The following is a 55,753-nucleotide window of genomic DNA, read 5'->3' as shown; positions in this document are numbered from 1 at the left end:
ACTCCGGGGCTTCCTCCCGGACCTCCCGGATCCCCTCCACCGACTCCACCAGCGCCACCGCCGGCCGGCCCATCGGTGAGGCCACCACCTCGATGTCCCGCTCCAGGCCCAGTCGGACCGCCAGCGCCGGGTTCGCGGGCCACAGCAGCACCCGCAGGGGCCGACCGGTTTCGTCCATCCCGCCAGCGTAGGGTTCCGGCCCCCGCGCGCCGGGAAACCATGCCGCGCACAGCTCATCTGACGTTGGGTCAGCAGTCTTCACAACTGCTGGGGGGTGCGTTATACATGGCCTCACCGGCCGCCTAGAACGCGTTCTACCCGTGGCGGCCCGCAGACGACCTCGGTGCGGCCGACGGTGCGGACGACCGCGCCGAGGTCTTCCACTCACGGAGCACTCACGCAGCAAGGAGCAGCATCCGAATGCCGATCGATGCCGCCAAGGCCCTCGCCGCCGAACCCCGCCGCGGGGACATCGCCTGGGACCACAAGGACATCCAGCTCTACCACCTCGGCGTCGGCGCCGGCCGGCCCGCCACCGACCCCGACGAGCTGCGCTACACCCTGGAGTCCAAGCTCCACGTACTGCCCAGCTTCGCGACCGTCGCCGGCGCCGGCATGGCCATGATGGGCGGCCTGGCCGCTCCCGGGATCGACGTCAACCTCGCCAACGTCCTGCACGGCGGCCAGTCCATCGAGCTGCACCGGCCGATCCCCGTCAAGGGCAGCGCCACCTCCTCCGCCAAGGTCGCCGCGCTCTACGACAAGGGCAAGGCCGCCGTGATCGTGCTGCGCACCGAGGTCGAGGACGCCGACGGGCCGCTGTGGACCTCCGACGCGCAGATCTTCGTACGCGGCGAAGGCGGGTTCGGCGGGGACCGCGGGCCCTCCGTCAAGGCCGAGCTGCCCGAGCGGGCGCCCCACCGCACCGTGGAACGGCACATCCGCGAGGACCAGGCGCTGCTCTACCGGCTCTCCGGCGACTGGAACCCGCTGCACGCCGACCCGGAGTTCGCCAAGCTCGCCGGCTTCGACCGGCCGATCCTGCACGGCCTGTGCTCGTACGGGATGACCCTCAAGGCCGTCGTCGACACCGCCCTGGCGGGGGACGTGTCCCGGGTCCGCGCCTACCGCACGCGCTTCGCCGGGATCGTCTTCCCGGGCGAGACGCTGCGCATCCGGATGTGGGAGGAGCCCGGCCTGGTGCGGGTGGCGGTCAGCGCCGCAGAACGGGACGACGCGCCGGTCCTCGCCGACACCGTCGTGGAACACGCGTAAGCCCTCTGACGAACGAACCGAAGGAGCCGCACCGTGCGCGCAGCGCTACAGAGCGAGATCGGCCAGGACAAGCTGGAGGTCGTCGAGGACATGGAGGCCGTGGGCTTCGGCCCCGGCAAGGTCAAGATCCGCATCAAGGCGACCGGCCTGTGCCACTCCGACCTGTCCGCGATGAGCGGCGTACTGCCGCAGCCCGCCCCCTTCATCCCCGGCCACGAGGGCTCGGGCGACGTCGTCGACGTCGGCGACGGGGTGACCACCCACAAGACCGGCGACCGGGTCCTCGTCTGCTGGCTGCCGCCGTGCGGACACTGCCCCGCCTGCAAGCGCGGTCAGGGCCACCTGTGCCTGGAGTCCTTCTCGAACGTGGCCACCCCCAACTTCCGCCGGGCGGGCAGCGACATCTTCGGCTTCGCCGGCACCGGCACCTTCGCCGAGGAGATGGTGGTCCCCGCCGCGTGCGCCGTGCCGATACCCGACGACCTGCCCTACGACATCGCCGCCCTGATCGGCTGCGGCGTGACCACCGGGCTCGGCGCGGCCATCAACACGGCGAAGGTGCAGGCCGGTTCCTCGGTCGCGGTCATCGGCTGCGGCGGCGTCGGCATCTCCGTCATCCAGGGCGCCAAGGTGCAGGGCGCGGCGCAGGTCGTGGCCGTCGACCCGGTCGCCTCGCGCCGGGAGGCGGCGCTGCGCTTCGGGGCCACGGAGGCGGTCGCGCCCGACGCCTTCGGCGACGCGAAGAACCGGATCACGGCCGGGGAGGGCTTCGACTACGTCTTCGAGGTGGTCGGCAAGTCCGCGACGACGCAGACCGCGTACGAGATGACCCGGCGCGGCGGTTCCGTCGTGGTGGTCGGCGCGGGAGCGCTGGACGACAACTACTCGATCAACATGTTCTCGCTGTTCTTCGACGAGAAGAAGATCCTGCCCTCGATGTACGGGGGCGGTGACGTGCTCCGCTCCTACGAGCGCACCATCGCGCTGTGGCGGGCCGGCCGGGTGGACCTGGCGAGCCTGATCACGCACCGGGTGCGGCTCGGGGAGATCAACGACGCCCTCGACCAGATGCGTACGGGCGTGGCCCTGCGCACCTGCATCGAACTCTGAACCCGTGAACCCGTGAACCCGACGAGAGGAACCCGGTAGATGTCACTGCCACATGAGCGGCCGCTCGAGGGGCTCAGCGCCATCGTCACCGGCGCGGGCCGCGGACTCGGCCGGGCCGAGGCGATCGAGCTGGCGCGGCTCGGGGCGAGCGTGGTCGTCAACGACTTCGGGCAGCCCGGCCGCGACGGTTCCGGGCAGGCGTCGGCGGCCCCGGCGCAGGAGGTGGCCGACGAGATCCGGGCCGCGGGCGGCCGGGCGGTGGCGCACCTGGGTGACGTGGCCGACTTCGCCCAGGCGCGCGAGCTGGTGGAACTGGCCGTCACCGGCTTCGGTAAGCTCGACATCCTGGTCAACAACGCGGGCATCCTGCGCGACCGGATGGTCTTCTCCATGTCGGAGGACGAGTGGGACTCGGTGATACGGGTCCACCTCAAGGGCCACTTCAACACCACCCACTTCGCCTCAGCGCACTGGCGGGAGCGGTCGAAGGCCGCGGGCGGCCCGGTCTACGGCCGGATCGTCAACACCTCCTCCGAGGCGTTCCTCGGCGGCAGCGCCGGCCAGCCCAACTACGCGGCGGCCAAGGGCGGCATCGTGGGCCTGACCACTTCGACCGCCCTGGCCCTGGCCAAGTACGGGGTCACCGCCAACGCGATCTGCCCGCGCGCCCGCACCCGGATGACCGAGGACGTGTTCGCGGGCTTCCAGGAACCGGAGGAGGGCAAGCTGGACGCCCTCGCCCCCGAGCACGTCTCCCCGCTGGTCGGCTACCTGGCCTCACCGGCCGCCGCGAAGGCCAACGGGCAGCTGTTCGTGGTCCACGGCGGGATCGTGGCGGTGATGGAACGCCCCAAGGTCGCCGCGAAGTTCGACACCTCCAAGGAGGTGTTCACCTTCGAGGAACTCGACGGGCTCCTCACCCCCCACTACGACTCCCGTCCGCCGAACGAGACCTTCGCCGCGGCGGAGGTCCTGGGCCTCAAGCACGGCTAGCGCCCGCGGGGGCCGGTGTCATCGCGGAGCGGCAGGGCCTGACCGGGTGCCCGGCCGAGGCCGCTCATACGGAGCCGGGTCCCGGACCGGAGTCGGAGCCGGGGCAGGGCCGGGCAGAGCCGGGGCAGGGGAACGGGGCCGCCCCCGGGGCCGGGGGTGTGGCCCGCTGCGCCGGTTGTGGCGGCCCGCTGCCCGTACCCGGGCGCCGGGGGAGCGGGCGGGGGACCGGGTGGCCGGTCGGCCCGCCCGGTATTGCTCGCCCCCTTGCCGTTCCCGCGCCTACCGGGCCCGGGTGAAGCACCGGTCCGCGCGCCCCGAAGACGCGCCGCCCCGGCCTGAGCGCCGTCACGAAAAGCGCGGGCGCGTCACGAAACGCTCCGCCTCAGTTCAGCGGGGCCTGCTGGAGCGGGACCGGGCGCGGGGCCACGGGCGCAGCGAGCCGGACCGGGGGCGGCGGCGGGACCGGCTGAGCCAGGGTGACGACCCCGCACGGCACCTCCGGCGTGGCGTACGGCAGGCGCAGCACCCCCTGCGGCGTCCACAGCCCGGCACCCAGCCAGCCCGCCGGGGCGGAGATCCGGAAGACGTGCCGGTCGGCCGGGCGCCACAGCGCGATGCCCTCGGGCACCCGCAGCGCGACCCCGCAGCTCTCCGGCATCAGCGCCTGCCCCGGCTGCACCGCGAACGGCACCGCGTCCGCCGCCCGCAGGCACTCCGGGAAGCGGACCGGGCGCTCACTGCCCAGCACCCCCCAGCCCAGGCGCGGCTCGCCCGGCGCGTCGGAGCGGATCAGCAGCAGCCCGCTGTCCGGCTCGGCCAGCAGGAGCCGGTCGTCGCTGTGGTCCGCGATCTGCAACAGCGGGGTCACCTCGCCGCCACGGGCCAGGTCCACGACCACCGCCTTGGTGCGGCCCTCCAGCTCCCGGTCCAGCGCCAGCAGCCGGCCCGTCCGGTCCAGCCAGACGCCGCCCGAGCAGCGGCCCGGGACGACGGCGGCCGGCCGGGGCCCGCCGGGGACCCCGGCCACCTGCCACAGCACCGTCTCCTCGGCCCCGACCGCCAGGGCGAAGGCGCCGTGCCCGTCCGGGGACGGCGGCAGCAGGAAGACCCGTACGTCCTGCGAACCCGGCCCGATCGCACCCAGCGGCAGCTCCCCGGTGCGCGGCCCCGCCCCCGCGCCGCCCGTCGGGTACAGCAGCGCGAAGGCGTGCCGGTCCGCGACCCGGCGGTGGATCAGGACCCGCCCGTCGGCCAGCGGCAGCACCTCGCTGTCCGCCTCCTCCGGTTGCGCGAGCGGCAGCGGCACCGCGTACGGCTCGGGGCCGGCCAGCGTCCAGCGCTCCGGGTACCGCGCCTGGCCCTCTCCGGCCAGCCGCGCGGCGTACGCCCCGTCCGCCGCGATCGTGAACGCGGCGGCCGTCGTCATCTCGATGGCACAGACAGTCATCCGTGCGTCACCTCCGGTGAGGAAGCTAGTTTTCGCACTTCCCGCCGGACAACACCACCTCACCCGCTTCACACATACGGGTGGCCGCCCGGCGGTTCGGATATGACGCGGGGGGTGGTTGTGCTGTGCGGTGCCGAGGTCCCCCGGCACCGCCACCGAGGGCCGCCACGGACGGTAGCCTTGGCCCGTGCCCCGTCTCAGCGAAGTCATCGCCGCCCTCGACGCTCTCTGGCCCCCCGCGCGGGCCGAGCAGTGGGATGCCGTCGGCACCGTCTGCGGTGAGCCCGACGCCGAAGTCACCCGGGTCCTGTTCGCGGTCGACCCCGTACTGGAGATCGTCGACGAAGCCGTGCGGCTCGGCGCCGACCTCGTCGTCACCCACCACCCCCTCTACCTGCGCGGCACCACCACCGTCGAGGCGGGCACCTTCAAGGGCCGCGTCGTGCACACGCTGATCAAGAACGACATCGCGCTGCACGTCGCCCACACCAACGCAGACACCGCCAACCCCGGCGTCTCCGACGCCCTCGCCGGCGCCCTGGACCTGCGGGTCACCGGCCCCCTCGTGCCCGACCCGACCGACCCCGCGGGCCGCCGCGGCCTCGGCCGGATCTGCGAACTCGACCACCCCGAAACCCTGAGCGCCTTCGCCGCCCGCGCCGCCGCCCGCCTGCCGCACACCGCGCAGGGCATCCGCGCCGCCGGCGACCCGGACGCGCTGATCCGCACCGTCGCCGTCAGCGGCGGCTCCGGCGACAGCCTGTTCGCGCAGGTCCGCGCCGCCGGCGTGGACGCCTTCCTCACCGCCGACCTGCGCCACCACCCCGCGTCCGAGGCCCGCGAGCAGAGCCCGCTCGCGCTCATCGACGCCGCGCACTGGGCCACCGAGTGGCCCTGGTGCGAGCAGGCCGCCGCGCAGCTCGACGCGATCTCCGAGCGCCACGGCTGGGGTCTGCGTACCCACGTCTCGCGCACGGTCACCGACCCGTGGACGGCGCACGCGCCGTCCGTCACCTCCCCCAACAACCCTGGAGCCCCCAACTGAACGCCGAGCCCGCCGACCAGATCCGACTTCTCGACGTCCAGGCCCTGGACGTGCGGCTGTCTCAGCTCGCCCACAAGCGCAAGTCGCTGCCCGAGCACGCCGAGGTCGACTCCCTGACCAAGGACCTCACCCAGCAGCGGGACCTGCTCGTCGCCGCCCAGACCCAGGCCAGCGACGCCGCCCGGGAGCAGACCAAGGCCGAGCAGGACGTCGACCAGGTCCGCCAGCGCGCGGCCCGCGACCAGGCGCGACTGGACTCCGGCGCGGGCATCTCGGCCCGGGACCTGGCGAACCTGCAGAGCGAGGTCGTCTCCCTCGCCAAGCGGCAGGGTGACCTGGAGGACGTGGTCCTGGAGGTCATGGAACGCCTGGAGGCCGCGCAGCAGCGCGTCACCGAGCTGACCGGGCGGGTCGCCGGCCTGGAGGCCGAGCTCGCCGACGCCACCGCGCGCCGCGACGCCGCCACCGCCGAAATCGACGCCGAGGCCGCGGGCATCGCCAAGGACCGCGAGGTCATCGTCGCTTCGATGCCGCAGGCGCTGATGGCCCTGTACGAGAAGATCCGCGTCAAGCAGGGCGGCGTCGGCGCCGCGCGCCTGTACCAGCGCCGCTGCGAGGGCTGCCGTCTGGAACTCGACATGGCCGAGGTCAACGAGATCAAGGCCGCCGCCCGTGACCAGGTCGTGCGTCACGACAACTGCGGCCGCATCCTGGTCCGTACGGCGGACTCGGGCATCTGATGCCGCGGTTCGTGGTGGAGGCGGACGGCGGGTCCCGGGGCAACCCGGGGCCCGCGGGCTACGGCGCGGTGGTCCTCGACCCGGCCACGGGCGAGACGCTGGCCGAGCGCGCCGAGTACATCGGCGTCGCCACGAACAACGTGGCCGAGTACAAGGGGCTCATCGCCGGGCTGAAAGCCGCCCGCGAACTGGCCCCCGACGCGGTGGTCCTCGTACGCATGGACTCCAAGCTCGTCGTCGAGCAGATGTCGGGCCGCTGGAAGATCAAGCACCCCGACATGAAGCCGCTGGCCACCGAGGCGGCGACGATCCTGCCGCGCGCGCAGGTGACGTACGAGTGGATCCCGCGCGAGCGCAACAAGCACGCGGACCGGCTCGCCAACGAGGCCATGGACGCGGGCAAGCGCGGCCGGCAGTGGGAGCCGTCGGCCTCCTCCGCGGACCTGGACACCTCGGCGGCGCGGGCCCTCGCGACCCCGCCGCCCGCGGGCCCTCCCGGCGACGCCACGGCCGGGGCGGCCGCGGTCCGCGCGGCCCTCGCCGCCTCTTCCGGTACGTCGGCACCCGCCGCGGGGGCCGAGCAGGCGGCGGACACCCTGTTCGCGGAGCCCGGCCCGGCCACGGCGGCGCCGAAGTCCGGATGGGGTCCCGACCTGGGTACCCCGGCCACCTTCGTGCTGCTGCGCCACGGCGAGACGGCGCTGACGCCGCAGAAGCGCTTCTCCGGCAGCGGCGGCACCGACCCGGAGCTGTCCGAGGCCGGCCGCCGCCAGGCCGCCGCGGTGGCCGGGGCGCTGGCCGCACGGGGCACCGTGGAGGCCGTCGTCAGCTCCCCGCTGCGGCGCTGCCGGGAGACCGCGCAGACCGTCGCGGACCGGCTCGGACTGCCGGTCGTCGTCGAAGAGGGCCTGCGCGAAACGGACTTCGGCGCGTGGGAGGGCCTGACCTTCGCCGAGGTCGGGGAGCGCTTCCCGGACGACCTCAAGGCGTGGCTGGACTCCCCGAGGGCGGCCCCCTCGGGCGGCGGCGAGAGCTTCACCGCCGTCACCCGCCGGGTCTCCGCCGCCCGCGACCGCCTGCTGAACGCGTACGCGGGCCGCACGGTGCTGCTGGTCACGCACGTGACCCCGGTCAAGACGCTGGTCCGCCTCGCACTCGGCGCGCCCCCGGAGTCCCTGTTCAAGATGGAACTGTCGGCCGCCTCCCTGTCGGCGGTGGCCTACTACGCCGACGGCAACGCCTCGGTCCGCCTCCTGAACGACACCTCGCACCTGCGCTAGCGCCCACGCACCAGAGCCCCCGCCACATCGTGGCGGGGGCTCCGGGCTGCGTACGGAGTGACAGACGAGCCGGCCTGTACGCCGGGTTCTGTCGCCCGGAGACCTCGCGGTCGCCGGGGAGACGGCCATCCATCTAGGACCGGCGTTGCCGCCGGCCTCGTGCGGTCTACCCGCGGACTCGGGCGGGCAGCCCTCGATCGTCCGCGCAGGGCCGTCCGAGAACGACCCCTCTTGACCTTGCTCCGGGTGGGGTTTACCTAGCCGCCTGAGTCACCTCAGGCGCTGGTGGTCTCTTACACCACCGTTTCACCCTTACCGGGGGCCAAGGCCCCCGGCGGTCTGTTTTCTGTGGCACTGTCCCGCGGGTCACCCCGGGTGGGCGTTACCCACCACCCTGCCCTGTGGAGCCCGGACGTTCCTCGGCGGGATCCAAGGACCCCGACGCGGCCGCCCGGCCGACTCGTCTGTCGTGCCGACCATGCTACCGGCTGCACCGTCACGGCTTGACCTTGCCGCAGCGGCAGGGTTTCTACTGGGCGCCATGCGGATCGGAGAAATCGCCGCCTTGGCGGGAGTCACGACCAGGGCCGTACGCCACTACCACCACATCGGCCTGCTCCCCGAGCCGGCGAGGCTGGCCAACCACTACCGGGCGTACACCGTGCGGGACGCCGTCCTGCTGGCCCGCGTACGACGGCTGACCGAGCTCGGGCTGAGCCTGGACGAGGTGCGGGACGTCCTCGCCGACGACGCGGGGCGCGAGCTCGCCGAGATCCTCGCGGAGCTCGACGCCGACCTGGCCGGGCAACAGGCCGAACTGGCCGAACGCAGGCGGCGGCTCGCGGAGCTGTCCGACGGGGACCTCCCGCCCGCGCTCGCCGGGCTGTTCGCCGAGGCACCGCCGACGGCCTCGCCCAGCGCCGCGCTCGACCGGGAGCACCTGACGCTGCTCGACGCGACCGGCGCCGGGAGCCAGGAGCTGTACGCCGCGCTGGCCCCCCTGGCCGCCGACCCGGCCGTTCTCGCCCTGTACGAGCGGCTGGACGCGCTGGCCGACGCCCCGGCCGATGACCCCCGCATCCCGGCGCTCGCCGCCGACATGGTGGCGGCCGTCCCCGACGAGGCGTTCGCGGCCATCCCGCCCGGCACGGGCCCGGACCTGCCCGGGTTCAAGGAGGCCCTGCTCGCCGAGTACGCCCCCGCACAGGCGGAGGTCGTACGCCGGGTCATGGCCGCCTTCGTGGAACGGGGCCCGGTATGAAGGGCGCACGGGTCGCGCGGCGGCTGGTGGGCAACGAACTGCGGGCGGCCGCCTCGCTCGGGCGGTGGGCGCTGCGCAGACCGCCGCAGGGGGTCGGCGGGGGCGACGTCGCCGCCGGGTACACCGGACCCCAGACGGCCATGCTGTACGGGCTGCTGTTCGTGGCCCTGGTCGAGACGGTCGCGCTGGAACTCCTCATCCCCTGGACCGTCGTGGACGCGGTGATGCTGGTCCTCGACGTGTACGGGGTCCTGGCGGTGCTCGCCCTGCACGCCGCCTGCGTGCAGCGGCCGCACGTCGTCCGCGCCGACGGGTCGCTGCGGATCCGCTACGGGGTCCTGTTCGGCCTGACCGTCCCGCCGGACGCGGTGGCCTCCGCCCGGGTGGAGCGCCGCCATCCGCAGGGGCGGCTCGTCACGGTGTCCGAGGACGGGGTGCTCGACCTGGTCGTCGGCGGTCAGACCACGGTGACCCTGGAGCTGGCCCGGCCGCTGGACTTCGTCCGGCCGCTCGGCGCCCCCGCGCGGGCCCGTACGGTCCGCTTCCACCCGACGACCCCCGCGCGGTGGTCGCGGCCCTGCGGCGCGCACCCGGCGCCGCCTAGGCCGGGGCGAAGAGGATCTTGGACGTGCCCGGGTCGGCCCGGGTGAGGCGGACACGGATGCGTTCGCCGAGGGGGAGGGCGGCCGCGGGGGACTCGATGCGGCCGACCACCGCCGGGTCCTCCAGGTGGACCGTGCCGACCTGCGGTTCGTGTTCCTTGACGTCGATCACCGTCGCCTCGAAGGTGTCGCCGACCCGGTCCTTGAGCAGGGCGGCCTCGACCAGGTCCACGCACTCCCGCTCCGCCGTGTTCGCCAGCCGGGTGCCCTCTGCCATCTCGTGCGGCAGTGCCGGGAGGGCGGAGACGGCCCACTCCGGTGGTTCGGTCCCGGCGGACGCCGCAACGCACAGCTCGCCGGCGTACCGGTCGACCAGCCGGCGCAGCGGCGCGGTGCAGTGCGCGTAGGGGGCGGCCACCGCGGCGTGCAGCAGTGGATCGGGGGTCTCGCCGGGGGTGAAGGCCGTGTACCCGGCGCCGCGCAGCAACGTCGTGCACTCCTGGAGGAAGGCGGCGTGCGCGGGCAGGCGCGGGTCGAGGGAGCGGACGAGTTCCGCGTACGGGACGTGGTGGGGCCAGTCGATCCGCAGGGCCTTCGCCGCGCGCCGCAGCCGGCCGACCGCGCCGTCCGGGGCGCTGGGGAGGGTGCGCAGGACCCCGGTCCCGGCGGCGAGCATCAGGTCCGCGGCGGCCATCCCCGTCATCAGCGACATCTGGGCGTTCCAGGCGTCCGCCGGGAGCGGTGCCCGGTAGGCGAGGGAGTACGAGCCGTCCTGCTCCACGATCTCCTGCTCGGGCACGTTCAGGGAGATGCCGCCGCGCTCCACCTCCAGGGACTCGCGGAGCGTCCCGATGACCTTGAGCAGCGCGAGCGCCTCGTCCGCCGTGCCGGAGTCGATGGCCTTCTGGACGGTGGCGTAGTCGAGTTTCGCCCGGCTGCGCACCAGGGCCCGGCGCACCTCGGCGTGCTCCACCCGGCCGTCGGCATCCAGGTCGAACCGCCACACGAGCGCGGGGCAGGTCCGGTCGGGCAGCAGGCTGGCCACGCCTTCCGAGAGCACCGGCGGGTGCAGCGGGACCTTCCCGTCGGGGAAGTAGAGGGTGGTGACCCGGCGGTGGGCTTCGGTGTCGAGGGCGCCGCCGGGGGTGACGAAGGCGGCGACGTCGGCGATCGCGTAGTGCACCCGGTAGCCGCCGGAGGGACGCTTCGCCAGGTGCATGGCCTGGTCGAGGTCGACGGAGCCGGGCGGGTCGATGGTGAAGAAGGGGATGCCGGTCTCGTCGGCCGAGGGGAGACGGGGGTGCGCGGCGGCCCGTTCGGCCTCGGCGAGCACGGCGGCGGGGAACTGCGCCGGCACGGCCAGCCTCGTCCGCAGTTCGCGTAGCGCGGCCCGCAGAGCAGCCCCGTCCGCGCCGGTCATGTGCAGGTGACGGCGTGGCATGGACCGAGCCTATGGGGGGCGGGCCCGGAATGCCCGTCGAGTCCCGGCGGGTGGACGCGTCGGGCAGGCTGCGCCGCGCCGTCTACGCTGGGCGCCGGGGGCCGCACCCCCTGCGCCGTGCCGTACCGAAGGAGAACCACCGTGCTCGTGCTGCTGCCGCCCTCCGAGGGAAAGGCCGCCGGGGGCTCCGGCGCACCGCTGGACCCCGGTTCGCTGTCCTTGCCCGGGCTGGCCGGGGCGCGGGCGGCCGTCCTCGACGAGCTGGTCGAACTGTGCGCGGCCGACGAGACGAAGGCGCGCGAGGTGCTGGGCCTGAGCGAGGGCCTGCGGGGCGAGGTCGCCAAGAACGCGGAGCTGCGGTCGGCGCCCGCGCGGCCCGCCGGGGAGCTCTACACGGGGGTGCTGTACGACGCCCTCGGCCTGGCCGGCCTTCCGGAGGCGGCGCGGGCGCTGGCCGAGCGGTCGCTGCTGGTGTTCTCCGGGCTGTGGGGCGCGGTGCGGACGACGGACCGGATCCCCTCCTACCGGTGCTCGATGGGCGTCAGGCTGCCGGGGCTCGGGGCGCTGGGGGCGTACTGGCGGGGGCCGATGGCGGAGGTCATGCCGGAGGCGGCGGGGGAGGGCCTCGTGCTGGACCTGCGCTCTTCCGCGTACGCGTCGGCCTGGAAGCCGAAGGGGGAGGTCGTGGGGCGGACGGCGACCGTGCGGGTGCTGCACTCCCAGCTGGTCGACGGGGTGGAGAAGCGGTCGGTGGTCAGCCACTTCAACAAGGCGACGAAGGGCCGGCTGGTACGGGACCTGCTGCTGGCGGGCGGTGTTCCGGACAGCCCTGCGGAGCTGGTGGAGGCGTTGCGGGAGCTGGGCTACGTGGTGGAGCCACAGCAGCCGGCCAAGCCGGCGAAGCCCTGGTCGCTGGACGTCGTGGTCACCCGGATCCACTGACTCACCGTCACCGACGTAGCCCCCCGGCGGGTCCTGGGAGCCCCGACGCGGGCCTCCGTCCCGGCCCCGGCGGGTCCTGGGAGCCCGACGCGGGCCTCCGTCCCGGCCCCGGCGCGGGACCCGAGCGCGCCCCGGCGGGGGTTTCGGCCCGGGCGGCCGCCGGGCGCGGCGCAGGCACTGAGCCCCATCCGGCGTGGGCTCCGGTCCGTCCCGGCCCTGGCGCGGGCCTCTCGGTGGGGGTTCCGCGCCCGACCCCGACGGCGCTCCGAGCGGCCCGGCCCGGCCCCGGGTGCGGTGCGGGCTCCGCGCCCGGCCCGCAGAGGCTGGGGCCAGCCCATCGCGGCCACCGGGCCGGGAGGCGCGTTACCAGAGGCGGTCGGTCAGGCCCGGGTACAGCGGGATGCGGGTGGAGGTGAATACCGCGCGGGTGGACGCGGGGTCCGGGGTGAAGAAGGCTGCCAGGACGGCCTTGTCGAAGCCGGGCCGGTCGCTCGGCAGCGGATCGGCCGGGGTGCCGCCGAGCAGGACCGTACCGGGAAGGCGTTCGAAGCCGGCCGCCTCGTAGAACGGCGTCAGCTCCCGGTCGCAGCTGAACAGCGCCACGTCCACCTCCGGGTCGGCGGCCAGCACCTCACGGGCCGCCGTCACCAGGCGGCCGCCGAGGCCCCGCCCGCGCAGCTCCGGCCGGGTCACCACCGCGCTCAGCCCGGCCGCGCGGTACGTGCCGCCCCCGAGCCGGATCTCCTTGCGCAGCAGCGTCAGGCAGGCGGCCACCGCCCCCTGCCCGGCCCCGTCCCACAGCACCACGGTGCGCGGGGACAGCGCCGGGTCGTGGCCCGCCCCGGCGCCGGGCCACGCCGCCGCCTCCAACGCCTCGACCTGCGCGGCGAGCCCGGCCGGGAGCACCTCGTACACGCCGATCACGCGGCCGCGCCCGTCACGCGATGGCCACCGCGGCGCCGCCCACCCGCACCCGGGCGTCCCCCGGCCGCAGTTCCACCGTCAGGACCCCGGGCCGGCCCATGTCCTCGCCCTGGAGCAGCGTCAGCGTCGCACCGTCCGGGACCAGCCCTAGTTCGCGCGCGTACGCCCCGAACGCGGCGGCCGCCGCCCCCGTGGCGGCGTCCTCGACGACGCCGCCGACCGGGAACGGGTCCCGTACGTGGAACAGCTCCGGGCCCTCGCGGTACACCAACTGGACCGTGGTGAGGTCCAGGCGGCGCATCAGCGCCTCCAGCCGGGCGAAGTCGTAGTCCAGCCCCGCCAGGCGGGCGCGGGTCGCGGCGCCGAGCACGAGGTGGCGGGCCCCGGCGTAGGCGATGCGCGGCGGGAAGGCCGGGTCGAGGTCGCCGGCCGGCCAGTCCAGCGCGGCCAGCGCCTCCGCGAGGTCCTCGGGGGACACGGCCTCGGTGTGCGGCTCGACGCTGGTCAGGACGGCCCGCAGGCTCCCGTCGGCCTGCGTCACCGAGACCGGCACGGTGCCCGCCGGGGTCGCGAAGACGAGTTCGCCCGGACCGATCCGCTCGCCCAGCGCCACGGCGGTGGCCACGGTGGCGTGCCCACAGAAGGAGACCTCCGCCTTCGGGCTGAAGAACCGCAGCGTGAAGCCCCGCCCCGGCTCGGCGCCCAGGTCCCGCGGCGGGGCCGTCAGGAACGCGGTCTCGCTGTAGCCCAGCTCCGCCGCGATCGCGAGCATCCGCCCGTCGTCCATCCCGCTCGCGTCGAGCACGACCCCTGCGGGGTTGCCGCCCTCGGGGTCGGTGGAGAAGGCGGTGTAGCGCAGTACCGGTGCAGGTCCCGTCGTATCAGCAGTCATGATCGGCCCAACTCCCGGGAAGGCGCGCGGCATTCCCGTCCGCTCAGCCCCGCCCGATGTACGGCATGGCCGTCGCCATCACCGTCGCGAACTGCACGTTGGCCTCCAGCGGCAGCTCGGCCATGTGCACCACCGTGCGCGCCACGTCGGCCGCGTCCATCACCGGCTCCGCGGCCAGCTGCCCGTTGGCCTGGAGGATGCCGCTCTGCATCCGCTCCGTCATCTCGGTCGCCGCGTTGCCGATGTCGATCTGCCCGCACGCGATCCGGTACGGCCGCCCGTCCAGCGACAGCGACTTCGTCAGCCCGGTCATGGCGTGTTTGGTCGCGGTGTAGGCGATGGAGTTCGGGCGTGGCACGTGTGCCGAGATGGAGCCGTTGTTGATGATCCGGCCGCCCTGCGGGTCCTGGGCCTTCATCAGGCGGAACGCGGCCTGCGCGCACAGGAAGGAACCGGTCAGGTTGACGTCCACGACCGAGCGCCAGGCCTCGTACGTGATGTCCTCCAGCGGGACCCCGCCGGGGCCGAAGGTGCCGGCGTTGTTGAAGAGCAGGTCGAGCCGCCCGTACCGCTCGCGTACGGCCCCGAAGAGGGCGTCCACCTCGTGCGGATCGCTCACGTCCGCCCGTACGCACAGCATGTCGGCGCCGGCCCCGGCCGCCTCCGCGGTGTCCTCCAGCGGCTGCGGACGGCGTCCGGCCACCGCCACCGACCAGCCCGCGGCCGCCAGGGCGAGGGCGACGGAGCGGCCGATGCCGGAGCCGGCCCCGGTCACCACAGCGATCTTCTTCCCAGGTGCGTTCATGGGGCCGCAGAGTACGTCACGGCGGACGTTCGCCCACGGGCGTTCCGACAGCTGAGAGCATGGGTCGGTCAAGGGTGCGAAAACACACGAAGAGAGTGGAGTCCCGCATGTCGGAGAGAGCCCCCGGGACGGCCCGCGAGCGGAAGCCGTCGTCCGCCGTCCAGAGCTCTCCTCACGCGGCCCGCCGGACCGGTCTGCTCGTCACCTTCATACTCGGCGGGCTGACCGCACTGCCGCCGCTGTCCATGGACATGTACCTGCCGGCGCTGCCGCAGGTCACCTCCGCCCTGCACAGCCCGGCTGCCACGGTTCAGCTGACCCTGACCTCCTGCCTCGCGGGCATGGCACTGGGTCAGCTCGTCATCGGCCCGATGAGTGACAAATGGGGACGCCGCAGGCCCCTGCTGACCGGCATGATCGTCTACGTGCTGGCCACCGCCGTCTGCGCGCTCGCCCCCACCACCGAACTGCTGGTCGGCTTCCGGCTGGTCCAGGGCCTGGCCGGCTCGGCGGCGATCGTCATCGCCCGCGCCGTCGTGCGAGACCTGTACGACGGGGTCGAGATGGCCCGGTTCTTCTCCACTCTGATGCTGATCTCCGGCGCCGCCCCGATCGTCGCCCCGCTCATCGGCGGCCAGGTGCTGCGCTACGCCGACTGGCGCGGGGTCTTCGTCATCCTCACCGCCATCGGCACGGCGCTGACCCTGGTGGTGTGGCGGAGGCTCGACGAGACGCTGCCGCCCGAGCGGCGTCACACCGGGGGCGTGGGCGCCGCCCTGCGCACGATGCGCGGGCTGCTCGGTGACCGGGTCTTCGCCGGGTACACCCTGGCCGGCGGCTTCGCGTTCGCGGTGCTGTTCTCGTACATCTCCGCCTCGCCGTTCGTGGTCCAGGAGATCTACGGGGCTTCGCCGCAGCAGTTCAGCCTGCTGTTCGGCGTGAACTCGGTCGGCCTCATAGCGGTCGGCCAGATCAACGGCAAGCTGCTGGTGGGCCGGGTCAGCCTGGACAAGGTCCTGGCCTGCGGGCTCGCCGTCGTCACCGTGGACTCGGTCGCGCTGCTGCTGATGGCGAGCGGGGCGTTCGGGAAGGTCGGGCTGCTGCCGATGGCGGCCGGGCTGTTCGTGCTGATGTCGGCGATGGGCGTGCTGATGCCGAACACCAACGCGCAGGCGCTGATGCGGACGCCGCACGCCGCGGGGTCGGCGTCGGCGCTGCTCGGCACGTCTTCGTTCCTGGTCGGGGCGGTCGCCTCGCCGCTGGTCGGCATCGCGGGGGAGGACACGGCGGTGCCGATGGCCCTCGTCCAGCTCGTCTGCGCGCTGCTGTCGGCGGCCTGCTTCCTCGGACTGTGCCGCCCGTGGCAGAACCGCGAGCCGATGGCTGCTGCCGGATAGCCGGATAGCCGGATAGCCGGATAGCCGGATAGCCGGATAACCGGTCCGACGGACGCCGGCTCCGCCGGGGCGCCGGCGGCTGGGCGGGCCGGCGCCGGGTGCCCTCCGGGACTCGGGCGGGCCGGCTGCCGGCGCGGACTGTCGTCGGGGGCGTGGCCGGCGCCGGGTGGTGGCGGCTGCCGCCGGGGAAGGGCGTGGGGGCGGGGGGTGCGGGGGGCGCCGTAAACTTCCCAGGTGAACGCCTCCGCCGCCCTTCCCGCTTCCGGTCCCACCACCGCCGAGACCCTGCGCTCCGCGCTCGGCGGGCTGCTCGACGGGCTCCCGCCGAAGCAGGTCTCGGCCGCCGTCGAGCGGCTGATCGCCAACTACCGCGGCACGACCCCCACCGACGTGCCCGTACTGCGCGACCGCTCGGACGTGGCGGCGTACGCGGCCTACCGGATGCCCGCCACCTTCGAGGCCGTACGTTCCGCCCTGGACGCCCTGGCGCAGGCCGTGCCGCAATGGTCGCCGCTCTCGCACGTCGACGTGGGCGGCGGCACCGGCGCCGCGACCTGGGCGGCGGACGCCGTCTGGGACGGCCCGCGCACCACGACGGTGCTCGACTGGGCGGAGCCGGCACTCGCCCTGGGCCGGGAACTGGCGTCCCGCTCCTCCTCGCCCGTGCTCCGCGCGGCCGAGTGGCGCCGGGCCGTCATCGGCTCCGGGACCACGATCCCCGAGGCGGACCTCGTGACCGTGTCCTACGTGCTCGGGGAACTCACCGTGGAGGCCCGCCGGGCGGTCGTCGCCGAGGCGGCGCGCACCGGCCGCGCGGTCGTGCTGATCGAGCCGGGCACCCCCGAGGGCTACCTGCGCATCCGGGAGGCCCGCGAGCAGCTGATCGGGGCCGGGATGACGGTGGCCGCGCCCTGCCCGCACGACGCGGCCTGCCCGATCGAGGTCGGCCAGGACTGGTGCCACTTCTCGGCGCGGGTCAGCCGTTCCTCTCTGCACCGGAAGATCAAGGGCGGCTCCCTCCCGTACGAGGACGAGAAGTTCAGCTACGTCGCCGCGACGCGTTTCCCCGTGGAGCCGGCCGCCTCCCGGATCACGCGCAGGCCGCAGATCCGGAAGGGGCTGGTCCTGCTGGACCTGTGCGGTCCGCCGCAGGACGGCCTGACCCGGGCCACCGTGACCAAGCGCCACGGTGACCTCTACAAGGCGGCGCGGGACGCCGACTGGGGGCAGGAGTGGCCGCCCGCCCCCGAGTCCCGCTGATCCCTTCGGGGGGTCAGGGCGCCGTCAGGGCCGCAGCTCCTGCGTGCAGCACTTGATGCTGCCGCCGCCCTTGAGCAGCTCGCCCAGGTCCATCGGGATCGGCTCGAAGCCCCGGTCGCGCAGGGGTTTGAGCAGGCCCGCAGCCGCCTGGGGGAGCAGCACGTGCAGGCCGTCGGAGACGGAGTTCAGGCCGAAGGCCGCCGCGTCCTCCTCGTTCACGATCAGGGCGTCGGGGAACAGCCGCCGCAGGACGGCCTGGCTGCCGGGCGAGAAGGCCGGCGGGTGGTACATGATCTCGTCGCCGTCCAGGACGCACAGGGCCGTGTCCAGGTGGTAGAAGCGCGGGTCGACGAGGTCGAGGCCGATGACGGGGCGGCCGAAGAACTCCTGCGCCTCGTCGTGCGAGAGCGGGCTGGAACGGTAGCCCCGGCCCGCCAGGATGTACGTGGCGGTGACGGCGAAGTCACCCTCGCCCTCGTTGATGTGGGACGGCTCGTGGATGTCCCGGAAGCCGTGGGTCCGGAACCACTCCAGGTGGATCTCCGCCTCGGCGGAGCGTTCCGCGTAGGCGAACCGGGCCCCGAGTACGCGGCCGTCGACGACCAGGGCGCCGTTGGCCGCGTAGACCATGTCCGGCAGCGCGGGGTCGGGGACGAGGGTCTCGACGGTGTGGCCGAGGGCGCGGTAGCGGTCCCTGAGGTCTTCCCACTGGGCTTGTGCGAGGGGCAGGTCCACCGGTTTCGCGGGGTCCATCCACGGGTTGATGGAGTACGTGACCTTGAAGTGCGCGGGTGGGCACATCAGGTAGCGCCGGGGTGTGGCGTCTCTGCGCAAAGAAGGCTCCTCACGACTGACTCGCGGTGCGTGTGCTGTGCGTGTGCAGAGAATCGTCTCTCCTCAACGTGGACCGCGCAGTGAACTGATTGGGTGGTTTATCGGAATGACCGGAACCAGAGACGGTCCGTCTCGCGTTGATACGTTGAGGGCATGAGCAGGACTCCCCACACGAAGACACCCGAGACCGCGCCGGCCGGCGGCAAGGCCCCCGACCCCGCCCGCCGCAGCGACCGGTCCCGGCGGGCCATCCTGGACGCCGCGCTCGCCCTCGTCGGGGAGGTCGGTTACAACAAGCTGACCATCGAGGCCATCGCCGCCCGCGCGGGGGTCGGCAAGCAGACCATCTACCGCTGGTGGCCCTCGAAGGCCGCCGTGCTGCTCGACGCCTCCCTGGCGCTGGCCGGCGACGCGCCCACGGCGGACGGCAGGACCGGGCTCCCGGACACCGGCGACCTGGCCGCCGACTTGAAGCAGGTGCTGCGGGCCACGGTGGACGAGTTCAACGACCCGGCGTACGACGCACCGCTGCGCGCCCTGACCGCCGCCGGGGCGACCGACCCGGAACTCGCGGCGCGCTTCACCGAGCGGCTGCTGGCCCCCCAGCTCGCCCTCTACGAGGACCGGTTGCGCAGCGCGCGGGCCGTGGGGCAGCTCGCGGAGGGAGCGGATCTGCGACTGATGACGGAGATGCTGCTCGGCCCGCTGACGTACCGCTGGCTGCTGCGGACGGCTCCCCTGAGCCACGCGTTCGCGGACGCGCTGGTGGACGCGGTGGTGGCCACCGCGTAAACACCCGGGACCGGCCACGGGTCCGCGTGACCGAGAACATATGGCCGAATTCTGCTGTTATGGGCGGGCCCGATGCGGGGGTGCGGTCACCCGGCACCCCGGAGGGTGGGACCATGGGAAGGTCCGCCGGGGGCAACGGTGAGGTGAGGGGATAGATGGGGTCCGAGTCCGGCCGCGTCAAACGCGGCGAGCAGAGCAGGATTTCCCAGTGGCTGCGCCGCCGCTCGAAACCGGCTCCCGAAGACCCGGCCGGGGAACGCGAGGCCCTCCTCCTGGCCGTCGCCGCCGCCGGCCTCCCGATCGCCCCCGCCGCCCATCCGGCCGGTTACCGGTGTTCGTGCGACCGCATCGGCTGTCCGACGCCCGCGCGGCACCCGGTCTCCTTCGCCTGGCAGACCCAGGCCACCACCGACCGCGCGCAGATCGAACGATGGGCGCGCAACCACCCCCAGGCCAACTTCATCACCGCGACCGGCATGGTCCACGACGTCCTGGACGTCCCCCTGGAAGCCGGACGCGACGCCCTGACCAGGCTGACGGCGGCCGGCGTGGAGGTCGGACCGGTAGCCGAATCCGGCGGAACGGGCGACCAGGCCCGCATGCTGTTCTTCACGGCGACCCGGGGGACGCCGGAGGACGAGGACGAGTGGTGGCCCTGCGAACTGGACTGCCACCCCGAGACGATGGACGAGCACCCCGGCCTGCGCTGGCACTGCCGGGGCAGCTACGTCCTCGTACCGCCGGCCGCCCTGCCGGGTGAGCAGGGCGTCGCCTGGCTGCGCGGCGTGGAACACCCCCTGCCGGACCCGCTGACGCTGCTCGAAACCCTGACCGACGCCTGCGCCCAGTACGCGGGCACCTCCGATCAGACCCCCGCCGCCGTGGCCTGGCCCCTGGGCCGCTGACCCGGCGAACGGCGACGGGCCGGACGACAGCAGTCGTCCGGCCCGTCGCCGTTCGCGGTCCAGCCCTGTGCCTGCGCCGCCCGTGCGGCCGGGCCTAGCCCTGTGCCTGCGCCGGCTGCCGGCCCGCGGGCTCGGCCTGCCCGCCCCGGCCCTTGACCGCCGACGGCGCCAGGAACAGGCTGAGCACCGCCAGCAGGTACACCGCCCACACCACGAGCTGGACCACGGTCGGGTCCGGCTGGAAGTTGAACGTCCCCTTCAGCAGGGTCCCGTACCAGCTGTCCGGCGGGATCGTGTCGCTGATGTCGAACGCCTTGGTCATGATGCCGGGCAGGAACCGGGCCTCCTGGAGGTCGTGGACCCCGTACGCCAGCACGCCCGCCGCGACCACGACCAGCATGCCGCCGGTCCAGGTGAAGAACTTGGCGAGGTTGATGCGCAGGGCCCCCCGGTAGAACAGCCAGCCCAGCAGCACGGAGCTGCCGATGCCCAGCAGCACACCGGCCAGCGGGCCCGCACCGTCGCCGGCCGCCTTCACCGAGCGCCACACGAACAGGGACGTCTCCAGGCCTTCGCGGCCCACGGCGAGGAACGCCGTCGTCACCAGGGCGCCGGTGCCCATGGCGAGGGCCGCGTCCAGCTTCTCGTGCAGTTCCGTCTTCAAGTGGCGCGCCGTGCGCTTCATCCAGAAGACCATCCAGGTCACCAGGCCCACGGCGACCACCGACAGGGACCCGCCGATCGCCTCCTGCGCCTCGAACGTCAGCTGCTCCGTACCGAATTCCAGCGCCGCACCGAAGCCGAGGCTGAGGGCGGCAGCCAGGCCGACACCCAGCCACAGCGGCCCGAGCCTGTCCTTGTGGCCGGTCTTCACCAGGTAGGCGATGAGGATGCAGACGACGAGGCTGGCTTCCAGCCCCTCGCGCAGACCGATCAGGTAATTGCTGAACACGTGGTTCCTCCTACGCGTCTACAGGTCTACGCGAACAGCGTCCGGCCCCACCAGTCGTCCTTGTCGCGGACGCCCGGCGGGACGGCGAAGACGGCCGAACCCACGTGCTGGATGTATTCGTTGAGCGCGTCGTTCTTCGACAGGTTGCGCTGGACCGGGATGAATCCCTTGCGGACGTCCCGCTGGTAGGCGAGGAAGAACAGGCCCGCATCGAGGCGGCCCAGCCCGTCCGTGCCGTCCGTGAAGGAGTAGCCGCGGCGCAGGATCCTCGCACCGTTGTTGCTGTCCGGGTGGGCGAGGCGGACGTGTGCCTCCGGCTTCATGGCCTTGAGGAAGGGCTCGTCCCGCTCCTTGGACTTGCCGACGGGAGCGCCCTCGCCCTTGTCACGGCCGAAGACGTCCTCCTGCTCCTGGAGGGAGGTGCGGTCCCAGCTCTCGATGTGCATCCGGATGCGGCGGGCGACCAGGTACGAGCCTCCGGCCATCCACGCGCTGCCGTCGGAGGCGGCCGCCCAGACGTGCTCGTCGAGTGCCGCCCGGTCGGTGCCCGCAATGTTCCGGGTGCCGTCCTTGAAGCCCATCATGTTGCGCGGGGTCTGCGCGTCGGGGGTGGTGGACGAGGTCTTGCCGAAGCCGAGCTGCGACCAGCGGACCGCCGTCTTGCCGAAGCCGATGCGGGCCAGCTGGCGGATGGCGTGCACCGCGACCTGCGGGTCGTCCGCGCATGCCTGGACGCAGAGGTCGCCGCCGGAGCGGGCCGGGTCCAGGTTGTCGCCCGGGAACTGCTCCAGGTCCACCAGTGCCTCGGGGCGCTTGTCCTCCAGCCCGAAGCGGTCCTTGGCGAACAGGCCCGGGCCGAAACCGATGGTCAGGGTGAGCCGGGAGGGCTTGAGGCCCAGCGCCTCACCCGTGTCGTCCGGCGGAGCCTCCGGGAGGCCGCCGAAGCCGCCCTCGCCGACCGGGTGCCCGGCCGTCATCAGCCGGGCCGCCTCGGTCCAGTCCTTGAGGAGCTTGATCAGCTCCTCGCGGTCCTTGGTCTTCACGTCGAAGGCCGCGAAGTGCAGGCGGTCCTGGACGGCGCTCGCGATGCCGGCCTGGTGCTCGCCGTGGAACGGCACGGCCGCCCCGGCCGATGCCGCGGGCACCACGTCCGAGCCGCCACCGAACGCCGCGACCGCGCCGCCGGCCGCGGCGGCGCCCAGCGCCAGCCCGGCCCCGCCCCAGCCGAGGACGGCCCGCCGTGAGGGCGCCGTGGCCCCCTCACGGGCGCCGTCGTGCTCTTCCACCGTCACCGATTCCGAGTCAGTCATCCCGGTCCTCCCACCTGCTCCGCTGTTCCCGACCGTTACTTCGCGACCGCTGCGGCCAGCTTGGAGAGCGGCTCGGCCAGCGCGTTCACGGCGTCCGAGAGCTCCTTGCGCTCCGCGTCGCCGACCTTGTCGTAGGAGGTGAAGTCGTAGCCGTTCTTGTCCGCGCGGTGCTTGTCGAGCAGCGTGTCCAGCGCGGCGAACTGGGTGTCGAGCGTCTTGCCGAGCTGCGGGTCGTTCTTCGCGGCGACCGGCTTGAGCAGCTCGTAGACCTTGTCGGCGCCCTCGACGTTGGCCTTGAAGTCGGCCAGGTCGGTGTGGCTGTAGCGGTCTTCCTCGCCGGTGACCTTGTTGCGGGCGACCTCGTCCAGCAGCTCCTTGGCGCCGTTCGCCATGGAGGTGGGCGTGATCTCCGCCGTGCCCACGCGCTTGTGCCACTCGGCGATGTCGGTGTCCAGCTGGGAGGCGAGGGCCTTCTCCTCGTCGCCGATCTTGTTGTCGGCCCACAGCGCCTTCTCCAGGCGGTGCCAGCCGGTCCAGTTCTGACCCGGTTCCAGGCCGTCCTCGCGGACGTCGGTCTTCGGGTCGATGTCGCCGAAGGACTCCGCGACCGGCTCGGTGCGCTCCCAGCCGCGCCGCGACGGGGCGAACGCCTGCTTCGCGGCTTCCACGTCACCGGCACGGACGGCATCGGTGAACGTCTTGACCGCGGGGAGGGACTCGTCGGCCTGCGCCAGCACGTACTTGCGGTACTCGGCGACGGCCGCGTCCAGCTCGGGGCTGCGCTTGGCGGAGGCGCCACCGGTGGCCTTGACCTTCTGGCGGATGCCGTCGCCCTTCATGCCGGGCTTGCAGTTGACCACGTAGTCGCCCGCCTTGATCTCGGCGGTGATGGTGGCCTTGGTGCCGGGGCCGATGTTCTCGCGCTCGGCGACGATGCGGTCGTCCGGGAAGAGGACGTAGACCTCGGTGACCTTGGAGCCCTTGTTGTCCACCTCGATGGTGACCTTGCCCGCGGGGAACTCCGTCTTGGAGACGCCGCAGGCGCTGTCGGAGGCGGCGACCTGGACCGTGCCCTCGGCGCCCCCCGCGCTCTTCTCGGCGCAGCCGGTCACGGCGGTGAGCGCGGCCACTGCGGCAGCCGCGGTGACGACGGTGAAGCGGGCGGGGCGCATGGGGGCTCCTGGCGGGTCTGGCGTTCGGCAGGCGGCCGCCCCGTCGGATGGGGGCGGCCGGTGAGGCGGACCTAACTTAACCGAGGCTTACCTGACCTCGCGCCGCGCGTCCAGTGATTCGGCGCACACCGCTGCCCGCCGGACACGAGGCCGTCACGGCCCCCTCACGGGCGAGCCACGGGGAGGTCAAGCGGAGGTAAAGGAAGGTGCGCGTGCTTGAATGCCGGGGTGAATGATCTCGACGTGCTCTCCGTCTTCTGTGCGGGCGACGGCCGTCACGGCAACCTGCTCGCAGTCGTGCGCGACGGCCGCACCTGCCCCGACGACGCCTCCCGGCAGGCCCTGGCGGCGGAGCTCGGGTACAGCGAAACGGTCTTCGTCGACGACCCCGAACGCGGGATCGTCGACATCCGCACCCCGGGCACCCGGATGGCCTTCGCGGGCCACCCGCTGGTCGGGGTCGCCTGGCTGCTCGACATCGAGGAACTCCAGCCGCCGGCCGGCTCGGTTTGGGCGCGCGACGACGGGGAGTTCACCTGGATCACGGCCCGCCCCGAATGGGTCGAGGGGAAGCGGACCGAGCAGTACGCGAGCGCCGCGGAGGTGGACGCGCTGCCCGCCCCGCCGCCCGGGGAGGGCTGGCTGTACGCGTGGGCCTGGGAGGACGAGGCCGCCGGACGGATCCGGGCCCGGGGCTTCCCGCGCCGCCCGGACGGGGTGATCGCCGAGGACGAGGCCACCGGCTCGGCGGCGATCCTGCTGACGGCCGAGCTGAACCGGGCCCTGAACATCACCCAGGGCGCGGGCTCCCAGATCCTCACCGCCCCGGCCCCGGACGGCACGGTCGAACTCGGCGGCCGCGTCCGCTTCGCCCCCCGGCACCCCTGACCCCCCGGCCCGCACCCCGAGCGCGGGCCTGAGCCCGGGCCTGGACTGCGGACCTGAGCCCGGGCCGGAACCGCGGGCCGGGGCGGCGGGTGAAGTGTCCGGTCAGGGCCTACGCGGTCAAGGGGAACTGTTCCCCCAGCTCGCGGAAGACCGCGCCGTTGAGGTCGAACGCGAGCTTGCACTCGTCGATGATGCGCTGCTTCTCCAGGTCGTCCGCGGCGATCGCGTCGAGCAGCTCCCGGTAACCCCGCTTGAACGCCGCCGGGTTGGCGATGTCCGCGAAGACGTAGAACCGCACGCCGTCGCCCCTGCGCTCGAAGCCCCAGGTCCGCTCCGCCTTGTCCCGGATGATCTGGCCGCCCGACAGGTCGCCCAGGTAGCGGGTGTAGTGGTGGGCGACGTACCCGCCGGGCCAGGTCGCCGCGCACCGCGCGACCCGGTCCGCGTACGCCCGCGTCGCGGGCAGGGCGGCGAGGCTCTCGCGCCACCCCGGGCCGCGCAGGTGCGCCAGGTCCCGCTCGATCTGCGCGACCCGCATCAGTTCGGGCCGGATGAACGGCCCGGCGACCGGGTCGCCCCGGAGCGCCTCGGCGGCGTCCTCCAGCGCCCGGTACACGAACCACAGCTGCTCGGTGTAGCGCGCGTACGCGGCCACGCCGAGCCGGCCGCCCAGCAGGTCGCTCATGAACGTCGAGGTCTCGGCCTCGGTGTGCTGCTCGTGCGAGGCGACACGGATGGCCGTGGAGAAGGCGTCCAAGGCGGACCTCCGGGGGTTCGCGTAGGGGGGGCGAGCGGCAGGAGGCGCGGGCGTGCGCGACGGCACGCCGCCCCACCCGCTTCTCCCCGCCAGTCTTCCCGACGCCGTGTCGGCAAAACCTCCTCCGCCGACGCCGACGCCGGCGCCGGCGCCACCGCTACGGCAGCGTCAGGATCTCCGCCCCGGAGTCGGTCACGACCAGCGTGTGCTCGAACTGCGCGGTGCGCTTGCGGTCCTTGGTGACGACCGTCCAGCCGTCGTCCCACATGTCGTACTCGTGCGTCCCCAGCGTCAGCATCGGCTCGATGGTGAAGGTCATGCCGGGCTCGATGACGGTGGTCGCGTGCGGGCTGTCGTAGTGCGGGATGATCAGACCCGAGTGGAACGCCGTGCTGATGCCGTGTCCCGTGAAGTCCCGGACCACGCCGTAGCCGAAACGCTTCGCGTACGACTCGATGACCCGGCCGATCACATTGATCTGGCGGCCCGGCTTGACCGCCTTGATGGCCCGGTTCAGGGACTCGCGGGTGCGCTCCACCAGCAGCCGCGACTCCTCGTCCACCTCACCGCACAGGTAGGTGGCGTTGTTGTCGCCGTGCACGCCGCCGATGTACGCGGTCACGTCGAGGTTCACGATGTCGCCGTCCTGCAGGACGGTCGAATCCGGGATCCCGTGACAGATGACCTCGTTGACCGAGGCGCACAGGGACTTCGGGAAGCCGCGGTAGCCGAGCGTCGAGGGGTAGGCGCCGTGGTCGCACATGAACTCGTGCGCGACCCGGTCCAGCTCGTCGGTGGTCACACCCGGCGCGATGTGCTTGGCGGCCTCTTCCATCGCCCGGGCGGCGATCCGGCCGGCGATGCGCATCGCCTCGATGGTCTCGGGCGTCTGCACCTCCGGTCCGGTGTAGGGCGTGGGACCGGGCTTGCCCACGTACTCGGGCCGGCGGATGTTGCCGGGAACGGAACGGGCGGGGGAGAGCTCGCCGGGAACGAGCAGCGACTGGCCAGACATGCAAGCGAGTGTATCCAGCGGTGATGGGGCAGCATGGCGGCAGAGAGCGGCGAGAGCCGCAACGAGAGGAGCCGGCGGACGATGGCCCTGTTCAAGAAGCGCCAGACGGGCAAACCGGGCGAGTGGTACTACTGCCTGGTCCACCACAAGGTCGAGGAAGGCCCGGAGTGCCCGGCCAAGGACCGGTTCGGCCCGTACTCCAGCCCCGAGGAGGCGGCCCACGCCATGGAGACCGCCGAGGAGCGGAACCTGGAGTGGCAGAACGACCCCAAGTGGAACGACAAGACCGGCGAGAACGGCGAGGCGGACGGGAGCACGCCCTCTCCCTAGTTCCGATGGTTCCGGTTCCCCCGCCTACCAGCGGCTGGGTGGCGGCGCGGTGAGCTGGTCGGCCAGCCGCGCCAGCCGGTCCCGCAGCCGGCGCGGGCCGCCGCGCGGCCCGGGCAGGCTGTTCTCCCCGGCCGCCGCGCTCACCAGGTGCTGCACGGTGTCCAGGTCCAGCTCGGCGGTGGCGTCCGGGACCGACAGCGCCTCGTGGGCCAGCGTGCCCAGGTCGGGGTCCCCGCCGTCCAGGGACAGTACGGTCGCCCCCGCCCGGCGGGCGTCGTGGACGCGCTCCAGCAGACCCGCGCCCGGCTGTTCCGGGGCCACCACCAGCAGGGTGTGCCCGCGCCGGGCCGCCTCCAGCCGGCTCAGCCCCACCGACAGGTGCGGGGGCTCACCCGGCCGCACCCGGTGGCGCACCAGGGTCGGCGCCAGCTCGGGCAGCCCCGACCAGGCGGCCTCGTCCACCAGATGGGCGGCCAGGTGCCAGGGCTCGTACCGCTCGGTGCCCACTAGCAGCAGGTGCCCGCCGGCGGGCACGACCGAGCGCCGCAGCGAACCGGCGAACCGGCGCGCGGCCCCGGGCCACTGCGTACCGGCGAGCACCTCGCGCAGCAGCGCGACCCTCACGGCGTCCATGGCGGCATCCTGCCGCAGACGGAGCCCGCACGGCGGGCACTTGCCGGGGATGCCTCCCGACGGGTATGGGGGACGACGGTACTCGGCAGTACCTTTGCCCCCATGACTTCCTCAGACAGCACGCAGAAGCCGCCGGCCAAGGACCCCTGGGACCTGCCGGACGTCTCGGGCCTCGTCGTCGGCGTCCTCGGCGGCACCGGCGACCAGGGTCGCGGCCTGGCGTACCGCTTCGCCCGGGCCGGCCAGAAGGTGATCATCGGCTCCCGCGCCGCCGACCGGGCGCGGGCCGCCGCAGCGGAACTGGGCCTGGGCGTGGAGGGCGCGGACAACGCCGAATGCGCGCGGCGCAGTGACATCGTGATCATCGCGGTGCCGTGGGAAGGCCACGCGAAGACCCTCGAAGCGCTGCGCGAGGACCTCGCGGGCAAGCTCGTGGTGGACTGCGTCAACCCGCTCGGCTTCGACAAGCAGGGCGCGTACGCCCTGGAGGTCCCCGAGGGCAGCGCCGCCCAGCAGGCCGCAGCCCTGCTCCCCGACTCCCGGGTCACGGCGGCCTTCCACCACCTCTCGGCGGTGCTGCTCCAGGACGAGTCGGTCGAGGAGATCGACACCGACGTGATGGTCCTCGGCGAGTCCCGCGCCGACACCGACCTGGTCCAGGCCCTCACGGCCCGCGTCCCGGGCATGCGCGGCGTCTTCGCGGGCCGCCTGCGCAACGCCCACCAGGTCGAAGCCCTGGTCGCCAACCTCATCTCCACGAACCGCCGCTACAAGTCCCACGCGGCCCTGCGCATCACGGACGTCTGACCGCCCCGGCCCGGCAGGCCGCCGGGTCCGCCGGGCGGCCGGGGGGTGGGGATGGGGGACACTGGAGGGGCTCGACCCCTTCTGTGCCGCCGAGGAGCTCTGCCGAATGCCCCGCCTTGCCGTGTTCGCCGTTGTCGTCTGCGCCCTGTCCGTGGCCGCGGCCGTGGTCGCCTTCGTGGAGGGCAGCTTCCTCGGGATCGTCTGGGTCCTGCTGGCCGGTCTGACCTCCAACATGGCCTGGTACTACGTCCGCAAGGCCAAGGCGGAGAAGCGGGCCTGACCGGCCCGCCGGACGCCGGCTAGCCCTTGCGGCGGGGCTGCTTGATCTTGATGCGGCCGGTCCGCGGGTGCCCGACGACCGTGAGCACCGGGGCGGCCGGGTCCGCCGGCGCCGAGACCTGGTCGGCGATGTGAGCCGTGTTGGTGCTCGACCCGTCGATCCGCACCGCCCAGCCCTGCGGGACGATCAACTGGATGCTGCCCGATCCGCAACGCGCCTCGACGGTGACGTCACCGTGCACACAGATCGCCTCGGTGAAGTCGATCACGATGCTCAGCATCTTGCACTCGGCGACGATCCTGCGCGGGACCGTCCACCGGCCCTGCTGCTTGATGCTGCTCATGCCGGTCTTGAGGACGAGCGTGTCCGCGCCGGTCCCGGGACGCCCCCCGCCGCCCCGCCCCTGCGGCAAGTCGGCCACCAGCACGTCGAGTTCGCCGTACGTCTTCGCGGCGTAGGCCCGGTCGAGCCGCTCCTCCAGCTCGCCGAGGCCGATCCGGCCCTCACCGGCGGCGACCCGCAGCTGCTCGGCCACCGCCTCCCGGTCCGCGTCCGCGGCCCGAAGCTCCACCGCGTCCCGCGTCGACAGCTCCGACGGCCCCTGCTCCCCATTGATCATGGACAGGACTTTAATCGCACCGGCACGGCACGGCACGGCCCGGCGCTACGGGAGCGTGCAGTAGCCGTCCGTCTCCTGCCAGAAGCGGTAGAGGCTGTGGCCGCAGTACGTCTCCAGGTCGGACACTCCCAGCGCGCCGAGGACGTCGGTGACCCGGTCGAAGAAGAACCCGTTCACCTCGGGGATCCACAGCAGCGCGAACACGCCGATCAGGGCGAAGGGGGCCAGCGGCGCCACCTCGCGGCGCACCCGGTGGGACAGCCAGGGCTCGATGACCCCGTAGCCGTCCAGGCCCGGGACCGGCAGGAAGTTCAAGATCGCCGCCGATACCTGGAGCAGCGCGAGGAAGGCCAGCGCGAAGCGGAAGGCGAGGGGGACGCCGTCCAGGGCGTGCAGCCAGAACGGCGCCGTGCACACGGCCGCGAACAGTACGTTGGTCAGCGGGCCCGCCGCCGAGACGAGGCTGTGCTTCCAGCGGCCGCGGATCCTGTCCCGCTCGATGTACACGGCGCCACCGGGCAGGCCCAGACCGCCCAGGATCACGAACACCACCGGCAGCACGATGCTCAGGAGCGCGTGCGTGTACTTGAGCGGATTCAGCGTCAGGTAGCCCTTGGCCCCCACCGAGATGTCACCGCCGTGCAGCGCGGTGCGGGCGTGCGCGTACTCGTGCAGGCACAGGGAGACCACCCACGCGGACGTCACGAAGAGGAACACGGCGAGCCCGGGGCTCGTCGCGTAGCCGGTCCACACGGCCCAGCCGGTGACCGCCATGACGGCGACGATGCCCAGAAACACGGAACTGACCCGCCGCTCGGAGCGGCTCCCCTGGTGACTCATGCGGCGAAACCTATCCCGGCCCGGAAATCGGTCGGGTCCGGGGGCCCGGGCAGTGACAATGGGCCGGTGCGTTACGCGATTCTCGGCACCACCCAGGCCACCCGCGACGACGGGACCCCCGTCGCCGTCCGCGGAGCCCGCCTGCGGGCCCTCCTGACCGCGCTTGCGCTGCGGCCCGGCCGCACCGTGCCGGCGGACCTGCTCGTCGACCAGGTCTGGGACGGTGACCCGCCGGCCGACGCCGTCGCCGCCCTCCAGGCGCTCGTGGCACGGTTGCGGCGGGCGCTGGGGCACGAGGCCGTGCGGTCCGCCGAGGGCGGTTACCTGCTGGCCGCCGAGCGGGACGACATCGACCTGTACCGCTTCGAGCGGCTGGCCGGCTCCGGCGCCGCCGCGGCGGAGACGGACCCGGCCCGGGCCGCCGCCCTGTACGACGAGGCCCTCGCGCTGTGGCGCGGACCGGCGCTGGCCTGCCTGCCCGATCCCGCGGCGGAGTCCGCCCGCTGGGAGGCGGTACGGACGGACGCCCGCCGGGGCCGGCTGGCCGCGGCCCTCGCGCTGGGGCAGGCGGAGCGGGTCCTGCCGGAGCTGGGCGCACTGTGCGCCGAGCAGCCGCTGGACGAGCCGTCGCAGGCGCTGCGGATCCGCGCCCTGCGCGACGCGGGCCGGCCGGCGGAGGCGCTGGCCGCCTACGAGCAGGTCCGACGGGACCTCGCCGACCGCCTGGGCGCCGACCCGGGCCCCGCCCTGCGGGCCCTGCACGCCGAGCTGCTGACCCCGGTGCCGGCCCCCCTACCGGGGCCGGCTCCCGCGCCGCACGAGCCGTCGTCGGTCCGGGGCAACCTGAGGGCGCGGCTCACGACCTTCGTCGGCCGCGAGGAGGACATCCGGGCCATCGGCGACGACCTGGGCCGCTCCCGCCTCGTCACGCTGCTCGGCCCCGGCGGGGCGGGCAAGACCCGGCTCTCGCAGGAGGCCGCCGAGGCACAGGCCCCCGACGGCCTGCCCGACGGGGTGTGGCTGGTGGAGCTGGCACCCGTGGACGACCCCGAGGACGTGCCCGAGGCGGTCCTCACCGCGCTCGGGGCCCGCGAGACCAAGCTGCGCGGCGCCGCCGCCGAGGAACTGCGGGCGCTGACCGACCGCAACGGCGACGACCCCCTCGAACGGCTCGTCGACCACTGCGCGCGACGGCGGCTCCTGCTGCTCCTGGACAACTGCGAGCACGTCGTCAAGGCCGCCGCCGCCCTCGCCGAGGAACTCCTCGCCCACTGCCCCGGCGTACGCATCCTCGCCACCAGCCGCGAACCCCTCGGGGTACCGGGGGAGACCCTGCGCCCGGTGGAACCGCTGCCCGACCCGGTCGCGCTACGGCTCCTCGGCGACCGGGGGGCCGCCGCCCGCCCCGGGTTCCGCGCCGAGGACGACCCGGAGGCCGCCGCCGAGATCTGCCGTCGCCTCGACGGACTGCCGCTCGCCATCGAACTCGCCGCGGCCCGGCTGCGGTTGCTGACCGCCCGGCAGATCGCCGACCGGCTGGACGACCGGTTCCGCCTGCTCACCAGCGGCTCCCGTACCGTCCTGCCGCGCCAGCAGACGCTGCGCGCCGTCGTGGACTGGTCCTGGGACCTGCTCGACGCACCCGAACGGGCCGTGCTGCGAAGGCTGTCCGTCTTCGCGGGCGGCTGCGACCTGGCCGCCGCCGAGGCCGTCTGCGCCGGAGCCGTCGGCGGCGAGGGTTCCGCCGCGCGGGACGGCACTGTCGCGCGGCACGGCACTGTCGCGCGGGACGGCGCCGATGTGCTCATCCTGCTCGGCTCGCTCGTGGACAAGTCCCTCGTCGTCGCGGCACCGGGCCCCGGCGGCGACATGCGCTACCGGCTGCTGGAAACCGTCGCCGAGTACGCCGCCGAGCGCCTCCACGAAGCGCCCGGCGACCGCGACGCCACCGAGCGCCGCCACCTCACCCACTACCGCGAACTCGCCCGCACCACCGAGCCGCTGCTGCGCGGCCACGGCCAGCGCGAGGCCGGTGAGCGGCTGGCCGTCGAGTACGAGAACATCCGCACCGCCCTGCGCCGCGCCGTCGCCACCAAGGACGTGGCCGAAGTGCTGTGCCTTGTGCACTCCCTCGGCTGGTACTGGCACATGCACGACCTGCGCGCCGAGAGCCGCCACTGGTCCGCTCTCGCCGCCGCCCTCGGCCCCGACCCCTTCGCCCCGCCCCTCGTCCCCGCCGAACCCGTCCTGGAACGGATCGTCGACTCCCCGCCGCCGTACACGGGCGAACTGCTCACCGAGGCCTGGCGCGGCGTGCGGATGATGTGCATGGCCTCCCGCGACCAGACCAGCACCGACTGGAACAGTCCCGAGATACGGGAACAGGTCGAAGCGATCGTGCAGGTCTACCGGCCCGGTCTCCCGCAGACCTGCGAGTTCCCCGGAGTCTTCTGGATCTTCGCCATCATGATCAACGGAGACACCGGCCTGCTCCGGCGCATCCTCGACGCGACCGTCGACGCCTCGCGGGAACTCGGCTACCGCTGGGCCTACGCCAGCGCCCTCCAACTGCGCGCCAACGTCCTCGCCAACCATGCCGGCTGGAGCGGTGACGCCGCCCGCGACGCGGAGGAGAGCCTGGCCGTCTTCCGGGAGCTCGGCGATGCCTGGGGCTGCGCCGAAGCCCTGTCGGCCCGCGCCGAATCCCTGGAGAAGCGCGGTGAATACGCCCTGGCCGCAGAGGACTTCCAGGCCGCCGTCGCCTACGCCGAGCGCCTCGGCGCCCAGGCGCAGGTGACCGTCCTGCGGGTGCGGCGGGCCGGGGCCCTCATCGAGAACGGCCGGGTGGAGGAGGCCGAGGCGATCCTCGACGAGCTCATCGGGCTCGTCCAGCAGTTCAACAACGAGGCCATGCCGGCCGCCCGGATGTTCCTCGCCGGCGTCTACGGCCGCACCGGCCGCATCCCCCAGGCCCGCGCCCAGATCCACTCGCTTCGCGAGGAGTTCGCCACCGGCGCGTACGCGATCTTCGACTGCTTCCTGCTGGCGATGCTGGCCTGGCTCGACAACCAGGAGGGCAACTACCGCGAGGCGCTCGCGTTGAACCGGCAGGCCATGGCGGCTGCCCGGGACCCGCTCGCCACGATGGTCGCGCCCCAGATGCCGGCCGTCTTCATGATCACGGCGGCCGTCTCGCTCGTCGGTCTCGGCGGCCCCGAGCGCTCCTACGACGCGGCCCGGCTGGTCGGGGCGTACCGGGCCCTGCTGCCGCCCGGGCACTTCCCGGTCTCCACCGAACGCGCCGACGCCGCCCGCGCCGAGGAAGGGGCGCGCGCGGCTTTGGGCGACGCCGCTTTCGAGGCGGCTTGCGCCGAAGGCGGCGGCCTCTCCCTGGAGGAGGCCACCGCCCTCTGCTGATCCGGCCCCCGTAGGGGGCAGGTCCGTCCGGGACGCGATCCGGAACGGACCGGCCCCCCGGATCAGGTCTTCTGGCGGAACTTGCGCACCGCGAGCGGCATGGTGACGAGCGTGATGGCCACGGACCAGGCCAGGGTCACCCAGACCGGGTGGGCGACCGCCCCGCCGTTGATCAGGCCGCGCGCTGCGTCGGCCAGGTTGGACAGCGGGTTGTAGTCGGTGAAGGTCTGCAGCCAGCCCGGCATGGTCGACGGCGGGGCGAAGATCGAGCTGCCGAACTGGAGCGGCATCAGGACCAGCATGGCCATCCCCTGGACGGCCTGCGCGGTCTTCATGGTCAGACCGAGCAGGATGAAGATCCACATCAGGGAGGCGCCGAACACGGCGGACAGCCCGATGGACAGGAACAGGTCCAGCACTGACGTCTTGATCGACAGGCCCAGCATGAAGCCGACGGCGAGCAGGATCGCGATGGCGACCATCATGCGGCCGAGTTCGACCACGATCTTGGCTATCAGCACGGAGGACCGGGCGATGGGCATGGACCGGAAGCGGTCCATCACGCCCTTCTTGAAGTCGTCGTTCACCCCCGTGCCGACGCCCATGGCGATGTTCATGCCCATCATGGCCATCAGGCCCGGGACGACGTAGTTGACGTACGCCTCCTGCTGGCCCTTGCCGGAGATCGCGCCGCCGAAGACGAACACGAACAGCAGGGTGAAGATGATCGGCATGAACACGACGTCGAACATCGACTCGGGGTCCTGCTTGATCTGCAGGGTGTTGCGGCGCACCAGGGCGCCGATGTGCCGCAGGTTGCCCCGCAGGCCGATCCTGCCCTCGTCGGCCGGTCCGACGGCCGCGGCGGCCGAAACGGTCGCGGGGGTACTGGGCTTGGACGTGGTGACGGTGCTCATGCCGCGACCTCCTCGGTCTGCTGGGCGGAGTCCTCGGAAGAGGGCTTCTGGCCGGTGATGGAAAGGAACACCTCGTCGAGGCTGGGGAGGTAGGTGCCGAGGTCGGCGATCGCGTACCCCCGGGCGGCCAGCAGGCCGACCACCGCGGTCAGCTGCTCGTCGCTGAGGATCGGCACCAGCAGCACGCCCTCGTCGGGCACGGCCTGGGAACCGGCCACCCCGTCCAGCCCCGCCTCGGCCAACGACCGGGCCATGCCCGGCACATCGGCGGAGGAGACGGGCCGGATGCGCAGGGTGCGGCCGCCGACCCGGGCCTTCAACTCGTCGACCTTGCCGTTGGCGATGACCTTGCCCCGGTCGATGACCGTCAGCTGGTCGGCGAGCTGCTCGGCCTCCTCCATGTACTGCGTGGTCAGCAGGACGGTCGCGCCTTCCGCGACCATCCGCTGCACCTCGTCCCACACCTCGTTACGGGTACGGGGGTCGAGGCCGGTGGTCGGCTCGTCCAGGTAGAGGACGGCCGGGCGGCCGATCATCGACGCCGCCAGGTCGAGCCGGCGGCGCATGCCGCCGGAGTAGTGCATCGCGGCCTTCTTGGCGGCCTCGGTCAGCGAGAACCGCTCCAGCAGCTCGTCGGCGCGGGACCGGGCCTCCTTGCGGGGCAGGTCCAGCAGCCGGCCGATCATGTAGAGGTTCTCCCAGCCGGAGAGCTTCTCGTCGACCGAGGCGTACTGGCCGGTCAGGCCTATGGTGCGGCGCAGCTGCCGCGGCTGGCGGACCACGTCGAAGCCGGCGACCGTCGCCGTCCCGGCGTCCGGGGCGATCAGGGTGGACAGGATGCGGACCAGGGTGGTCTTGCCGGCGCCGTTGGGGCCGAGGACCCCGAGGACGGTTCCCTCGCGGACATCGAGGTCCACACCGTCGAGGGCCTTGGTCTCGCCGTAGTGCTTGACCAGCCCCCGCACCTCCACGGCGTGCGAGCCGTTCAGGGGATTCTTGTCGTTTCGCGTCATGTCCATCATGGGACCATCCGCCACTGACAAAGCGCCGACAGACGACCGACACCGGACCGGCAGGCGGCTACAGGCGGCTGACGGGCCCGAACCGGGCGGGCAGGAACGGGGCGGGCCGGAACCGGGCGGGACGGAACCGGGCGGGCCGGAACGGCGACAGCCCGCCGGCATGGAGCCGACGGGCCGTCAGAGATGCCGAGCGGGGCTCAGTGGAAGGCGTGCTCCGGCTGCGGGAACGATCCGCCGATCACGTCCTCGGCGAAGGCCTTCGCCGCGTCACCCATGGTCTGGCGCAGGTTCGCGTACTGCTTGACGAACTTGGGCATCTTCCCCCCGGTCAGGCCCATCATGTCGGTCCACACCAGCACCTGCGCGTCGCACTCCGAGCCCGCGCCGATGCCGACCGTCGGAATGTGCAGGGACCGGGTGACCTCGGCGGCCAGCTCGGCCGGGACCAGCTCCAGCACCACCGCGAACGCACCCGCGTCCTGAGCCGCCTTCGCATCGCGCAGCAGCTGGTGCGCGGCCTCGTCGCCGCGGCCCTGCACCCGGTAGCCCATGGCGTTCACGGACTGCGGGGTGAGCCCCAGGTGGGACATGACCGGGATGCCGGACTGCACGATCAGCTCGGTCTGGGCCAGCGAGCGCTCGCCGCCCTCCAGCTTGACCGCTCCGACGCCCGCCTCCTTGACCAGCCGGGTCGCGCTCCGCAGCGCCTGCACGGCGCCTTCCTGGTACGAACCGAACGGCAGGTCGCCGACGACCAGGGCACGGCGGGTGCCCCGTACGACGGCCGCCGAGAGCAGGGTCATCTCGTCCATCGTCACGGGGACGGTGGTCTCGTAGCCCAGGTGGCAGTTGCCCATCGAGTCGCCGACGAGGATCACTGGGATCCCGGCCTCGTCGAAGACCGACGCGGTCATCGCGTCGTACGCCGTGAGCATGGGCCACTTCTCCCCCCGCTCCTTGGCCAGGGCCAGGTCGCGGATGGTGATGCGGCGGGTGCCCGTGCCCCCGTACAGGGTGGGGCCGGAAGCTTCGCGGGCAGGCGAAACGGCATGCGTCATTGCTGCTGCTCCTCGTGTCATCTCGAGGCGTCCTGACGACGTCCCCGGACTCACCCACCATGGTGGCACTCTCCGGGCCCGAGGAGGAAGTGGCGGGATGACCGGTCCGTCACACCCACGGTCCCGCTGCGAGTCCGACTCCAGCCGCCGCGGATCGAATGTGCGCGTTTCGTGACAAGCGGAACTACGGGCGGACAGCTGTTCGTCCTCCCGGTCGTACGGCCGGAACGGACGGCACGGATGGCAGCGTCCATCGCCTAGGGTCAAGGGGCGGGGAAGCAGCGCAAGCACGGCAGCGAGGGCAGTTACATGGCACAGGCGTACATGACGGAGACGGGGAACGGCGGCGGCTCGGAGCCGGGGCCCTCCGGATCCGGTCTGCGGCGCCGAATCGCCGAGTGGCGCAGGGACCGCGGCATCTGGCGGCGCGGGATCGTGACGGCGTCCCTGGCCGCGCTGATCTCGCTGGTGATGATCTTCCATGCGGAGCTGCCGAACGACGTCGGCAACCTCGGCAGCCTCACCGAGACCTTCCTGCCCTGGATCGGTCTGGCCGTGCCGCTGCTGCTCGTCGCGGCGGTGATCCGCAAGTCGGCGACGGCGCTGATCTCGATAGCGCTGACCGCCGCCGTCTGGGTGAACCTTTTCGGCGGCCTGGTCACCGACAAGTCCGGTACGGGCGGCAACCTGACGGTCGCCACCCACAACGTGGACGCCGCCAACCCTGACCCGCGCGGCACCGCCGAATCCGTCGCGAAGGCCGGGGCGGACGTGCTGGCCCTGACCGAGCTCAAGGCGGGCGCCGTCCCGGCCTACGAGAAGGCCCTGGAGGCCACGTACAAGTACCACGCCGTCGAGGGGACGGTCGGCGTGTGGAGCAAGTACCCGCTCACCTCCAGCCGGCCCGTCGACATCAAGATGGGCTGGACGCGGGCCATGCGCGTCACCGTGAAGACCCCCTCCGGGGACATGGCCGCCTTCGTCGCCCACCTGCCGTCCGTCCGGGTCAAGCTGAACGCCGGGTTCACCGCGAACCAGCGCGACAACAGCGCCAACGCGCTGGGCGCCGCGCTCGCCGCCGAACCGCTCAAGCGGGTCGTACTGCTCGGCGACCTCAACGGCACCGTGAACGACCGGTCCCTGTCGGAGATCACCTCGCAGATGCGCTCCACGCAGGGCGCGGCGGGCGACGGGTTCGGGTTCACCTGGCCGGCCCGGTTCCCGATGGCCCGCATCGACCAGATCCTGGTGCGGGGCGTCACGCCGAAGGCCTCCTGGACCCTGCCGCGCACCGGCAGCGACCACCTGCCCACCGCGGCCCGGGTCGAGCTCAAGCCCTGACCCGTACGCCGCGCATGAGCCGGGGCCCCGGCCGCCCTCCACGGCGGCCGGGGCCCCGGCGTACGTACGGCCGGCCCTACGCGTGCTCGCGCCAGCCGTTCGTGATGGGCAGGCGGCGGTCCTTGCCGAAGCCCTTCGCGGAGATCTTGGTGCCCGGCGGGTACTGGCGGCGCTTGTACTCGGCCGTGTCCACCATCCGCAGGGTCTTGGCGACCAGCTCGCGGTCGTAGCCGGCCGCGACGATCTCCTCCAGCCCCTGGTCGCGGTCCACGTACAGCTCAAGGATCGCGTCGAGCACCGGGTAGTCCGGCAGCGAGTCGGTGTCCACCTGGCCCGGGCGCAGCTCGGCGCTCGGCGGCTTCACGATCGAGTTCTCCGGGATCGGCGGCGTCTCGCCGCGCTCGGCGGCGGCCCGGTTGCGGTACTCCGCCAGGCGGAAGATCACCGTCTTGTAGACGTCCTTGATCGGACCGTAGGCGCCGACGGAGTCCCCGTAGAGGGTCGAATAACCGACGGCCAGCTCCGACTTGTTGCCGGGGGCCAGGACGATGTGGCCCTCCTGGTTGGAGACCGCCATCAGCATGGTGCCGCGAAGCCGGGACTGGAGGTTCTCCTCGGCCAGGCCCGACAGGCCCAGCGACCCCATGTACGCATCGAACATCGGCTCGATCGACACGGTGCGGAGGTTCAGGCCGGTGCGCCGGGCCAGCTCGGCGGCGTCGCCCTTGGAGTGGTCCGAGGAGTACTTCGAGGGCATCGAGATGCCGTACACGTTCTGCGCGCCGATGGCGTCACAGGCGATGGCGGCGACGAGCGCGGAGTCGATGCCGCCGGACAGCCCGATCAGCACCGAACGGAAACCGTTCTTCTTGACGTACGCGCGCAGGCCCACGACCAGCGCGTCGTAGACCTCCTCGTCGTCGTCGAGGCGTTCGGCGTAGCCGCCCGCCACCACCGGCTCGTAGGGCTCCACCGGCTCCTCGGACAGGATCACCCGGTCGATCCGCAGGCCGTCCTCGACCACGCCCTCCGGGGCGTCGGAGCGGGCGGCGGGCAGGTCGAGGTCGACCAGGACGCAGCCCTCGGAGAACTGCGGCGCGCGGGTGATGACCTCGCCGTCGGCGCCGACGACGATCGAGTCGCCGTCGAAGACCAGCTCGTCCTGGCCGCCGATCATCGCCAGGTAGGCCAGCGTGCAGCCGGCTTCCTGGGCGCGCTTGCGGACCAGTTCCAGGCGCAGGTCGTCCTTGTTGCGCTCGTACGGCGAGGCGTTGACCGACACCAGCAGACCGGCCCCGGCGGAGCGAGTGGCCGGGACGCGGCCGCCCTCCTGCCACAGGTCCTCGCAGATGGCCAGCGCCACGTCGATGCCGCGGACCCGGATCACCGGCTGGGTGTCGCCCGGTACGAAGTAGCGGAACTCGTCGAAGACGCCGTAGTTGGGCAGGTGGTGCTTGGCGAAGCGCAGCACCACCTCCCCGCGGTGCAGTACGGCGGCCGCGTTCTCCGGGGAGCCGGGCGGCAGGCCGAGCCGTTGCGCGGTCCGCTCGGAGCGGTCGAGGTAGCCGACGATGACCGGCAGCTCGCCGAGGCCCTCGGCCGCGAGGCGCTGCGCGAGGTCGCGCAGCGCCTCGCGGGAGGCCTCGACGAAGGAGCTGCGCAGGGCGAGGTCCTCGACGGGGTACCCGGTCAGCATCATCTCCGGGAACGCCACCAGGTGGGCGCCCTGCTCGGCGGAGTGCCGGGTCCAGTGGACGACCGAGTCGGCGTTGGCGGCGATGTTGCCGACGTGCGAGTCGATCTGATTCAGAGCGAGGCGTAGTTGAGGCACGGGGGACAGTGTAATCGTCTTACTGACGCGATGTCCTGGGGGAGGCCGGGGTACGGGGGTACGCGTCTTCGTCTTCGAGGCGGGGCCCGTCAGCCGATGGGGCCGCTGAACCGGGCGGCGGGCGAGGGGATCACGGGGGCGACGTCCGCGGTGAGGCGCGTGGTGCCCTCGGGGATCTCGTAGGCGGCGGTCCCGGTGGCGGTGGCGCCGGGCTGGATGGTGCCGCTGATCATCTTCGGGGTGTCGACGTCGAAGACGAGCTTGGCACGGTTGCCCTGCGCGTCGTGGACGGAGGGGACCGCGTAGATGATGTTCACGGGCTTGTCGGAGCTGTTGGTGATCTTGATGTCGATCCGGACCGCGTTGCCGACCTCGATGTACTTGCGCTTCGTGACGTACTTCTCCGGCGTCGACAGGCTCACGCGGACGCCGTTCGCGTAGCTGACGGTGCTGCCGAAGGGGACGGGGCTGTCGAAACCCCGGCCGTGGTCCGGGGCGGTGGGCTCCGCCGGGTCCGGGTAGTCGGGGTTGGCCGGGTCGGCCGGGTCGGCCGGGTCGGCCAGGTCGTCCGGCAGGTCCCGGTCGCGGTCGAGGCGGCGGTCCGCCGCGTCCTCGGCCTTGTGGACGACGGCGACGCTGAGGTAGAAGCCGCCGACGGAGGAGAAGAGACCCAGGACGCACAGGACCGTGGCGATCAGGGCCATCGTCTTGCGGGGCGCGCCGCGGGTGGCGCTGACGATGGCGGCGATGCCTATGCCGGTGCCGGTCAGGCCGACGAGGGTGCCGATCCAGAAGACGAACGGGATGACACCGAAGGCGATCGCGAGCAGCCCGAGCACGAGGGCGGCGATGGCCATGTTGTTCGCGGGCGCGGCGGGCGCGGCGGGCGCGGCGGGCGCGGCGGGCTGGCCGGGGTAGCCGGGGTAACCCGGGTACCCGGGGAAACCGTGCTGGCCGGGGGCGGCGGGGTACGGGCCCGGGTACGGGCCGGGCTGGCCCGGCCAGCCGTACGGCGCCGCCTGCGGCGCGGCCGGCGGCGGGGTGAGCGGCGCGAAGTGCGTTCCCTGCGGGCCGACGCCCCCACCCGGTGCCGGCGGCACCGGCGGTGTCGGGGCCGACGCGTGTCCGGGCCCGGCGTGCGCCGCCGACGGGGCGGCGTCTTCGGGTGCGGGGTCCGGGGTCTTGTCCAGGGTCAGCGGCTGGGCGGGGGCCGGCTCGGGTTCCGGCTCGGCGTGCGGTGCGGGCTGGGAGTCCTTGGTCAGGGACAGCGGCTGGGCGGGGGGTGCCGTGTCCTCAGGTACGGGGTGCGGGGGCGGCGGGGCGGCGCCCTCGGGTATGGGAGTCCCCGAAGGCTCCGTCGGCGGGTCGCTCGGGCTGCTGCTCGGCGGGTTCGGGGGCGTACTCATACTCGGGGCGTCCTTCGCAACGGGGAGCGGTGATCACCTACCCTGCCACGGCCCCCGACCCCCTCCAACCGCTTTCGGCCCCGCCCTCGACGCGTCCGCGCCCCGGGAACGGGAGGGGTCCTGACCAGCCCGCCCGCGGAGGCTGCCCGCAGGACGGGCTTGCCGACGGTGAGCCACTCCGCGTCGGCCAACGCCGCGGTCCCCCCGGCCCATTGGTCCGGGGACGTGGCCCGCGCCACCGGGACCGGGCCGGTCCTGCCAGGGGTGGTCGCAATGTGCCGCCCGACGGTGCCCCGTCTTGTCCGGCCGCGTCGCGTATGACGCCGGGCTCCCCGCCGCGCCGGCGGGCCCGGGGACCGGCGGCACGTGACCCCGTACGCCGCTGCTGCCGGACCGCCCGCGTCTGGGGCGGGGTCCTGCCGGAGAGCGCCCGCCACCCCGACGGGGCCGACGAACGCCTCGCGCTCCGGGCCCCGCACCCGATGCCCGCGTCCGTCACCGTCCTGGCGGCGCCGGCCGGCACTCGGTCATGCCGGGACCGCCCGCGCCAAGTGGCCCGGGCGGTCCCTGAGGCGAGTGCACCGGTCAGCGGCGGGCGTAGACCTTCTCGACGAAGCCGGCTATCTGCTCCTCCGAGAGGTTCTGGGCCAGGTCCGCCTCGCTGATCATGCCGACCAGCTTCTTGTCCTGGATCACCGGGAGCCGCTTGATCTGATGGCTCTCCATCTCGTCCAGTACATCGGAGACGTCCGCCCCGGCGTCGATCCAGCGCGGCGTCCCCTGACAGAGGTCACCACAGGTGACCACCGACGGGTCGTGCCCCTTGGCCACGCACGACACCACGATGTCGCGGTCCGTGATGATGCCGCAGAGGCGTTCGTTCTCATCGCTGACGGGCAGGGCGCCCACATTGAGCCGGGCCATCAGCTGAGCCGCCCGGTCCAGGGTTTCGCCGGCCGGGATCCACTGGGCCCCGGGGTGCATGATGTCTGCGGCGGTCGTCATCGCGAGTACCTCCTGAGCGCGCCGTGCGGGCGGACGCGGGCGCACCCGCCCCGGCGTCCCCGCCGTCGGCCGGCCGGTCGGACCAGCGACCCCACCCGTACGGGCCGGTACGGGCGAAGGTCAAGGTGGGAGGCCACGCGGGCCACGCGGCAGGCCGAGGGGCCGAGCCGCGGGGCACCGGACGAGGGCGCCTCCCACCACCGTACGGGCGACCTCCCTCAGCCGCGCGGCGCGGCCCCGCGCTGCGCCAGCATGTCGGCCATCAGGGTGAGCTCCGACCGCTGTGCCGCCACCATCCCCTCGGCCAGCTTCCGCTCCGCCGGGGTCGCGCACTGGCTCGCGCAGCCCTGGGCCATCGCGACGCCGCCCTTGTGGTGGTCGGTCATCAGCTGGAGGTAGAGCACCTCCGCCTCTCGGCCCTCGGCGGAGCCCAGCCGCTCCAGTTCCTCCTTGGTGGCCATGCCCGGCATCAGCGCACCGGGCTTGGTGGTGGCGCCGCCCATGTCGTGTCCACCCATGCCGTGCCCGCCCATGTCGTGCCCGTCGTCGCTGCCCATCCACGACATCGGCGGTTCGTCCGCCACCACCTTCGGCAGCCCCCACAGGTCGAGCCAGCCCAGCAGCATGCCGCGCTGGTTGGCCTGGGTGTTGGCGATGTCGTAGGCGAGGCCGCGGACCGCCTCGTCCTTGGTGCGGTCCCGGACGATGAAGGACATCTCCACGGCCTGCTGGTGGTGCACCGCCATGTCCCGGGCGAAGCCCGCGTCCGCCGAGTAGAGCGACGGCGCCCGCGAAGCGGCGGAACCGCCGTCCCCGTCGCCGCCGTTCGCGGCGGCGACCGTGGCCCCGACCGCGAACAGCGCGGCGAGGACGACCGCCGCGCCCGCGCCCAGGTACGTACGGGACACCCGCCGGCCCTGCGGCGGGGTCACTTCCCGGCCAACCCGTTGGTGCAGGCCGCGCCCGGCTCCGGGGTCTGCGGGCCCTGCACGTACTTGGTGAAGAACGCCGCCACCCGGGGGTCGGCCGCGTCGCTCACGCTCAGCTGCTTGCCCCAGGCGCTGAGCATGATCGCCCCGGCCTGCGTCTTGTCCGGGCTCATCAGCGTGTACGGGGTCTTGCGGACCTTCTCGGCCAGCGTGTCCACATCGGCCTTGGCGGCCTTGTCGTTGTACGTCACCCAGACCGCGCCGTGCTCCAGCGAGTGCACCGCGTTCACCTCGGGCAGCGGGTCGGTGTAGACGTCGCCGTTGCAGTTCATCCAGCGGGGGCTGTGGTCACCGCCGACCGGCGGGTTCATCGGGTAGCTGACCGGGGTGTCGACGTGGTTGCGGCCGAGCGTCTTCGCGTCCCAGCTCTGCTCGCCGCTCACGGGCGCCTTGCGGGCCTCGGCGGCGTCCTTCTCCTTCTGCTTCTGGCTCATCAGCACCCACGAGCCGAAGCCGATGAGGGCGGCGACGACCGCCGTCGAAGCGGTGATCGCGATGATCTTGTTGCGCCGGTCGCGTGCTTTGTCCGCGCGGCGCATCTCGGCTATGCGGGCCTGCCGCGCGGTGTTGTCGGTGGTGGTCTTGCCGGACTTGCTGGCCATGTGCCCTGTTCCTTCTGCTGAGGGGGGTGGAAGGCGGTTCCGCTACGAGGGGCGCACGCCGGGCGGCGCCCGACGGCGTCAGGTCCGCAAAACCTGGAGGGCGTGCAGGTCGGGGGCGCGGGCGAGCGCACCCGGTGCCCGGACGGGCCCGGCGTGCGCGGGGCGCACGGCCACCACCGCCCCGGCCCCCACCGCGGCGAGGGCCGACGGCGGGACGGGCAGTACGGCAGGAGGCGTATCGGAGCGGGGGGAGCAGCCGGGCAGCTCGTGCGGGGCCACGCAGCCGGCGTGCGCCGGGCCGTGCGTCTGGCCGCGCGCAGGGTCGTACGCCCCTCCGCGCGCCGGCTCGTGCGCCCCCGCCGCCGCGACCGCCGTCGGCGACACGTGGGACCGCACACCCCCCGCGCAGGGGAACGCGGTACCCCACAGCAGTACCCCGAGGGCGAGCGCGGCGGCCAGGGCCGTCAGCGCGGCCGACGGGGCGGCACGCCGGGGCGGGGGACCGGTGTGGCCCCCGAGCTCCGTGTGCTTCCTGCCCCCCATGGCCGCAGATGGTAATGCTCATGACCGGCCCGCGGTCAGTGCGGGGGTGCCACGAGCTTTCAGGGGTGCGTAATGTGGCGGAAACCACGGGTGGCGATACTGGGACGGCCCGACTGTGCCCCCCTCCGGGGACCGGTGGTGCACACGTCGTCTGAACTGCGAGGATGAAGGCATGGACAAGCAGCAGGAATTCGTCCTCCGGACGCTTGAGGAGCGTGACATCCGCTTCGTGCGCCTGTGGTTCACCGACGTGCTGGGCTTCCTCAAGTCCGTCGCCGTCGCGCCCGCGGAACTGGAGCAGGCCTTCGACGAGGGCATCGGCTTCGACGGTTCCGCGATCGAGGGCTTCGCGCGCGTCTACGAATCCGACATGATCGCCAAGCCGGATCCGGGCACCTTCCAGATACTGCCGTGGCGCGCCGAGGCCCCCGGGACCGCGCGGATGTTCTGCGACATCCTGATGCCGGACGGCTCCCCGTCGTACGCGGACCCCCGCTACGTCCTCAAGCGCATCCTCAACAAGACCTCCGACCTGGGCTTCACCTTCTACACCCACCCGGAGATCGAGTTCTTCCTGCTCAAGGACAAGCCGCTGGACGGCACCCGCCCGGTGCCCGCGGACAATTCCGGCTACTTCGACCACACCCCGCAGAACGTCGGCATGGACTTCCGCCGCCAGGCGATCACGATGCTTGAATCCATGGGCATCTCGGTCGAGTTCAGCCATCACGAGGGCGCACCCGGCCAGCAGGAGATCGACCTGCGCTACGCCGACGCGCTGTCCACGGCCGACAACATCATGACCTTCCGCCTGGTCATGAAGCAGGTCGCCCTGGAGCAGGGCGTGCAGGCCACCTTCATGCCGAAGCCGTTCTCGGAGTACCCGGGCTCGGGCATGCACACCCACCTCTCCCTCTTCGAGGGCGACCGCAACGCGTTCTACGAGTCGGGCGCCGAGTACCAGCTCTCGAAGGTCGGCCGGTCCTTCATCGCGGGCCTGCTCAGGCACGCCGCGGAAACCGCCGCCGTCACCAACCAGTGGGTCAACTCCTACAAGCGCATCTGGGGCGGCTCCTCCCGCACCGCCGGCTCGGGCGGCGAGGCCCCCTCGTACATCTGCTGGGGCCACAACAACCGCTCGGCGCTGATCCGCGTCCCGATGTACAAGCCGGGCAAGACCGGCTCCTCCCGCATCGAGGTCCGTTCGATCGACTCCGGCGCCAACCCGTACCTGACGTACGCCGTCCTCCTCGCGGCGGGCCTCAAGGGCATCGAGGAGGGCTACGAACTCCCGGCCGGTGCCGATGACGACGTCTGGGCGCTCTCCGACGCCGAACGCCGTGCGATGGGCATCGAACCCCTGCCCCAGAACCTCGGCGAGGCCATCTCCCTGATGGAGCGCAGCGAACTGGTCGCCGAAACGCTCGGCGAGCACGTCTTCGACTTCTTCCTGCGCAACAAGAAGCAGGAGTGGGAGGAGTACCGCTCCGAGGTCACTGCCTTCGAGCTCCGCAAGATGATGCCGGTGCTGTAACCGCAGGTCAGCGGCGGTACCCCAGTCAGACGGCACCCCGGGCCGACGGCACTCAGCCGCCGGCCCGGACCCGTCTCACCCGGGGTTCGTGGGATGCCGGGATGAGTGCGTCCCCGCGGGGGCCTCATGTCATGGGGTGGGCAAGGGGCCTTGCGGGTCGGGCCCCTCCCAGAATTCGGGGCCGAGCGTTTCTTTGAGCAGGGCGTACATGTTCTTCCGGAAATGTGCTGTCACGAGCCACGGGCGGGTGAAGATGCGGATCCCCCCGACCTCGCCCGCATCGTTGAGGGTGAACATCTCCACGAGCTGCTGTACGTGACCGTCCACGAGTTCGTCGATCACCACTGTGAATCCCGATCGGCCCTCGATGTCGAGGACGGCACGAACCTTGAGGTCGCTGAAGCTCTTCGCCGCGGCTTCGAGGACGGGCCCGACGACAGCCTTCCCTGTCGGCTCTTCGCTCAGGATCGGGGAGTACAGGGTGACATCCTGCGCCAGCGGCGGGACGGCCGGATGATCAACCCAATCCGGCGTCGGCCCTTGCGGGGCGTACGGTCCGGTTCCGAGGTTCGGGTCCGCGAGAGCGGGGTCGGTCTTCGCGATCACTTCGCGCAGAGCGGCCATGAACGGCCACGGCCGGCCGTAGGCGTCGATGGTGGTGATCAGGCCCGCGGAGTCGGTCCGGGCCAGTGCCGCGATCTCCGTCTCCCGTCCGCCGGGGCTTGCGCTGTAGACGACCCCCTCCACCGCGTCTCCCTTGAGGCCGGCTGTTGCCTCAGGCGCGCCGAGGGCCCGCTGGTACGTGCCGAGAGCGGCCGAAACGGCGTCACGACCGGCGATGCGGGGTGCGGCCAGTGGAGTCGCGAGAGAGACGTCTTCGGCAAGCGCTGTGGGGGCCTGCCCCGAAAGTGCGGCGTTCAACTGATCCGACATCGCGTGCTCCTCGTGGTCACGCTGAAGGCCAAAGGCCCTCTGATGTGTCGCAGCGGCGACAAGCGATGTCACAGGACCCCCTGCGCCGCAGCCAGGTGCGTCTTGGTCCTTCCAGCATGCGTCCGGAACATGGCGGGACGCATGCCGGAGGACACGGCACCACTTCGCTCGCCGAGAACTTGGGGTGCCGGGCGCCGCAGGAGGGGCCGGGGGCCGTCAGGTCAGGGGCGCCTGGGCGGGGAAGACCGCCGGGTGCCAGACGGGGCTGGTGGTACCCGTGGGCGGGGTGGTGATCGTGTGGAGCGCGGCGTCGAGGCCGAGGACCGCCGTCGTCGTGGAGCCCGTGCGGTCGACGGTGGCGGACGGCGCGCCGTTGTAGAGCATGCGGGATTCCGTCCAGGCGGGCGGGCCGCCGGCCGAGGTGGTGCCGACGGTGCCGCTGTCGGCGCGGCCCGTCAGGAGGCGGCCCGCGACACCGACCGCGCCGTAGCCGGCCCGGCCGCCGGACTCGGTGACGGCGGACACCTGGGGCTTGCCCGGGCCCGCGGTGACCAGCGCGCTGCGGACCACGCCCGAGTCGGGGCGGCGGAAGTAGAGCCGGACGCCCGCGCCCTCGGCGGCCGCGGTGAGCGGAACCGTGGTGGCGGGGAGGTTCGTCTGGAACGGGCCCTGGAGGGGGGCGTCCGGGGCGGCCTGCGTCCAGGCGAGGACGGAGGTGCTGGTGGTGGCGTAGACGTGGCGCCGGCCGGCGGCGTCCACCGCCACCGCAGGGTCGCTCTGCAGGTCGGCGCCGCCCAGGTGCTGCCACTCGCCGAAGCCGCCCGAGGGCTCCTGGACGCAGGCGCGCAGGGTCCGGCGGGAGTCGCGCAGGTACACCGTCAGCCGGCCGTCCGCGCCGACGACTGCCGCGGGGGCACTGACCGCCGAGGTGCCGGGCTCGTCCGCCGCCTCGGGGGTGCCGAGCGACTGCCAGGCGCCGAACGGGCCGCCGGGCGCCGCCTGGCTGAGGGTGACGACCTCGCGGCGGTAGTCCTTGCCCCGCTCGCCGAACGTGGTGCGGGTCGCGACGACGGTGACCCGGCCGTCGGGAAGGCGGGTGGCGAAGACGCCGGGGTCGATGCCCTCGCCGGGCAGGAGGACCGGGGCGCTCCACATGCCGGCGGGCTCCCGGGTCCAGAGCGCCAGCCGGCCGTCGAGCACCGCGAAGGCGTAGAGCCGGCCGCGGACGCCCTCCGTCATCCAGGAGGTGTTGTCGGCGCGGGCGTAGCGCAGCGACTGGGCCCAGTTGCGGCCGGTGGGGCTGCCCGCCACCTTCCGGTCGCCGCAGCCGGCGACGCTGCCGCAGTAGTTCTCGTGGTCCAGCCAGGCGTAGGTCTTGAGGTAGCCGATCTTCGTCTCGGCGGTCTGCGGGTCCAGCGAGTGCGGGAGGCTGCCCGTGTGGTAGCCGAGGTAGTTCTGGACCGTGAAGTGGGGGCGGTCGCTGGTCTGGCGGGCGTAGGCGGCGTAGCCGGCCTGGACGAAGCGCGCGCCGTACATGTGGTCCTGGTGGTCGGTGTACGTGCCGGTGACCTGGTCCCGGCCGGGGGTCGGGTCCTGCATCCGTATCGTCGTCGGACGGTACTTCGTCAGGACCCCGGCTATGACCTGTACCACCTGGTCCTTGGTGTACGTGAACGGCGCCGTGACGGGAGAGCCCGAGGCCAGCTGGGCCTCCAGGGCGGGTATCTCGCCGTTCCACAGGCCGCGCAGGCTCTCGGGGGTCGGGGCGGTGGTGCTGCGGGCCTCGCGCATCTGCAGCCAGACCAGGTTGATCCGGGGGTGGGCGAGGAGGACGTCGACTTCGGCCTGGCCGCCGCCGACGGTGGGTATGACCGTACGCTGCCACGCGCTCGTGCGGTCCCCGGTCGCCATCTGCGCGTACGCGCAGCGGATGCCGTTCTGCCGGGCCTCCGCGTAGTGCGCGCGGTCGGCGGGCTGCTGGGGGTCCTTGGCGGCGCCGCCCGCGGCCTCGTTGCGGCCGTCGGCCTCGCCGGAGGTGAGGTACACGCTCGTGACCGGGATTCCGGCGGTCAGGGACCGGCTGAGGTCCGGGTTCAGGAAGAAGAGGTCGTCGTCGGGGTGGGCCACGACCTGGACCACCGAGCCGGCCGTTGTGCTCGCGGGTATGACGGGCGCGGCGGGGTGCTTGTCCTGGCTGGCTTCGGCCGAGGTCTGCTCGCCCGAGGCGATCGCGAGTACGCCAGTGGTGCCGACCGTCAGGACGGGCAGCAGGGCGGCGGCCAGCATGAGGCGGCGGCGGGTCATCGGCATGGTCACGCCTTGGGGTCGTTCCGGGCGGGAAGAACCGCGAAGCGGTCACTCAAAGAGAGGTCAATCCGGGCGACTTGGTTCATCGATGTCGCCGATGACTCGTGCTTTCCGAAAAACGACCGGATGTGATTGTCCCTCGTGCGGGTTCGATCGAGGCAATTGCCCGCCATGCGGACGCCTTTGTCCCGTCCAGCGGGCCAACTTACGTCACCATATGGCACGTTGAATGAGTTATAGGCGACTTGTCTTAGTTGTACAGATTTATGTGATTTAGAGCCCGCTGTCGCCGACCCGCGCACGGGCCGGCGAACGGGGTACGCACCGCCCCCGCGCCACCCGGCCGAGGCGCGTTTGCGCCGGTCACCGCCGTGGAGCGCGCTCCGCGCGGCCGCAGCGGCGGCCGACGCACCCGCCGGCGGCGCGGCGCCGACGCCGCACACGCCGCCGGGCCTGTGAGGTTGGCCACGTCGACCCCGCCCGGCGCAAGCGGGCGTCCCCTTCCGCCGGGGCCGGCGCGCCCCCGCGCCCCGGTGAGCCGTCCCGCCGCTCCGGATAGGCTCAAGACCTCGGCCGGCCGGGTCAACCCCGGCAGCGACGCACGCGGGAGGCGGCGGGATGACAGTCCCGGGACGCAGGAGCAGCACCTTCATCCGGCTGCTGCGGAGCGGGTTCACCGACCCCTCCGCCGCCGCCCGGCTGCTGGAGAGCGCGGTGCTGGCCCCCGTACGGACCGACCCGGTACTCCTCGACGCACTCGGCGCCACCGCCGACCCCGACCTCGCCCTCCTCGGCCTCGTACGGCTCGCCGAGGCGCAGCAGCCCGACGAACTGCCCGTACTCCTCGACACCCTGCTCAGCGCCAAGCCGCTGCGCGACCGGCTGCTCGGTGTGCTCGGCGCCTCCGAAGCCCTCGCCGACCACCTCGCCCGCCACCCCCGCGACTGGCACGCCCTCGTCACCTACGAAGCCGCCGACCTCCACCCCGGCCTCGCCGACTTCGAACGCGGCCTCGCCGACGCCCACGACCCCGTCACCCTGCGCATCGCCTACCGCCGCTGCCTGCTCTCCATCGCCGCCCGCGACGTCTGCGGCACCATCGACGTCGCCGAGACCGCCGCCGAACTCGCCGACCTCGCCACCGCCACCCTCCGCGCGGCCCTGCGCATCGCGAGCGCCGCCGCCCCCGAGGACGCGGCCTGCTGCCGCCTCGCCGTCATCGCCATGGGCAAGTGCGGCGGCAACGAACTCAACTACGTCTCGGACGTGGACGTCATCTTCGTCGGCGACGCCGCCAAGGGGACCGACGAGGGCAAGGCCGTCCAGGCCGCCACCCGCCTCGCCTCCCACCTCATGCGGATCTGCTCCGAGACCACTGTCGAGGGAACCATCTGGCCCGTCGACGCCAACCTGCGCCCCGAAGGCCGCAACGGCCCGCTGGTGCGCACCCTCGCCTCCCACCTCGCCTACTACCAGCGCTGGGCGAAGACCTGGGAGTTCCAGGCGCTGCTCAAGGCGCGCGCCGTAGCCGGCGACCCCGAACTCGGCGCCCAGTACATCGAGGCCATAACTCCTCTCGTGTGGCAGGCCGCCGAACGCGAGAACTTCGTCGCCGACGTCCAGAAGATGCGCCGCCGCGTCGTCGACAACATCCCCGCCGCCCAGGTCGACCGGGAACTGAAACTCGGCCCCGGCGGGCTGCGCGACGTCGAGTTCGCCGTCCAGCTGCTCCAGCTCGTGCACGGCCGCAGCGACGCCACCCTCCACTCCCGCACCACCCTCGACGCCCTGCACGCCCTCGCCGCCGGGGGCTACGTCGGCCGCGCCGACGCCGCCCAGCTGCACGACGCGTACCGCTTCCTGCGCGCCATGGAGCACCGCATCCAGCTCTACCGGCTGCGCCGCACCCACCTCGTGCCCGAGGACGAGAACGACCTGCGGCGCCTGGGCCGGTCCATGGGCCTGCGCACCGAACCCGTCGCCGAACTGAACAAGGCCTGGCGCCGGCACGCCTCCGTCGTCCGCCGCCTCCACGAGAAGCTGTTCTACCGGCCGCTGCTCGACGCCGTCGCCCAGCTCACCCCCGGCGAGACCCGGCTCTCCCCGCGCGCCGCCGGCCAGCGCCTCGAAGCGCTCGGCTACGCCGACCCGTCCACCGCGCTGCGCCACCTGGAGGCCCTTGCGTCCGGCGTCAGCCGCAAGGCCGCCATCCAGCGCACCCTGCTGCCCGTGATGCTGGGCTGGTTCGCCGACTCCGCCGACCCCGACGCCGGGCTCCTCAACTTCCGCAAGGTCTCCGACGCCCTCGGCCGCACTCCCTGGTACCTGCGGCTGCTGCGCGACGAAGGCGCCGCCGCCGAGAACCTCGCCCGCGTCCTGTCCGCCGGGCGCCTGGCCCCCGACCTGCTGATGCGCGCACCCGAGGCCGTCGCGCTGCTCGGGGACCCCGAAGGCCTCCAGCCCCGTACGCACGAGGCGCTCGAACAGGAGGTGCTGGCCGCGGTGGGCCGCGCCGAGGACCCGGAGACCGCCGTCGCCGCCGCCCGCGGGGTCCGCCGCCGGGAGCTGTTCCGTACCGCCGCCGCCGACATCATCGCCTCCTACGGCACGGAGGACAGCCCCGCCGAAACGGACCCCGGCGCCCTCGTCGACCGGGTCGGACGGGCCCTCTCCGACCTCACCGCGGCCACCGTCGGCGGAGCCCTGCGCGCCGCCGTGCGGTCCCACTGGGGCGACACCCTGCCCACCCGCTTCGCCGTCATCGGCGTCGGCCGCTTCGGCGGGCGCGAGCTCGGCTACGGTTCCGACGCCGACGTCCTGTTCGTCCACGAACCCCGCGAGGGCGTCGACGAACAGGAGGCCGCGAAAGCCGCCCAGGCCGTGATCGCCGAGATGCGCAGGCTGCTCCAGCTGCCCACCGCGGATCCGCCGCTGCTCATCGACGCCGACCTGCGGCCCGAGGGACGGTCCGGGCCGCTGGTGCGCACCATCGCCTCCTACGCCGCGTACTACCGCCGCTGGTCGCTGACCTGGGAGAGCCAGGCCCTGCTGCGCGCCGAACCGGTCGCGGGCGACTCCGGGCTCGGCGCCCGGTTCATCGACCTGATCGACCCGCTGCGCTACCCGGCCGAGGGCCTGGACGACAACGCGGTCCGCGAGATCCGCCGGCTCAAGGCCCGGATGGAGACGGAACGGATGCCGCGCGGCGCCGACCCCACCCTGCACACCAAACTCGGCCGCGGCGGGCTCAGCGACGTCGAGTGGACGGTCCAGCTGATGCAGATGCGCCACGCCTGGAACGAGCCGGGCCTGCGCACGACCCGGACCCGAGAGGCCCTGGCCGCGGCGCACGCGGCCGGCCTCATCCCGGCCGACGAGGCGCAGATCCTGGACGAGGCCTGGGTGCTGGCCACCCGCGTCCGCAACGCCGTCATGCTGGTCCGCGGCCGCGCCGGGGACACCTTCCCCTCCGAGGCGCGCGAACTGGGGGCCGTCGGCCGCTACCTGGGCTACGCGGAGGGTACGGTCGGGGAGATGCTGGACGACTACCGCCGCACCACCCGCCGCGCCCGCGCGGTGGTGGACGACCTGTTCTACGGCTCGTAGGCCCTGGCGCCCGCAGAAGTCGCGCCCAAGTGCTGTGACCGGAAGGGTTCACCGGGTCGGCAGACCTTCCCGGCCACGGCACTAGGGCGCGTTTCGAAAGTCCCGCCTGCCCCGCGACGCCCGGCACGCACGCTCGCCGCGTTGTCGGGATCGCCCGCGTACGGCCCGGTACGAGGGCGACCCTCCGCCTTGCGATCGCACGCACCGGACGCCGCGGGGCCCGCCCTTCGGGCGGCCGGCGCTACTTTCGAAACACGCCCTAGCGGCGGAAGCGGTTGAGGACCGCGGCCGTCGCCGGGTGCGGGTCGGTGGCCCGGGGGCGGCGCGGCAGGCGGTGGGGGAGGGAGCCGTACCAGAGCCCCGAGACCGTGTACCCGAACGCCAGGCAGAGCATGCCGCCCGCGGCGTCCAGCCAGAAGTGGTTCGCGGTGGCCACGATGACCACCAGGGTCGCCGCCGGGTACAGCAGACCCAGGACGCGGGCCCACGGCGCCGACGCGACCGCGAAGATCGTCAGCCCGCACCAGAGCGACCACCCTATGTGCATGGACGGCATCGCCGCGTACTGGTTCGACATGTGCTTGAGGTTCCCCGAGGCCATGGAACCCCAGGTGTGGTGCACGAGCACCGTGTCCACGAAGCGCTGCCCGTTCATCAGGCGGGGCGGCGCCAGCGGGTAGAAGTAGTAGCCGAGCAGCGCCACGCCCGTCGTCGCGAACAGCACGAAGCGGGTGGCCGCGTAACGCCCGGGGTGGAAGCGGTAGATCCAGACCAGCACGCCGATCGTCACGACGAAGTGCAGCGTGGCGTAGTAGTAGTTCATGCCCACGACGAGCCACGTCACCGAGTTGACCGCGTGGTTGACGCTGTGCTCCACCGCGATGCCCAGCGTGTGCTCGGCGTTCCAGATCCAGTCGGCGTTGGCGAGCGCCGCCGTCTTCTGCTCCGGCACCGCGTTGCGGATCAGGGAGTAGGTCCAGTAGCTGACCGCGATGAGCAGGACCTCGAACCAGATCCTCGGGCGGCGCGGCATCCGCAGGCGGGCGAGGAGAGTGCTCCGGGACCCCGGGCGGGTGTCCTGCCCGGTCACTTGGGGTGACGAGACGTCCGTCCGGGTTTCCAGTGTCTTCACGCTCGCTTCACCCATGGGGAAAGAGTCTGCCAGATGGCTTCCGCACCACGATCATCCCTCGGGACGGTCTTGGCCGCAGCCGCTCAGCCCTGGGGAGTACGCCGACCCCGGCCGCAACCCCTACGCGGTACGCCGCTGGCCCGGGCCGGAAGCGGTCGATCCGCGCACCACCAGCTCCGGCAGGAACACGAATTCGCTGTGCGGCGCCGGCGTACCACCGATCTCCTCCAGCAGCGTGCGGACCGCCGCCTGCCCCATGGCCTGCACCGGTTGCCGGATCGTGGTAAGGGGCGGATCGGTGAACGCTATGAGCGGGGAGTCGTCGAACCCGACCACCGACACGTCCTGCGGCACCCGCAGCCCCTGCTGCCGCGCCGCCCGGATCGCGCCGAGCGCCATCATGTCGCTCGCGCAGACGATCGCCGTGCAGCCGCGCGAGATCAGCGCGGCCGCGGCGGCCTGGCCGCCCTCCAGCGAGTACAGGGAGTGCTGGACCAGCTCCTCCGTCGCCTCCTCGCCCAGGCCGAGCCGCTCCTTCATGCCGAGGCGGAACCCCTCGATCTTGCGCAGTACGGGCACGAACCGCTTCGGTCCGACCGCCAAGCCGATCCGGGTGTGCCCGAGCGCGCTCAGGTGCGTGACGGCGAGATGCATCGCGGCCCGGTCGTCGGGGGACACGAACGGGGCCCGCACCTTGTCGGAGAAACCGTTGATCAGTACGAAGGGGACGCCCTGGGCGCGCAGTTGGTCGTAGCGGCCCATGTCGGCCGTGGTGTCCGCGTGCAGCCCCGAGACGAAGATGATCCCGGAGACACCGCGGTCGACGAGCATCTCCGTCAGCTCGTCCTCGGTGGATCCGCCGGGCGTCTGCGTCGCCAGCACCGGGGTGTACCCCTGCCGCGTCAGCGCCTGCCCGATCACCTGGGCGAGCGCCGGGAAGATGGGGTTGTCCAACTCGGGGGTTATCAGGCCCACCAGGCCCGCGCTGCGCTGGCGCAGCCGTACGGGCCGCTCGTAGCCGAGCACGTCGAGCGCGGCCAGCACGGACTCGCGGGTGCCCGCGGCCACACCGGGCTTGCCGTTGAGCACGCGGCTGACTGTGGCTTCGCTGACCCCCGCCTGGGCTGCGATGTCGGCTAGCCGTGCGGTCACGGCATTGGACTGTACCGGTCGCACGTCACAATGCCCACCACGTGCACGACTCCGGCGGCAACACCACCGTGCGCCCGTCCGTCTCCACCGGCGCGCTCGACAGGACGGGCCGCCCCGGCGCGGGCAGTTCGAGGGGGGCCGGCCGGCCGTTGAGGGTGCAGGCGAAGCCGGGCCGGGTGAACAGGAGCGCCCCCTCGGGCGCCGGCAGCCAGGTCAGCCCGCCCGCGTCGGGCGAGCCCAGCCCCGGCAGCGCGCGGCGCAGCTCCAGGGCCGCGCGGTACAGCTCCAGAGTGGAGTGTGGGTCACCCGTCTGGGCGGCGACGCTCAGCTCCGCCCAGTCGGCCGGCTGCGGGAGCCAGGTGCCGCCCGGCCCGAAACCGTACGGGGGCTCCTGGCCGGACCAGGGAAGCGGGATCCGGCAGCCGTCGCGCAACCCCTCCTGCCCGGCGGAGCGGCGGAAGGCCGGGTCCTGGCGCACGGAGTCCGGGAGGTCCACCACCTCCGGCAGGCCCAGTTCCTCGCCCTGGTACACGTACGCCGACCCCGGCAGCGCCAGCATCAGCAGCGCGGCGGCCCGCGCCCGGGCCAGGCTCCCGAACCGGGTCCGGTGCCGTACGACGTCGTGGTTGGACAGCACCCACGTCGTCGGCGCCCCCACGGAGGCGGTGGCGGCCAGGGACTCGTCGATGACGGTCCGCATCGCCGCCGCGTCCCAGGGGCAGTTCAGGAACCGGAAGTTGAATGCCTGGTGCATCTCGTCGGGCCGCACGTACAGCGCGAGCCGCTCCGAGGTCGGCGCCCAGGCCTCGGCGACCCCGATCCGCGCGCCCTCGTAGGAGTCGAGCAGCCGACGCCAGGAGCGGTGGATCTCATGGACCCCGTCCTGGTCGAAGAACGGCAGCGGCTGCGTGCCGATCAGCGTCGCCTGCGCGCCGTGCCCGATGTCGGGCATGCCTGCGGCTTTGACCATTCCGTGCGCCACGTCGACGCGGAACCCGTCCACCCCCAGGTCCAGCCAGAACCGCATCACCGAGGCGAACTCCTCGGCGACCTCCGGGTGGTCCCAGTTGAGGTCGGGCTGCTCGGGGGCGAACAGGTGCAGGTACCACTGCCCGTCCTCCACCCGGGTCCAGGCCGGCCCGCCGAACACGGACTCCCAGTCGTTCGGGGGCAGCGCACCGCCCGGGCCGCGCCCCGGCCGGAAGTGGTAGCGGGCCCGCGCCGCCGGATCGGCGAGTGCCGCCCGGAACCAGGGGTGCCGGGCGGAGGTGTGGTTCGGCACGACGTCCACGATGACCCGCAGCCCCAGCGCGTGGGCGGCCCGGACCAGGTCGTCGGCGTCGGAGAGGTCACCGAACAGGGGGTCGACGGCGCGGTAGTCGGCGACGTCGTAGCCGCCGTCCGCCTGCG

At 73.1% G+C, this 55,753-nt stretch carries 50 protein-coding genes and 1 other RNA gene (2 of these 51 running past the window's edge); 21 read left to right on the top strand and 30 right to left on the bottom strand.

Annotated features, from left to right (window positions below):
- On the bottom strand, positions 1-178 hold the 5' portion of the coding sequence (locus IE207_RS02325; RefSeq protein ID WP_229873249.1) for a response regulator. 173 nt of this gene lie to the left of the window's left edge; the window shows 178 of its 351 coding nt (coding positions 1-178); the start codon lies at positions 176-178; the stop codon falls past the left edge of the window.
- A gap of 242 nt (positions 179-420) precedes the next feature.
- Between IE207_RS02325 and chsH3 the strand changes: the two genes are divergently transcribed.
- The 3 genes from chsH3 to IE207_RS02310 are packed head-to-tail and all read left to right on the top strand — an operon-like array spanning position 421 to position 3,378.
- Positions 421-1,275: an enoyl-CoA hydratase ChsH3 gene (chsH3, locus tag IE207_RS02320; RefSeq protein WP_190182287.1), complete on the top strand. Its 855-nt coding sequence runs from the start codon at positions 421-423 to the stop codon at positions 1,273-1,275.
- Positions 1,276-1,308: 33 nt separating this feature from the next.
- The gene (locus tag IE207_RS02315) at positions 1,309-2,385 is read left to right on the top strand and encodes an alcohol dehydrogenase catalytic domain-containing protein (RefSeq protein WP_190182286.1); all 1,077 of its coding nucleotides are present in this window, start codon (positions 1,309-1,311) and stop codon (positions 2,383-2,385) included.
- A gap of 39 nt (positions 2,386-2,424) precedes the next feature.
- The gene (locus IE207_RS02310) at positions 2,425-3,378 is read left to right on the top strand and encodes a 3-oxoacyl-ACP reductase (protein ID WP_190182285.1); all 954 of its coding nucleotides are present in this window, start codon (positions 2,425-2,427) and stop codon (positions 3,376-3,378) included.
- A gap of 382 nt (positions 3,379-3,760) precedes the next feature.
- Here IE207_RS02310 and IE207_RS02305 read toward each other — a convergent pair whose 3' ends face one another.
- Positions 3,761-4,825, bottom strand: a complete 1,065-nt coding sequence (locus tag IE207_RS02305) for a hypothetical protein (protein WP_229873248.1) — start codon at positions 4,823-4,825, stop codon at positions 3,761-3,763.
- 187 nt (positions 4,826-5,012) lie between these two features.
- On the opposite strand from IE207_RS02305, the gene IE207_RS02300 reads away from it, so the two are divergent.
- Genes IE207_RS02300 through IE207_RS02290 form a run of 3 tightly spaced genes read left to right on the top strand, consistent with a single transcriptional unit; the run spans position 5,013 to position 7,890 of the window.
- Positions 5,013-5,870, top strand: a complete 858-nt coding sequence (locus IE207_RS02300; RefSeq protein ID WP_190182284.1) for a Nif3-like dinuclear metal center hexameric protein — start codon at positions 5,013-5,015, stop codon at positions 5,868-5,870.
- The gene (locus tag IE207_RS02295; RefSeq protein WP_190182746.1) at positions 5,867-6,610 is read left to right on the top strand and encodes a zinc ribbon domain-containing protein; all 744 of its coding nucleotides are present in this window, start codon (positions 5,867-5,869) and stop codon (positions 6,608-6,610) included. The genes IE207_RS02300 and IE207_RS02295 overlap by 4 nt, the downstream gene beginning before the upstream one ends.
- Positions 6,610-7,890, top strand: coding sequence for a bifunctional RNase H/acid phosphatase (locus IE207_RS02290; protein WP_190182283.1), 1,281 nt, complete (start codon positions 6,610-6,612; stop codon positions 7,888-7,890). Before IE207_RS02295 ends, IE207_RS02290 begins: the two co-directional genes overlap by 1 nt.
- Positions 7,891-7,951: 61 nt before the next feature.
- Here IE207_RS02290 and rnpB read toward each other — a convergent pair.
- An RNA gene (rnpB, locus tag IE207_RS02285) (RNase P RNA component class A) lies at positions 7,952-8,353 on the bottom strand.
- A gap of 78 nt (positions 8,354-8,431) precedes the next feature.
- On the opposite strand from rnpB, the gene IE207_RS02280 reads away from it, so the two are divergent.
- A complete protein-coding gene (locus tag IE207_RS02280) occupies positions 8,432-9,151 on the top strand; it encodes a MerR family transcriptional regulator (protein WP_190182282.1) in 720 nt (239 codons plus the stop codon).
- Positions 9,148-9,801 (top strand): hypothetical protein, encoded by a 654-nt coding sequence (locus tag IE207_RS02275; protein WP_373304653.1) that lies wholly within the window; start codon positions 9,148-9,150, stop codon positions 9,799-9,801. The genes IE207_RS02280 and IE207_RS02275 overlap by 4 nt, the downstream gene beginning before the upstream one ends.
- Here IE207_RS02275 and IE207_RS02270 read toward each other — a convergent pair.
- Positions 9,752-11,194, bottom strand: coding sequence for an RNB domain-containing ribonuclease (locus IE207_RS02270; protein ID WP_190182281.1), 1,443 nt, complete (start codon positions 11,192-11,194; stop codon positions 9,752-9,754). The two genes, IE207_RS02275 and IE207_RS02270, sit on opposite strands and share 50 nt — an antisense overlap.
- A gap of 141 nt (positions 11,195-11,335) precedes the next feature.
- On the opposite strand from IE207_RS02270, the gene yaaA reads away from it, so the two are divergent.
- A complete protein-coding gene (gene yaaA, locus IE207_RS02265) occupies positions 11,336-12,136 on the top strand; it encodes a peroxide stress protein YaaA (protein WP_190182280.1) in 801 nt (266 codons plus the stop codon).
- A 363-nt stretch (positions 12,137-12,499) separates the two neighbouring features.
- On the opposite strand, the gene IE207_RS02260 is transcribed toward yaaA, so the two are convergent.
- The 3 genes from IE207_RS02260 to IE207_RS02250 are packed head-to-tail and all read right to left on the bottom strand — an operon-like array spanning position 12,500 to position 14,757.
- Positions 12,500-13,060, bottom strand: coding sequence for a GNAT family N-acetyltransferase (locus IE207_RS02260; RefSeq protein ID WP_190182279.1), 561 nt, complete (start codon positions 13,058-13,060; stop codon positions 12,500-12,502).
- A 13-nt stretch (positions 13,061-13,073) separates the two neighbouring features.
- A complete protein-coding gene (locus IE207_RS02255) occupies positions 13,074-13,952 on the bottom strand; it encodes a PhzF family phenazine biosynthesis protein (RefSeq protein WP_190182278.1) in 879 nt (292 codons plus the stop codon).
- 43 nt (positions 13,953-13,995) lie between these two features.
- Positions 13,996-14,757, bottom strand: coding sequence for an SDR family oxidoreductase (locus tag IE207_RS02250; RefSeq protein WP_190182277.1), 762 nt, complete (start codon positions 14,755-14,757; stop codon positions 13,996-13,998).
- A 107-nt stretch (positions 14,758-14,864) separates the two neighbouring features.
- Here IE207_RS02250 and IE207_RS02245 point away from each other — a divergent pair, with 107 nt between their 5' ends.
- Both IE207_RS02245 and IE207_RS02240 read left to right on the top strand, forming a co-directional pair.
- On the top strand, positions 14,865-16,154 hold the full coding sequence (locus tag IE207_RS02245) for a Bcr/CflA family multidrug efflux MFS transporter (RefSeq protein WP_229873245.1): 1,290 nt from the start codon (positions 14,865-14,867) through the stop codon (positions 16,152-16,154).
- Positions 16,155-16,388: 234 nt separating this feature from the next.
- On the top strand, positions 16,389-17,414 hold the full coding sequence (locus IE207_RS02240; RefSeq protein WP_190182275.1) for a small ribosomal subunit Rsm22 family protein: 1,026 nt from the start codon (positions 16,389-16,391) through the stop codon (positions 17,412-17,414).
- 24 nt (positions 17,415-17,438) lie between these two features.
- On the opposite strand, the gene ddaH is transcribed toward IE207_RS02240, so the two are convergent.
- Positions 17,439-18,302 (bottom strand): dimethylargininase, encoded by an 864-nt coding sequence (ddaH, locus tag IE207_RS02235; protein ID WP_373304665.1) that lies wholly within the window; start codon positions 18,300-18,302, stop codon positions 17,439-17,441.
- A gap of 99 nt (positions 18,303-18,401) precedes the next feature.
- Here ddaH and IE207_RS02230 point away from each other — a divergent pair, with 99 nt between their 5' ends.
- Both IE207_RS02230 and IE207_RS02225 read left to right on the top strand, forming a co-directional pair.
- Positions 18,402-19,040, top strand: coding sequence for a TetR/AcrR family transcriptional regulator (locus IE207_RS02230; protein WP_190182273.1), 639 nt, complete (start codon positions 18,402-18,404; stop codon positions 19,038-19,040).
- A gap of 155 nt (positions 19,041-19,195) precedes the next feature.
- Complete coding sequence (locus tag IE207_RS02225; protein WP_190182272.1) at positions 19,196-19,945, top strand: bifunctional DNA primase/polymerase; 750 nt, start codon at positions 19,196-19,198, stop codon at positions 19,943-19,945.
- A 94-nt stretch (positions 19,946-20,039) separates the two neighbouring features.
- Here IE207_RS02225 and efeU read toward each other — a convergent pair whose 3' ends face one another.
- Genes efeU through efeO form a run of 3 tightly spaced genes read right to left on the bottom strand, consistent with a single transcriptional unit; the run spans position 20,040 to position 23,379 of the window.
- Positions 20,040-20,897, bottom strand: a complete 858-nt coding sequence (gene efeU / locus IE207_RS02220; RefSeq protein WP_190182271.1) for an iron uptake transporter permease EfeU — start codon at positions 20,895-20,897, stop codon at positions 20,040-20,042.
- Positions 20,898-20,923: 26 nt separating this feature from the next.
- Complete coding sequence (efeB, locus tag IE207_RS02215) at positions 20,924-22,207, bottom strand: iron uptake transporter deferrochelatase/peroxidase subunit (protein ID WP_190182270.1); 1,284 nt, start codon at positions 22,205-22,207, stop codon at positions 20,924-20,926.
- A 35-nt stretch (positions 22,208-22,242) separates the two neighbouring features.
- Positions 22,243-23,379, bottom strand: coding sequence for an iron uptake system protein EfeO (gene efeO, locus IE207_RS02210; protein ID WP_190182269.1), 1,137 nt, complete (start codon positions 23,377-23,379; stop codon positions 22,243-22,245).
- Between the two features lie 228 nt (positions 23,380-23,607).
- On the opposite strand from efeO, the gene IE207_RS02205 reads away from it, so the two are divergent.
- Entirely contained in the window at positions 23,608-24,267 is a 660-nt protein-coding gene (locus tag IE207_RS02205; RefSeq protein WP_190182268.1) for a PhzF family phenazine biosynthesis protein, read from the top strand.
- Positions 24,268-24,376: 109 nt separating this feature from the next.
- Here IE207_RS02205 and IE207_RS02200 read toward each other — a convergent pair whose 3' ends face one another.
- Entirely contained in the window at positions 24,377-25,024 is a 648-nt protein-coding gene (locus IE207_RS02200) for a biliverdin-producing heme oxygenase (RefSeq protein ID WP_190182267.1), read from the bottom strand.
- 157 nt (positions 25,025-25,181) lie between these two features.
- Entirely contained in the window at positions 25,182-26,039 is an 858-nt protein-coding gene (map, locus tag IE207_RS02195; protein ID WP_190182266.1) for a type I methionyl aminopeptidase, read from the bottom strand.
- An 81-nt stretch (positions 26,040-26,120) separates the two neighbouring features.
- Here map and IE207_RS02190 point away from each other — a divergent pair, with 81 nt between their 5' ends.
- Entirely contained in the window at positions 26,121-26,369 is a 249-nt protein-coding gene (locus IE207_RS02190; protein ID WP_190182745.1) for a hypothetical protein, read from the top strand.
- Positions 26,370-26,393: 24 nt separating this feature from the next.
- Here IE207_RS02190 and IE207_RS02185 read toward each other — a convergent pair whose 3' ends face one another.
- Entirely contained in the window at positions 26,394-27,002 is a 609-nt protein-coding gene (locus IE207_RS02185) for a hypothetical protein (RefSeq protein WP_190182265.1), read from the bottom strand.
- 102 nt (positions 27,003-27,104) lie between these two features.
- On the opposite strand from IE207_RS02185, the gene npdG reads away from it, so the two are divergent.
- Together npdG and IE207_RS02175 are read left to right on the top strand one after the other, a co-directional pair.
- Entirely contained in the window at positions 27,105-27,809 is a 705-nt protein-coding gene (npdG, locus tag IE207_RS02180) for an NADPH-dependent F420 reductase (RefSeq protein ID WP_190182264.1), read from the top strand.
- A gap of 106 nt (positions 27,810-27,915) precedes the next feature.
- A complete protein-coding gene (locus tag IE207_RS02175; protein ID WP_190182263.1) occupies positions 27,916-28,089 on the top strand; it encodes a hypothetical protein in 174 nt (57 codons plus the stop codon).
- Between the two features lie 19 nt (positions 28,090-28,108).
- Here the strand turns inward: IE207_RS02175 and IE207_RS02170 are convergent, their stop codons facing one another.
- Positions 28,109-28,708 (bottom strand): DUF1707 SHOCT-like domain-containing protein, encoded by a 600-nt coding sequence (locus tag IE207_RS02170; protein ID WP_229873243.1) that lies wholly within the window; start codon positions 28,706-28,708, stop codon positions 28,109-28,111.
- A 45-nt stretch (positions 28,709-28,753) separates the two neighbouring features.
- Complete coding sequence (locus tag IE207_RS02165) at positions 28,754-29,548, bottom strand: site-2 protease family protein (RefSeq protein WP_190182262.1); 795 nt, start codon at positions 29,546-29,548, stop codon at positions 28,754-28,756.
- 66 nt (positions 29,549-29,614) lie between these two features.
- Between IE207_RS02165 and IE207_RS02160 the strand changes: the two genes are divergently transcribed.
- Entirely contained in the window at positions 29,615-32,965 is a 3,351-nt protein-coding gene (locus IE207_RS02160) for an ATP-binding protein (RefSeq protein ID WP_190182261.1), read from the top strand.
- Positions 32,966-33,027: 62 nt separating this feature from the next.
- Here IE207_RS02160 and IE207_RS02155 read toward each other — a convergent pair whose 3' ends face one another.
- The 3 genes from IE207_RS02155 to panB form a co-directional block, all read right to left on the bottom strand.
- Positions 33,028-33,882: an ABC transporter permease gene (locus tag IE207_RS02155; RefSeq protein ID WP_190182260.1), complete on the bottom strand. Its 855-nt coding sequence runs from the start codon at positions 33,880-33,882 to the stop codon at positions 33,028-33,030.
- Positions 33,879-34,904 (bottom strand): ATP-binding cassette domain-containing protein, encoded by a 1,026-nt coding sequence (locus IE207_RS02150; protein WP_190182259.1) that lies wholly within the window; start codon positions 34,902-34,904, stop codon positions 33,879-33,881. Before IE207_RS02150 ends, IE207_RS02155 begins: the two co-directional genes overlap by 4 nt.
- Positions 34,905-35,101: 197 nt before the next feature.
- Positions 35,102-35,983, bottom strand: a complete 882-nt coding sequence (gene panB / locus IE207_RS02145; protein ID WP_190182258.1) for a 3-methyl-2-oxobutanoate hydroxymethyltransferase — start codon at positions 35,981-35,983, stop codon at positions 35,102-35,104.
- Positions 35,984-36,271: 288 nt separating this feature from the next.
- Between panB and IE207_RS02140 the strand changes: the two genes are divergently transcribed.
- The gene (locus IE207_RS02140) at positions 36,272-37,303 is read left to right on the top strand and encodes an endonuclease/exonuclease/phosphatase family protein (RefSeq protein WP_190182257.1); all 1,032 of its coding nucleotides are present in this window, start codon (positions 36,272-36,274) and stop codon (positions 37,301-37,303) included.
- A 76-nt stretch (positions 37,304-37,379) separates the two neighbouring features.
- Here the strand turns inward: IE207_RS02140 and IE207_RS02135 are convergent, their stop codons facing one another.
- The 6 genes from IE207_RS02135 to IE207_RS02110 form a co-directional block, all read right to left on the bottom strand.
- Positions 37,380-39,134, bottom strand: a complete 1,755-nt coding sequence (locus tag IE207_RS02135; RefSeq protein ID WP_190182256.1) for an NAD+ synthase — start codon at positions 39,132-39,134, stop codon at positions 37,380-37,382.
- Positions 39,135-39,223: 89 nt separating this feature from the next.
- On the bottom strand, positions 39,224-40,540 hold the full coding sequence (locus IE207_RS02130) for a DUF4352 domain-containing protein (protein WP_190182255.1): 1,317 nt from the start codon (positions 40,538-40,540) through the stop codon (positions 39,224-39,226).
- Positions 40,541-41,125: 585 nt separating this feature from the next.
- Positions 41,126-41,545, bottom strand: a complete 420-nt coding sequence (locus IE207_RS02125) for a CBS domain-containing protein (RefSeq protein WP_190182254.1) — start codon at positions 41,543-41,545, stop codon at positions 41,126-41,128.
- A 218-nt stretch (positions 41,546-41,763) separates the two neighbouring features.
- Positions 41,764-42,453 (bottom strand): DUF305 domain-containing protein, encoded by a 690-nt coding sequence (locus IE207_RS02120; RefSeq protein ID WP_229873242.1) that lies wholly within the window; start codon positions 42,451-42,453, stop codon positions 41,764-41,766.
- A gap of 20 nt (positions 42,454-42,473) precedes the next feature.
- Positions 42,474-43,136 carry a thioredoxin-like domain-containing protein gene (locus IE207_RS02115; protein ID WP_190182253.1) on the bottom strand — a complete coding sequence of 221 codons (663 nt, stop codon included), beginning with the start codon at positions 43,134-43,136 and terminating at the stop codon, positions 42,474-42,476.
- Between the two features lie 78 nt (positions 43,137-43,214).
- Positions 43,215-43,679 carry a hypothetical protein gene (locus IE207_RS02110; RefSeq protein ID WP_190182252.1) on the bottom strand — a complete coding sequence of 155 codons (465 nt, stop codon included), beginning with the start codon at positions 43,677-43,679 and terminating at the stop codon, positions 43,215-43,217.
- 172 nt (positions 43,680-43,851) lie between these two features.
- Between IE207_RS02110 and glnA2 the strand changes: the two genes are divergently transcribed.
- Positions 43,852-45,213, top strand: a complete 1,362-nt coding sequence (glnA2, locus tag IE207_RS02105) for a gamma-glutamylpolyamine synthetase GlnA2 (protein WP_190182251.1) — start codon at positions 43,852-43,854, stop codon at positions 45,211-45,213.
- A gap of 129 nt (positions 45,214-45,342) precedes the next feature.
- On the opposite strand, the gene IE207_RS02100 is transcribed toward glnA2, so the two are convergent.
- The gene (locus tag IE207_RS02100; protein ID WP_190182250.1) at positions 45,343-46,146 is read right to left on the bottom strand and encodes a hypothetical protein; all 804 of its coding nucleotides are present in this window, start codon (positions 46,144-46,146) and stop codon (positions 45,343-45,345) included.
- 216 nt (positions 46,147-46,362) lie between these two features.
- Entirely contained in the window at positions 46,363-48,456 is a 2,094-nt protein-coding gene (locus IE207_RS02095) for a PIG-L family deacetylase (RefSeq protein ID WP_190182249.1), read from the bottom strand.
- Between the two features lie 615 nt (positions 48,457-49,071).
- Here IE207_RS02095 and IE207_RS02090 point away from each other — a divergent pair.
- A complete protein-coding gene (locus tag IE207_RS02090) occupies positions 49,072-52,059 on the top strand; it encodes a bifunctional [glutamine synthetase] adenylyltransferase/[glutamine synthetase]-adenylyl-L-tyrosine phosphorylase (RefSeq protein WP_190182248.1) in 2,988 nt (995 codons plus the stop codon).
- 259 nt (positions 52,060-52,318) lie between these two features.
- Here IE207_RS02090 and IE207_RS02085 read toward each other — a convergent pair whose 3' ends face one another.
- The 3 genes from IE207_RS02085 to IE207_RS02075 form a co-directional block, all read right to left on the bottom strand.
- Positions 52,319-53,206 (bottom strand): phosphatase PAP2 family protein, encoded by an 888-nt coding sequence (locus tag IE207_RS02085; protein ID WP_190182247.1) that lies wholly within the window; start codon positions 53,204-53,206, stop codon positions 52,319-52,321.
- A gap of 105 nt (positions 53,207-53,311) precedes the next feature.
- A complete protein-coding gene (locus IE207_RS02080; protein WP_190182246.1) occupies positions 53,312-54,343 on the bottom strand; it encodes a LacI family DNA-binding transcriptional regulator in 1,032 nt (343 codons plus the stop codon).
- 25 nt (positions 54,344-54,368) lie between these two features.
- Positions 54,369-55,753 carry the 3' portion of a glycoside hydrolase family 13 protein gene (locus IE207_RS02075; RefSeq protein ID WP_190182245.1) on the bottom strand. 223 nt of this gene lie beyond the right edge of the window, so only the last 1,385 of its 1,608 coding nucleotides appear in the window; its start codon lies beyond the right edge, outside the window; the stop codon is at positions 54,369-54,371.

The organism is Streptomyces cirratus (assembly GCF_014650775.1).
Taxonomy (GTDB): Bacteria; Actinomycetota; Actinomycetes; order Streptomycetales; family Streptomycetaceae; genus Streptomyces; species Streptomyces cirratus.
This window is presented reverse-complemented; position numbering and strand designations above follow the sequence as displayed.

What these genes read in the sequence shown, in the direction of transcription:
- chsH3 (WP_190182287.1), top strand. Translation starts at nt 421, where the DNA reads ATGCCGATCGATGCCGCCAAGGCCCTCGCCGCCGAACCCCGCCGCGGG.
- IE207_RS02310 (WP_190182285.1), top strand. Translation starts at nt 2,425, where the DNA reads ATGTCACTGCCACATGAGCGGCCGCTCGAGGGGCTCAGCGCCATCGTC.
- IE207_RS02305 (WP_229873248.1), bottom strand. Translation starts at nt 4,825, where the DNA reads ATGACTGTCTGTGCCATCGAGATGACGACGGCCGCCGCGTTCACGATC.
- IE207_RS02290 (WP_190182283.1), top strand. Translation starts at nt 6,610, where the DNA reads ATGCCGCGGTTCGTGGTGGAGGCGGACGGCGGGTCCCGGGGCAACCCG.
- IE207_RS02280 (WP_190182282.1), top strand. Translation starts at nt 8,432, where the DNA reads ATGCGGATCGGAGAAATCGCCGCCTTGGCGGGAGTCACGACCAGGGCC.
- IE207_RS02275 (WP_373304653.1), top strand. Translation starts at nt 9,148, where the DNA reads ATGAAGGGCGCACGGGTCGCGCGGCGGCTGGTGGGCAACGAACTGCGG.
- IE207_RS02270 (WP_190182281.1), bottom strand. Translation starts at nt 11,194, where the DNA reads ATGCCACGCCGTCACCTGCACATGACCGGCGCGGACGGGGCTGCTCTG.
- IE207_RS02255 (WP_190182278.1), bottom strand. Translation starts at nt 13,952, where the DNA reads ATGACTGCTGATACGACGGGACCTGCACCGGTACTGCGCTACACCGCC.
- IE207_RS02250 (WP_190182277.1), bottom strand. Translation starts at nt 14,757, where the DNA reads ATGAACGCACCTGGGAAGAAGATCGCTGTGGTGACCGGGGCCGGCTCC.
- IE207_RS02245 (WP_229873245.1), top strand. Translation starts at nt 14,865, where the DNA reads ATGTCGGAGAGAGCCCCCGGGACGGCCCGCGAGCGGAAGCCGTCGTCC.
- IE207_RS02230 (WP_190182273.1), top strand. Translation starts at nt 18,402, where the DNA reads ATGAGCAGGACTCCCCACACGAAGACACCCGAGACCGCGCCGGCCGGC.
- IE207_RS02225 (WP_190182272.1), top strand. Translation starts at nt 19,196, where the DNA reads ATGGGGTCCGAGTCCGGCCGCGTCAAACGCGGCGAGCAGAGCAGGATT.
- efeB (WP_190182270.1), bottom strand. Translation starts at nt 22,207, where the DNA reads ATGACTGACTCGGAATCGGTGACGGTGGAAGAGCACGACGGCGCCCGT.
- efeO (WP_190182269.1), bottom strand. Translation starts at nt 23,379, where the DNA reads ATGCGCCCCGCCCGCTTCACCGTCGTCACCGCGGCTGCCGCAGTGGCC.
- map (WP_190182266.1), bottom strand. Translation starts at nt 26,039, where the DNA reads ATGTCTGGCCAGTCGCTGCTCGTTCCCGGCGAGCTCTCCCCCGCCCGT.
- IE207_RS02190 (WP_190182745.1), top strand. Translation starts at nt 26,121, where the DNA reads ATGGCCCTGTTCAAGAAGCGCCAGACGGGCAAACCGGGCGAGTGGTAC.
- IE207_RS02185 (WP_190182265.1), bottom strand. Translation starts at nt 27,002, where the DNA reads ATGGACGCCGTGAGGGTCGCGCTGCTGCGCGAGGTGCTCGCCGGTACG.
- npdG (WP_190182264.1), top strand. Translation starts at nt 27,105, where the DNA reads ATGACTTCCTCAGACAGCACGCAGAAGCCGCCGGCCAAGGACCCCTGG.
- IE207_RS02175 (WP_190182263.1), top strand. Translation starts at nt 27,916, where the DNA reads ATGCCCCGCCTTGCCGTGTTCGCCGTTGTCGTCTGCGCCCTGTCCGTG.
- IE207_RS02170 (WP_229873243.1), bottom strand. Translation starts at nt 28,708, where the DNA reads ATGATCAATGGGGAGCAGGGGCCGTCGGAGCTGTCGACGCGGGACGCG.
- IE207_RS02165 (WP_190182262.1), bottom strand. Translation starts at nt 29,548, where the DNA reads ATGAGTCACCAGGGGAGCCGCTCCGAGCGGCGGGTCAGTTCCGTGTTT.
- IE207_RS02155 (WP_190182260.1), bottom strand. Translation starts at nt 33,882, where the DNA reads ATGAGCACCGTCACCACGTCCAAGCCCAGTACCCCCGCGACCGTTTCG.
- IE207_RS02150 (WP_190182259.1), bottom strand. Translation starts at nt 34,904, where the DNA reads ATGATGGACATGACGCGAAACGACAAGAATCCCCTGAACGGCTCGCAC.
- panB (WP_190182258.1), bottom strand. Translation starts at nt 35,983, where the DNA reads ATGACACGAGGAGCAGCAGCAATGACGCATGCCGTTTCGCCTGCCCGC.
- IE207_RS02140 (WP_190182257.1), top strand. Translation starts at nt 36,272, where the DNA reads ATGGCACAGGCGTACATGACGGAGACGGGGAACGGCGGCGGCTCGGAG.
- IE207_RS02130 (WP_190182255.1), bottom strand. Translation starts at nt 40,540, where the DNA reads ATGAGTACGCCCCCGAACCCGCCGAGCAGCAGCCCGAGCGACCCGCCG.
- IE207_RS02125 (WP_190182254.1), bottom strand. Translation starts at nt 41,545, where the DNA reads ATGACGACCGCCGCAGACATCATGCACCCCGGGGCCCAGTGGATCCCG.
- IE207_RS02115 (WP_190182253.1), bottom strand. Translation starts at nt 43,136, where the DNA reads ATGGCCAGCAAGTCCGGCAAGACCACCACCGACAACACCGCGCGGCAG.
- IE207_RS02110 (WP_190182252.1), bottom strand. Translation starts at nt 43,679, where the DNA reads ATGGGGGGCAGGAAGCACACGGAGCTCGGGGGCCACACCGGTCCCCCG.
- glnA2 (WP_190182251.1), top strand. Translation starts at nt 43,852, where the DNA reads ATGGACAAGCAGCAGGAATTCGTCCTCCGGACGCTTGAGGAGCGTGAC.
- IE207_RS02100 (WP_190182250.1), bottom strand. Translation starts at nt 46,146, where the DNA reads ATGTCGGATCAGTTGAACGCCGCACTTTCGGGGCAGGCCCCCACAGCG.
- IE207_RS02095 (WP_190182249.1), bottom strand. Translation starts at nt 48,456, where the DNA reads ATGCCGATGACCCGCCGCCGCCTCATGCTGGCCGCCGCCCTGCTGCCC.
- IE207_RS02090 (WP_190182248.1), top strand. Translation starts at nt 49,072, where the DNA reads ATGACAGTCCCGGGACGCAGGAGCAGCACCTTCATCCGGCTGCTGCGG.
- IE207_RS02085 (WP_190182247.1), bottom strand. Translation starts at nt 53,206, where the DNA reads ATGGGTGAAGCGAGCGTGAAGACACTGGAAACCCGGACGGACGTCTCG.